We start from the raw sequence: 56,768 nt of genomic DNA, 5'->3' as shown, positions 1-56,768 counted from the left end.
CAGTTGCAGGCCGCGACCGCTGTTGATCGGGTCGTTGGCGATGGCGACGCTGGCGCCTTCGGGCAGTTCGTCGAAGCTTTTGTATTTTTTCGAATAGAGGCCGACGTTGTTGATGATCCCCGGCGCAAACGGCACCAGGTCGAACCCGGCGGCGGCCTTGGCGTTTTCCAGGAACGGGATGTGCTGGAAGTAATTCACGTCGATGTCACCGGAAGCCAGGCTGACGTTGGGCGCGATCCAGTCGCTGAACTCCACCAGTTCGACCTTCAGGCCTTGCTTGCCGGCTTCTTCAGCCGCTGCTTCCAGGGGAATGGCGAACGCGGCGGTGGTGCCGATCTTCAACGGTGCGTCGGCGGCAAACAGCGCCGAACTGAACAGGCCGAGGGCCAGGGCCAGTGCTTTGACTGGCAGGGTCAGGAATTGCTGGGTCATGTCGGATATTCCAGTCATTGATTAATTGAGCCATGGGCTTTTTGGCGGTAGGTCGAACCGGTGTGTTGTTCGGGCAAATGGGCCTCTGCGCGGAACAGCTTCTCCCGCAGGGTGCCGGTGTCGTATCCGGTCTTGTACGAGCCGCGTCGCTGCAACTCGGGGATCACCAGGTCAATGAAGTCCACATAGCTTTGCGGCGTCACGATGCGCGTCAGGTTGAAGCCATCGAGGCCGGTTTCGGCAATCCACGACTCCAGCTCATCGGCCACCTGTTCGGGCGAGCCCACCACCGTGATGTAGCGACCGCCCAAGGCGTGTTGCTGCAACAATTTGCGCCGGGTCCAGTCGTTGTTCTGCAGGGTCTTGGTAGCCGACTGGATGGCGTTGCTCTTGACGTACTGGATCGGCTCGTCGAGTTCGTACTGGGAAAAATCGATCCCCGTCGACGCGGCAAAATGCGCTACCCCGGCCTCGGCGCTGGCGTAGCTCAGGTACTCGGCATGCTTGGCCCAGGCGGCCGCCTCGGTTTCGCCGACAATCACGTTCAGGCCCATGAATACCTTGATGTCCCCGGGGTTGCGCCCGGCTTCGATGGCACTGGCGCGGACCTTGTCCACCTGGGCCTTGGTCGCCGGTTTGTTCTGGCCGCTGATGAACACGCACTCGGCGTGCCGCCCGGCGAACAGCAAGCCACGCTCGGAACTGCCGGCCTGGAACAGCACCGGGGTACGTTGGGGCGACGGTTCGCACAGGTGATAGCCCTCGACCTGGTAGAACTCGCCCTGGTGGCGGACCTTGTGCACTTTCTCCGGTTGGGCATAGATCCGCTGCTCGCGGTCGTTGAGCACGGCGTCGTTTTCCCAGCTGCCCTCCCACAGTTTGTAGAGCACTTGCAGGTATTCGTCGGCCTGGTCGTAGCGGCGGTCATGCTCCACTTGTGCCGTCAGGCCCATGGCCTTGGCGGCGCTGTCCAGGTAGCCGGTGACGATGTTCCAACCGACCCGGCCGCGACTCAGGTGGTCGAGGGTGCTCATGCGTCGGGCAAACAGGTAGGGCGGTTCGTAGGTCAGGTTGGCGGTAAGGCCGAAGCCCAGGTTTTTCGTCACGGCGGCCATCGCGGAGACCAGCAGCAATGGGTCATTGACCGGCAGTTGGATCGACTCCTTGAGCGTGACGTCCACCGACTGTTGATACACGTCATAGACCCCGACGATGTCGGCGATGAACAGCCCGTCGAACAACCCGCGCTCGAGCAATTGCGCCAGGGCGGTCCAGTATTCGAGGGTGTTGAACTGAGTCGACGTGTCCTGGGGATGAGTCCACAGGCCATGGTTGATGTGCCCGATGCAGTTCATGTTGAACGCGTTGAGCAGGATCTTTTTCTTTCCGGCCGCCATCAGATGGTCCCCCGCAGCGGCGGTTTTTCGTCGTTGAGGTAGAAGTTGCCCACGGCGTGGTATTTCCAGCGCACCGGGTCATGCAGGGTGTGCACCCGGGCGTTGCGCCAGTGACGGTCGAGGCCGTGTTCGGCCAGGGTCGCCTGGCTGCCGGCCAATTCGAACAGCGTGCTGCTGGCGGCCAGGGATATTTCGGTGCTGATGGCACGGGCTTCGGCCACGGCAATCGAGGCGGCGGCGACCGTGTCGGCCCGGGTGTCGGCCTGGGCCCGGTCGAGGAATTCGCCGGCGCGTTCCAACAGGGCTTCGGCGGCATGCAGGCGGATGCTCAGTTGGCCGAAACTCTTGAGGGTGTGCGGGTCTTCGGTGGCGACGTCGCTGGTGGCATCGATCCAGGGACGGGTTTTAGTGCGGACAAAATGCAAGGCGTCTTCATAGGCGGCACGGGCGATGCCGGTGTCGATAGCGGCGTGAAGAATCTGCGCCAGTGGCCCCACCGGTGTGGGACGTTCGAAAGCACTTTGGAAGGGCACGATGTCGTCGTCGGCGACATACACGTTTTCAAACACCACCGAACCACTGCCCGTGGTGCGCTGGCCGAAACCGCTCCAGTCGTCGATCACCGTCAGGCCTTTGCTGTCGCGAGGGACGAACGCCAGTTGTTGCACGCCGTTTTCATCCACCACCGACGTGGGGATGCGCTGGGCGTAGATCGCCCCCGTGGCGTAGAACTTGCGGCCGTTGATGCGATAGCCCTCGCCGTCGCGGCGCAGTTGGGTGGTGCGGTCATGGGCAGTCTTGGTGCCAAGTTCGGCCAAGGCGTTACCAAAACGCTGACCGGCGAGCACTTCGGCGTACAGGCGTTGTTTTTGCGCTTCAGTGCCGTTTACCCGCAGCACCTCCAGGGCGTAGAAATGGTTTTGCGGAATCTGCCCCAGCGAGCCGTCGGCCTGGGAAATCAGCGCAATGACTTTGGCCAGGGTAACGTTGGACACACCGGCGCCGCCATAGGCCTTGGGTACACTGATGCCCCACAGGCCAGAACGGGAGAAGACCTCCAGCTCCGGGTACGGCAGGCGCCGCTCGCGATCGCGCAGGGCACTGTCGCGCTGGAAGTCATCGGCCAGGTCGCTGGCCACGATCAGGGCTTGTTCATCGCTGGTGATCACCGCGACGTGTTGAGAAAACGTCATGTACTGCTCCAGAGGTCGGGTCGTCAGATCCAGGAATGCCGGGCCGGCAAGGTGCCGTTCAGGTGGTAGGCGCCTACCGCGTGATACTTCCAGCGCACCGGGTCGTGCAGGGTGTGGACCCGTGCGTTGCGCCAGTGGCGATCAAGATTGAATTCGGCGAGGGTGGCGCGGCTGCCGGCCAGCTCGAACAGTTTTTCGCTGGCTTGCAGGGCGATCTCGGTGGTGAGTGCCTTGGCTTCGGCCACGGCAATCGAGGCGCGGGCGGACGATTGCGCCGTGATGGGGGCGGCACTGACTTGGTCCAATACGTGTCCGGCCTTGCGCAGCAACGCTTCGGCGGCGTGCAACTCGATTTTCAGCTTGCCGATGTCGGCGATCACGTAGAGGTCATCACTGGCCCGGTCGACCTTGGCGTCGATCCAGGGCCGGGCCCGTTCGCGCACGAAGGCGATGGCATCGTCGATGGCGCCACGAGCAATGCCCGCATCGATGGCGGCCTGGATCAGTTGGGAAATCGCCCCTTGCACGCCGGGCGTTTCGTTGATGCGCCAGTTTTCCAGTACCAGGTCGGCATCCACCCGCACATTGTTCAGCAGCACGGTGCCGCTGGCCGTGGTGCGTTGGCCGAAGCCCGACCAATCGTCGACGATCCGCAGGCCAGGGGTGCCGCGCCGCACGAACGCCAGCACTTGCCGGCCCTCGTCATTCAGCGCCTTGACCGCGACCCAGTGGGCGAACAGTGCGCCAGTGGAATAGAACTTCTGGCCATTGATGACGAAGCCGTCACCGTCGGCGGTGATCCGCGCCTTGAGTTCAAGGGTGTTGCGAGTGCCACGTTCGGGCCCGGCATTGCCGATGCGCCAGCCTTCGAGCACGCTCTGCAGCAGGATTTTTTTTTGCCGTTCGGTACCGGTACCGAGAATCAGCTGGAGCACGCCGAACTGGTTCTGGGGGATCTGCCCCAGGGCCGGGTCGGCGGCGGAAATGATTGCGAACACGTCGGCCAGGGTGACGAACGAAACCTGCGGGCCGCCGTAGGCCCGGGGAACGGCGATGCTGCCCAGTCCGCTACGGGTGAATTGCTCGATTTCCGCCCAAGGCAGCTTGCGTTGCTGGTCACGACGCGCGGCTTGCTGACGGGCGACCTGTGCCAGTTCATGGGCGGCTTTGATCGCCTCGGCATCGTTGCGCAGCACCTGTGCGGGCAACAGCAGGGGGGCGATGTCCAGGTCGCTCTGGACCTTTGCTTGCGCCAGATCCGACATTACAGCCACTCCGTGGCTGCGGGCAGTGCCTTGGCATACTGCACTGGGGCGATTGTGTTGCGTTCCATACCCACCTCACATCTCAAGAAACGCCGCAGTGAAGGCGGCGAGCAAAAATCAAGAATGTCCGGTGGTCCGGTTTATATACCCTAAGCGTGTGTAAATTATTTTTGAACTAACTTTTAGGAATATGGATAGGTTGGTTTTAAATTGATGCCCGTATGCTCCCCTGGCTGAAGCAGCTTTTTGTGGCGAGGGCGCTTGCCGCCGCTATGTGGGAGCAAGGCTTGCCCGCGATGAACGCGATGCGGTCTTGCAGAATCGAGGCGCCTGTTTCGCGAGCAAGCTTTGCTCCCACAGCCCAACGGGAGCAAGCGCCCTCGCCACAAAAGCAGGCTAACTGTTTGCATCATGGCTCTCGGCGGCGCGTTTCGGCAGCCATGAGCGCCAGTTTCGGTGAAGTGTTCAGGTACGGATTGGCGCAACCGATCTTCAACGTCCGTGGCGGTGCCCAATGGGAGTTGTTGCCCACGCGGTCGAGGATGCAGTAGGTCACTTCCAGGCGCAGGTCTTCTCCCGCCTCCAGGATGATCTGCGGCGGGACCCAGATATTGATCGGTTGGCCGACTTCGCTGGCGGTGAGCGCAGGCAGGTCCATGCGCACATCGCCCCAGCGCAGGGTCACGGCATCGCCGACGGCCATGTTCAGGTAGGGTTCGATGGTCAGCGGTACGCCGCGCTTGACCTGGCTCGGATTCACCCCGTGGCGCCGGATGGCGGTGGGAATGCGCACCGGCGCCAAGCCCTGGTTTTCATCGCCGCTCAGGGCCAACGGTTGGCCGCCGGGACAATCGAGCTTCACCAGCACCTGTTGCTTGGCCGACAGCGCCGGCCCTCGTCCGACCTGCATCACCCGATAATGGATGCGCGAGGTCCCATTGACGATGAAGCTCTCCGGGACCCGCATCGTGATGTTGCCCAGTACATCGGCCTGGGACAGCACGCGCGAGCCGACGTAGCAGTTGTCCCAGAACAGTTCGATCAGGTCACCGGCGTCCATGTCGGGATAAGGTGCAATGACTACTTCCAAGTGAGCGGCGTTGGCAATATTGATGCCAACAGGATGGGCATTGGCCAGGGTGGGGGCGGCCAATTCAGGACTCTTCGACTTACATGTCATGGTGTTCTCCTTGAGGCTTGAAAACTAAGTCCGTTTCGGGAAGATCAAAAGGCGATGGACCATCGCGATATAGGTGTTATAGGGGTAGCCATAGGGTCCGTCTGCGCTTAGTCACTGCGCAAAACTAAAATACGGTGCGTCGCCTGTCGGGCACTAGATAAGGGCTCTACAGTTTCAGTGTCAATAGAGCCGGTTGCTTAATAACTCATTGTGAAAGGCTTCAGAAACATCCTACGTGCACATGTTAAGAATGCGCGGCGCGGCAGGCCAATTTCCTAGGCTCGTTGGTTTTTTCGAAAAGGGCTGGAAACTGCATCTGACAACTAAGTTTGTGAGGCGCGCGGTGGGTAAGTGTTGCGAGAGTTATATATAGGTTACTTCCTATATAAAAACGGAGGCTTTAGTAAGGGGTAATTGCAAGTTGTGTCGTGTAACTTGTGCAACGGTCTCACTTCCATCCCTGGAAGTGATAACACTGATTTACTGGCCGCCGTGTCCGGCAGAGAGGAACTTGTTGAGGAACTGTCGCGTGCGTTCTTCCTTGGGGGCTGCAAACAAGGCCTTGGCTTCGCCTTGTTCGACGATCACGCCTTTGTCGAAAAACACCACGCGGTTGGCCACGTCCCGGGCGAAGCCCATTTCGTGGGTCACGATGACCATGGTGCGCTTTTCTTCAGCCAGACCGCGAATGGTCGCCAGGACCTCGCCCACCAGTTCCGGATCGAGGGCCGAGGTCGGCTCGTCGAACAGGATCACCGCCGGTTCCATCGCCAACGCCCGGGCAATCGCAACGCGCTGTTGCTGGCCGCCGGAAAGGCGCCGTGGGTAGGCGTTTTCCTTGCCGGCCAGCCCGACCTTGGCCAACAGCTTGCGTCCCAAGGCTTCGGCGTCGGCGCGGGGCATCTTCTTCACCACCTGCGGGCCTTCGGTGACATTTTCCAAGGCGGTGCGGTGGGGAAACAGGTTGAAGTTCTGGAACACGAAGCCCACCTGCTGGCGCAAACGGCGCACCAGGCCTTGTTGCTGGTTCAGCGGGCGACTGCCGTCGATTTCGATGTCGCCGACCTTGATCCGGCCACTGGTAGGCTCTTCGAGGAAGTTCAGGCAACGCAGGAACGTCGTCTTGCCCGAGCCGCTGGGGCCGATGATCGCAACCACCTCGCCTTCTTCGATCTTCAGGTCGATGCCGTTGAGCACCACCTGACCCTTGAACTGCTTTGTCAGTTTTTCCACGACAATCATGGGTCAGGACTCCTGGTCATGCCGATTGACCCGGGCTTCCAGGACGTTCTGCAGGTGCGAGAGCACGGTGGCAAGAACCCAATAGATCAGCGCGGCGGCAAGGTACATGGTGAAGATTTCGAAGGTTCGCGCGGTGATCAACTGCGCCTGGCGGAACAGCTCCGGCACCTGGATGGTTGCCGCCAGCGCGGTGTCCTTGACCAGGGAAATGAAGCTGTTGCCCAACGGTGGCAGGGCCGTGCGTGCGGCTTGCGGCAGGATGGCCCGACGCAGGGTCTGGGCGCGGGTCATGCCGATACTCGCCGCCGCTTCCCACTGGCCGCGCTCGATGGAGCTGATGGCAGCCCGCAGGATTTCACACGCATAGGCAGCCATGTTCAGCGAGAAACCGATCAAGGCCGCAGGCAGCGGATCCAGCTCGATGCCCAGTTGCGGCAACCCGTAATAGATCACGAACAACTGCACCAGCAACGGCGTGCCACGAAAGAACGACACGTAGATGCGGGCGATCCAGTTCACCAGCTTGAAGCGCGACAGGCGCATCAGCGCCAGGCCGAACCCCAGCAGCAGGCCGAAAAACATGCCGCCCAGGCTGAGGATGACCGTGTAGTACGCGCCCTTGAGCAAAAAGGGCGCGGAGTCCAGTGCGAGTTGAAGAGCTGCTTCCATTATTTCGTGACGTCAGCGCTGAAGTATTTTTCCGATAGCTTCTTCAGCGTACCGTCGGCGCGCAGTTTCTCGATGGCCTTGTTCACGGCTGCCAACAGCTCAGGCTCGCCTTTGCGCAGGGCGATACCGGCTTCCTGGCGCGAAAAGGCCTCGCTGGTGACGGTGGTGTCCTTGGCTTTCTTGGCGTATTCCAGCGCGGCCAGGCGGTCGATCAGAATGGTATCGATACGGCCGACGCGCAGGTCCTGGAACTTGGTTGGGTCGTCATCGTAGGTTTTGACTTGGGCGCCCGGTACTTCAGCTTTTACCCACTGTTCGTAGTTGGTGCCCAAGCCCACGCCGACTTTTTTACCGTCCAGGTCTGCGGCCTTCTTGATGTTCAACTCGTTGGCTTTTTTGGTCAGTACCAGCGCTTGAATCCCGGAAATGGTGTATGGCTCAGAGAAGTCGTACTTTTTCTTACGTTCCTCGGAGATGGTCACTTGGTTGACCACTGCGTCCAGGCGCTTGGATTCCAACGCCGCGAGGATGCCGGCCCATGGGGTCGTCTGCAGCTTGACCTTCACACCCAGTTCCTTGGCCAGGGCTTCGGAGAACTCCACTTCGAAGCCGGTCAGTTTGCCGCTGTCATCGACGAAGCTGAACGGTGGATAAGTGCCTTCCAGGCCGATCTTGATTTCACCGGCATCCTTGATTTTCTGCAGTTGCTCACCGGCAACCGCTTGCCCCAGCAGCCCGGCGCTCAATGCCAGGCCCAGCGAGCCGACCAACAGGTTGCGACGTAATGCGGAAAAATTCATGACAAGCCCCTGTGTTTTCTTATGAAGAGGTTATTTTGGCTGAGATAAGACGTAGCCGCGATTCGAAAAGGTTGCCACATCCTGCCTTAAAGCAACCTGGGCGTCTCGCGGCAAATGCGCCTGCGGCGAGACTATAAGTTGGCTTTTATAGATTGGAAAATAATATTAAATCAACCATATATTCCTGTTTGGAATGACATCCTGTGGGAGCGAGCTTGCTCGCGATAGCAGTGGATCAGCCCAATTCCAATCAGCTGACACACCCTCATCGCGAGCAAGCTCGCTCCCACATTTGAGGGTTTCCACATCTTCAGAAGACTGCGTTATAGGCAAACAACGCCGGTGCGCCACCGGTGTGCAGGAAGATGATCGGGCCTTCGTCGAAACGGTCGCGGCCAATGCCATCGAGCAGGCCGGCCATGGCCTTGCCGGTGTAGACCGGATCAAGCAACAGGCCTTCCTGGCTGGCCAGCAGCTTGACCGCCGCCAGTGTCCCGGCGTTCGGTTCGCCGTAGCGGGGGGCGAAATATTCGTCCCACAGGATCACTTTGAACGCTTCCGGAAGGGCGACTTCGAGCAACGCTGCCGTGCGCTCGGCCAGGCCCTGGACCTTCGGAAACTGGTCTTCCTCGCTGCGGGAAACGGTGACGCCAATGACCGGAAGCGCCGGCAGGTTTTCACTCAACGCCAGCGCCAGGCCGCTGTGGGTCCCGGCACTGCCCGAGGCCAGTACCACGGCAGCGAACTCGATTCCGCTGTCCTTGATCTGCTCGGCCAGTTCCAGGCCGGCGCGCACATACCCCAGCGCGCCCAAGGCGTTCGAACCGCCAATCGGCACCAGGTAGGGCTTTTTCCCATTGCTGCGCAGGCGCCCGGCGAGGGCCTGTAATTGCTCGTCGGCGTTGTCCAGGTTTTCCACCAGTTCGACCTTGGCGTCGAACAGCTCCAGCAGCAGCCGGTTGCCGTTGCCCAGGTAATTGCTGTCTTCGGTGCCGATGGGGTTTTCCAGCAAGGCCACGCAACCCAGGCCCAGCTTCGCGGCCAGGGCGGCGGTCTGGCGTACGTGGTTGGACTGGATCGCCCCGGCGGTGATGAGGGTATCGGCGCCTTGGGCGATGGCATCGGCGGCCAGGTATTCGAGCTTGCGCAGTTTGTTGCCGCCCAGGGCCAGGGGCGTCAGGTCGTCGCGCTTGATATAGATGTCCCGGCCGAGCCAGGTGGAGAGGCGGTCGAGTTTTTCCAGCGGCGTCGGATGGCTGAGTAGGTCGAGACGGTTAAAGCGAGACAACTGTTCTTTGATCATGGGTCCGTACTGGTTGTAGGCGATGTCTGGACTATAGGCACGCGAATATTCGTGGGCAACCGGCAATCATTTGTCTGGAAGTAAACCGGCGCGGGATAGGAAGCACGAATGATGTGTGAGCGCCGAAAAACCTGTGGGAGCGAGCTTGCTCGCGACAGCGGTGGTTCAGTTGGCCTCTGTATTTACTGACATACCGCCATCGCGAGCAAGCTCGCTCCCACAGGGGGCTGTGTATATGGCTTAGTCACTGAACGAATGTTCACCAGGCAACGTCATACCCTCCCGTAGGCTAGCGTAGGAAGCATGCCGTTGAGCCCTGCGATTAGTCCTTAGCTGCCTATTCATGTTTAACTTGAACGTTCATTCAAGTTAAACCGTCGGTTTGCTGCCCGCTCACAATAAGGAGGCTTGCTTTTGCCGAGTCCGTTTTCGCCCCTCGCTGTTTCGTTGCCCGGGGGCCCTCGTCCATGAGTGCTTCGTCCCTGCCACCCAGCGGCCTGGTCCGCATGAATCCGCCGGTGTTTTACTTCGCCGCGACCTTCATCCTGTTGTTCGGCCTGGTGGTGATTGCCATGCCCGCCCAGGCCGGCGCCTGGTTGCTGGCCGCGCAGAACTGGGCGGCCAATACGGTCGGCTGGTACTACATGCTCGCGATGACGCTGTATCTGGTCTTCGTGGTGGTCACCGCCTTGTCCGGCTACGGCAAGATCAAGCTCGGTGCCGACCACGACGAGCCCGAGTTCAGCTATTTGTCCTGGGCCGGCATGTTGTTCGCCGCCGGCATCAGCATCACGCTGTTTTTCTTCTGCGTCTCCGAACCGCTGACCCATTTGGTGCAGCCGCCCCAGGGTGAGGCCGGTACCGCCGAGGCAGCGCGCCAGGCCATGCAGATCCTGTTCTTGCATTGGGGCCTGCACGGCTGGGGTGTCTTTGCGTTCGTCGGCATGGCCCTGGCGTATTTCGCCTACCGGCACAATCTGCCGCTGGCCCTGCGTTCGGCGCTGTACCCGCTGATCGGCAAGCGCATCAACGGCCCCATCGGCTATGCGGTGGACGGCTTCGGCATCATCGCGACGGTGTTCGGCCTCGGTGCGGACATGGGCTTTGGGGTGTTGCACCTCAATTCCGGGCTCGATTACCTGTTTGGCGTCGCCCACACCCAGTGGATCCAGGTCGGCCTGATTGTGCTGATGATGGGCGCGGCGATCATCGTCGCCGTGGCCGGTGTCGACAAGGGTGTGCGGGTCATGTCCGACATCAACATGCTGCTGGCCTGTGCGTTGTTGCTGTTCGTGTTGTTCGCCGGGCCCACCCAGCATTTGCTCAATACCTTGATCCAGAACATCGGCGATTACCTCGGTGCCCTGCCGATGAAGAGTTTCGACCTGTACGCCTACAACGAGCCCAGCGAATGGCTGGGCGGTTGGACGGTGTTCTACTGGGCCTGGTGGATCGCCTGGTCGCCCTTCGTGGGGCTGTTCATCGCGCGGATTTCCCGTGGTCGGACCATTCGTGAGTTCGTGTTCGGCGTGCTGCTGATTCCCCTGGGCTTCACCCTGGCGTGGATGTCCATCTTCGGCAACAGCGCCATCGACCAGGTGCTGAACCACGGCATGAGTGCCCTGGGCATGTCCGCCCTGGACAACCCGTCGATGAGCCTTTACCTGCTGTTGGAAACCTACCCTTGGAGCAAGACTGTCATCGCGGTCACCGTGTTCATCAGCTTCGTGTTCTTCGTCACGTCCGCTGACTCGGGCACCGTGGTGCTTTCGACGCTGTCAGCCAAGGGTGGCAATCCCGATGAGGATGGGCCGAAATGGCTGCGGGTGTTCTGGGGCGCGATGACGGCCCTGGTGACCAGCGCGTTGTTGTTCTCCGGCAGCATCGATGCCCTGAAGTCGGCGGTGGTGCTGACGTCCTTGCCGTTCTCACTGATTCTGCTGTTGATGATGTGGGGTCTGCACAAGGCGTTTTATCTGGAGTCCCAGAAGCAGATCGCGCAATTGCATTCCTTGGCGCCGGTATCGGGAGCGCGCCGGGGCACGGGCGGCTGGCGTCAGCGCTTGAGCCAGGCGGTGCATTTTCCGTCCCGTGACGAGGTGTACCGTTTCCTCGACACCACGGTGCGCCCGGCCATTGAAGAAGTGACCGCGGTGTTCGTCGAGAAAGGGCTGACGGTGGTGACCCAGCCCGACCCGGCCAACGACAGCGTCAGCCTGGAGATCGGTCACGGCGAGCAGCATCCGTTCATTTACCAGGTGCAGATGCGTGGCTACTTCACGCCGTCCTTCGCCCGCGGCGGCATGGGCTCGAAGCAGCTCAACAACCGGCGCTACTACCGTGCCGAGGTGCACTTGAGCGAAGGCAGCCAGGATTACGACCTGGTGGGCTACACCAAGGAGCAAATCATCAACGACATCCTCGACCAGTACGAGCGGCACCTGCAGTTCCTGCATTTGGTGCGCTGAGCGAGGCCGTAGGTTTTCCATCTTTAACCGGCCTCATCGCGAGCAAGCTCGCTCCCACAGGGGCAGTGATTCCTTCTTGGAGGGCTGCCGGTTCCCTTGTGGGAGCGAGCTTGCTCGCGATAACGATTTGGCGGACGCCGCCGGGCGAAGCCTCAGACAAGCCCGCCATTGGCCCGCAGGACCTGCCCATTCACCCAGCCAGCGGCCGGGCTCACCAGGAACGCGATGATGCTGGCAATGTCCTGCGGCTGGCCGAGGCGTTCCAGGGGCGGCATCTTGGCGTAGTGCTGCACCTGTTCTTCGCTCTTGCCTTGCATGAACAGTTCGGTGGCGACCGGGCCGGGGGCCACCGCATTGACCGTGATCTGACGCCCGCGCAGTTCCTTGGCAAACACCTGGGTCAGGGATTCCACTGCCGCCTTGCTGGCGATATATACCGAGTAGCCGGGCAGGTTCAGCCCTACGGTGCTGCTGGAAAAATTCACGATCCGGCCACCGTCGTTCAGGCGGGTCGCGGCTTCGCGCAGGGTGTTGAAAGTGCCACGGGTGTTGATGGCGAACGTCTGCTCGAACAGCTCGTCGCTGTGTTGCGCCAGGGGCATTACCTGAAGGATGCCGGCGTTGTTGATCAACACATCGACCTTGCCCAGTTGGGCTTCGGTTTCGTCGAACAGCCGCCGCACATCGGCGGAAGAGGACACGTCCGCCTTGATCGCTATGGCTTGGTGGCCGGCCTGGCGCAGTTGAACCACCAGTTTCGAGGCTTCGGTGGCGCTGTTGGCGTAATTGATGACGACGGCAAAACCTTCGCTGGCCAATTGCTTGGCAATCTCTGCTCCGATACCGCGGGAGGCGCCGGTCACGATGGCAACTTTCGAATTCTGAACAGTCATGTGAGGTTCCTTTGAGGTTGAAGTGTCGTAGTTCATTGAAGCCAGATTCACATGTTTACTCTTAGCGATAAATGCCCGAGAGTTGCCTTGACTGTTCAATATTTTCCAACAATCAATGCGCGGGATTCAGATGGACCAAGTCAAGGCGATGAGGGTATTTGTCCGCATATACGAGCGCAGCAGCTTCACCCTGGCCGCTGAAGACTTGAATATGCCCCGGGCCACGCTGACCCATACGCTCAATCAATTCGAAGCCTGGCTGGGCATTCGTTTGCTGGAGCGTAGCACCCGCAAGGTGCGCCCGACCCTCGACGGCGAGGCCTACTACCCGCGCTGCGTGCAATTGCTGGCGGAGCTTGAAGAGGCCGAACTGGCGTTTCGCGGCGTGGCGCCCAAAGGCAAACTCAGAGTAGACCTGCACGGCACCCAGGCCCGGTACTTCGTGATTCCGGCGTTGCCGCAATTCATGGCGCGCTACCCCGAAATAGAACTGTTCATCAGCGAGGCGGATCGTTTCGTCGACCTGATTGCCGAGGGCGTCGATTGCGTGCTGCGTTCCGGTACGCTGGCGGACTCGTCATTGATCGGCCGGCGTGTCGCCAATCTTCGGCAGATCACCTGTGCCAGCCCCGGTTACCTGCGCCAGTATGGCGAGCCCAAGAGCCTCGATGACTTGAAACATCACAGGGCGGTGAATTACGTCTCGCGGACCACCGCCAAACTCTATCCGTTCGAGTTCATGGTCGATGGCGAACTCAAGGAGGTGCCGATCGGGGGCTCGTTGTCGGTGTCCGGCGCCGAGATCTACGCCGCCTCGGCTATCGCCGGCCTGGGCCTGATCCAATGTCCGCATTACCGAATGGAAGAACCGATCCGGCAGGGAATGATCCAGGAAGTCCTCACCGCCTACCCGCCGCCCTCCATGCCGGTGTCGGTACTCTATCCCCACAACCGACACATGTCGCCACGGGTTCGCGTGTTCGTGGATTGGGTGACAGAGGTGTTTGCGCAGGCGCGATGACCGAGTGGTGATGGCGGTGCATTGGTTGGAGAGTTGAACTAATATTTTTCTGGGTGTGTATTGTGTGTATCAGGGGCTTTTTCGCAGCTAGAGTTTTCCGGCAGAGTTGTCGAATAAGGCAAAGGTGATGCGAAGTCGGGAAATGATCAGGAAGATCGAAGAGGACGGTTGGTATCTGGTGGCAGTCAAGGGTAGCCATCATCAGTACAAGCATTCCATCAAGGCTGGGAGGGTGACGATCAAGCACCCTGACACCGATCTGCCCAGAGGCACGATCAATAGCATATTGAAACAGGCGGGCCTGAAATGAAGCCCATGACCGATTACGAAATCCCCGATGGGGATGCATTGTTATCAGACCGGTTGCTGCGGTTGCCGGATCTGAAGGAAGGATTCGTCCACATGAAATTTCCGGTCGTTCTGCACAAGGATGCCGATTCCGACTACGGAGTGACGGTCCCGGATGTACCGGGTTGTTTCTCCGCAGGCAGTACTGTGAGCCAGGCATTCGAAAATGTGAAAGAGGCGCTCTCGTTGCACTATGAAGGCTTGATAGCCGACGGCGAACCGCTGCCGCAGATCCATGAAATCGACGATCATCTCGACGATCCACAATACGCCGGGGGGATATGGGGGGTGGTCGAGTTTGATGTCACGCCCTATTTCGGAAAGTCAGTGCGGTTCAACGCCACGTTGCCCGAGCAATTGCTTGAGCGCATCGACCAAACCGTGCGACGGGACCAGCGTTATAGCTCGCGTTCGGGTTTTCTGGCAGCGGCGGCCTTGCGCGAACTTTCAGCCTGACCAAGGCGTCTGTGAAATGTTAGCGTCTGTCACCCGCCGTCCGAACAGAGAGCCTTTTCGATGACCTACACCGCTGCGCAAAACCGTTACGAGTCCATTCCTTACCGCCGCGTCGGTCGCAGCGGGTTGGTGCTGCCGGCGTTGTCGCTGGGGTTGTGGCACAACTTTGGCGACAGTACGCCCATCGACACCCAGCGTGCCTTGCTGCGCACGGCGTTCGACCTGGGGATCAACCATTTCGACCTGGCCAACAACTACGGCCCGCCCTATGGCAGCGCCGAGATCAATTTCGGCCGGTTGCTGCGCGAAGATTTCCAGCAGTACCGCGATGAGCTGATCATCTCCAGCAAGGCCGGTTGGGACATGTGGCCGGGACCTTACGGCCAGGGCGGTGGCTCGCGCAAATACGTGCTGGCCAGCCTCGACCAGAGCCTGCAACGCCTGGGGCTGGACTATGTGGATATCTTCTATTCCCACCGATTCGACCCCGATACGCCCCTGGAAGAAACCGCCAGTGCACTGGCCACTGCAGTGCAGCAGGGCAAGGCGCTGTACATCGGCATTTCCTCGTATTCCGGGGTGAAGACCCGGGAAATGGCGGCGCTGCTCAAGGAATGGAAAGTCCCGCTGCTGATTCACCAGCCGGCCTACAACCTGCTCAACCGCTGGGTGGAAAAAGACCTGCTGGACGCCACCGACGAATTGGGTACCGGCGTGATTGCCTTCACCCCGTTGGCCCAAGGCCTGCTGACCGACAAGTACCTCAAGGGCGTTCCGGCCGATGCGCGGGTGAATCGTCCGGGGGGCGGCTCGTTGCAGGCTTCGCACTTGTCGCAGGAGAACCTCGCCCACGTACGCGCCCTCAATGAGATCGCCCAACGTCGTGGCCAGAGCCTGGCGCAAATGGCCCTGGCCTGGACCTTGCGCGACCCCCGGGTCACCTCCGCCCTGATCGGCGCCAGCCGGCCGGAGCAGATCATCGAGAACGTCGGAGCCTTGCAGAACCTGAACTTCAGCGCCGAAGAACTGGCCGAGATCGACCGATTTGCCCAGGAAGGCGGGATCAATCTTTGGGAAAAGCCTTCGTCAGCCGAGTAACACAAACCCCCTGTGGCGAGGGGATTTATCCCCGCTGGCTGCGAAGCAGCCCCAGGAACAGCTCAGCACGGTCTGCCTTTCAGATCGTGCGTGCAGGTTTTAGGGCTGCTTCGCAACCCAGCGGGGATAAATCCCCTCGCCACAAAGGCGATTCCTTCGCTATTCAGCGAAAAAACGGCACATCCCCCAACACCGTCGCCCGGTGCATCACCCGCCGGGCCGGGCGGTAGTCGTCCACGGCGAAATGCTGGGTCACACGGTTATCCCAAAACGCCACGTCGTTGACCTGCCAGCGCCAGCGCAGGGTAAACTCCGGGCGGGTGGCGTGGGCGAACAGCAGTTTCAGGATCGCCTCGCTTTCGCTTTCCGACAGCTCGTTGATCCGTGTCGTGAAACCTTCATTGACGAACAATGAACGACGCCCGCTCACCGGATGGGTGCGGATCACCGGATGGGACAGCGGCGGGTTTTTCCGCCGTGCCTCTTCCCAGCGCGCCAGGTCTTCGGCGGTGTTGCCAAAGCGCTCCAAGGGAAAGGACCGGGTGAAATCGTGGGTCGCCGTCAGGCCTTCCAGCAAGCGCTTGAAGGGCTCTGACAAGGCTTCATAGGCGGCGATGCCACTGGCCCACAACGTATCGCCACCCACCGCTGGCAACAGCTTGGCGCTGAGCACCGCGCCCAGGGCTGGCGTTGGGAGAAAGGTCACGTCGGTATGCCACACGGCGTTGTCGCGGACATCGGTGACGGCGGTGTCGAGCACCAATACCTCAGGCTGCTCCGGCACGTTGGGGTAGATCGGATGAATGTGCAGGTCGCCAAAATACGCGGCGAAACGCGCCTGCTGGGGCGGTTCGATCGGCTGGTCGCGGAAAAACAGCACCTGGTGTTCGAGCAGCGCTTGCTCGAGGGTATCGCGGTGGGCCTGGCTCAGCGGCTGGCGGATATCGATTCCTTCGATCTGCGCGCCGAGGGCGGTGCTCAAAGGCGTAATGGTCGGGCGGTTCATCGCAGTGTTCTCGGTCTGGGCGCCGAATGGTCGGCGTGGTCATTGGGTATCAATGGGTCTGGCCGTGCCACGGCACCAGTTTGCGTTGCAGGGCGCGCAGGCCCATTTCCATGGCGAAGGCAATCAGCGCGATCACCAGGATTCCCAGCACCACCACATCGGTGACCAGGAACTGCGCCGCTGACTGCACCATGAATCCCAGCCCGCTGGTGGCGGCGATCAGTTCGGCGGCCACCAGTGTCGACCAGCCCACGCCCAGGCCGATGCGGATGCCGGTGAGAATATCCGGCAGGGCGCTGGGCACTATCACATGGCGAATCAACTGTGCCCGCGTGGCGCCCAACGATTGCGCCGCGTGCAGCTTGGCCCGGTCGACGGTGCGCACGCCGGTGGCGGTGGCAATGGCAATCGGGGCGAAGATCGCCAGGTAGATCAGCAGCACCTTCGACAACTCGCCGATGCCGCACCAGATCACGATCAATGGCAGGTACGCCAACGGTGGAATAGGCCGGTAGAACTCGATCAACGGATCGAGCACGCCGCGCGCGATGCGGTTGGCGCCGATGGCGATGCCCACCGGCACCGCCGTCAGCACCGCGAACAACAGGCCCAGGCCGATGCGTTCAAGGCTGGCGGCCAAGTGTTGCCAGAGGGTGGAGTCCATGTAGCCGTGGGTCGCCAGCAGCCAGCCTTTTTGCAGCACGGCCGAGGGCGGGGGCAGGAACAGCGGTTCGATCAGGCCGCTGGCGGTGACGGCCCACCAGGCTGCCAGCAACGCGATCAGGGTCAAGCCGCTGATCCAACGCGTACTCAGATGGGGTTTCAAACCGTTGGTCGTGGGCCGGGTCGTCGCGTCACGGACCACGGCTGGAATTTCGTAGCTGCTCATGCGCGCTCCTGGGGTCGAGTGGCGCTGCGTTGGGAAAACACTTTGGCGAGCACATGCTCGCGGGTTTCGATGAAGCGTGGGTCGGATTTGATCGACCGTGCCGATTCCCCGGCCCCGTAGCGCTGGCCGAAATCCAGGCTCAGGCGCTCGACGATCTGCCCCGGGTTCGGTGCCAGCAGAATCAAGTCGGTGGCGAGGAAGACGGCCTCTTCAATGTCATGGGTGATCAGGAACACCGGCTTGGCGGTGCGCTGCCAGACCTGCAGCAACAGTTCCTGCATCTGTTCGCGGGTGAAGGCGTCCAGCGCGCCGAACGGTTCATCCATCAACAGCACACGCGGGTCGGCCGCCAACGCCCGGGCCAGGCCGACGCGTTGTTTCTGGCCGCCGGAGAGCTGCCAGACGCGGCGTCGCTCGAAACCGGCCAGGTCCACCAGGGCAAGCATTTCCCGGGCGCGAGCCTCGCGTTTTTCCTTGGGGATGCCGGCCAGTTCCAGGCCGAACCCGACGTTTGCCAGTACGTCCTGCCACGGCAGCAGCGCATCATCCTGGAACACCACGCCGCGTTCGGCGCTCGGGCCCTTGACCGGCGTGCCGTCGAGGGTGATCTGCCCGGCGCTGGGCTCGACGAACCCGGCGATCAGGTTCAACAGCGATGTCTTGCCACTGCCGGACGGGCCGAGGGCGACCAGCAACTGCTGGGGCCCCAGGGTCAGTGAAATGTCCGCCAGCACAGGGTCCGTCGCACCGGGGTACTGTGCGCTGATGCGCTCCAGCTGTAGCAAGGCCATCGCCGTGACTCCTTTTAGTGTTCGATCACTGGGTGATGTATTTGGCGCTGACAAAAGGCGCGTAGTCCGGCAGCACGGCTTCGACCTTGCCTTGCTCCTTGAGGAAGGCGGCGGTGTCGGTGATGGCTTTGGTGGTCGGAGCGCCGAGGCTTACGACCTGATCGGCCGCCAGGGGGAAGACGTTGCCTTGCAACAGAAGCGGGATATCACTGGCCTTGGCACCGGAGAGTTTCACCAGTTTGTCGACGTTGGACGCATCGGCCAGCCAGGCCTGTGGGTCCTTGCGATACTGGGCGTAGGCGTCCAGGGTCACTTTGGCGAAGGCTGTGACGATTTCAGGATGCTTCTGGGCGAAGTCCTTGCGCACGATCCAGGCGTCGAACGTCGGTGCGCCGAACTTGGCCAGCTCCGCGGAGGTGATCAGCACCTTGCCGTTTTCCTTGGCCACACCCAGGGCCGGGTCCCAGACGTAGGTGGCGTCGATGTCGCCACGCTTCCAGGCGGCGATGATGGCCGGTGGCGCGAGGTTGAGGATGGTGACTTTCGATGGGTCGATGTTCCAGTGCTTCAACGCGGCGAGCAGGCTGTAGTGGCCGGTGGACACGAACGGCACGGCGATCTTCTTGCCGATCAGGTCCTGCGGGGTATTGATCCCGGAGCCGTTGCGGGCCACCAGGGCCTCGGCGGCGCCGATCTGGGTGGCGATGAGGAAGGTTTCCACCGGGACCTTGCGGGTGATGGCGGCGGTCAGCGGGCTGGAGCCGAGGTAGCCGATCTGCACATCGCCCGAGGCGATGGCGGTGATGACGTCGGCACCGTTGTCGAACTTGCGCCAGTCGATCTTGGCTTGGGTGGCTTTTTCATAGGCGCCGTCGGCCTGGGCGACCTTGGCCGGGTCGACGGTGGTCTGGTAGGCGACGGTCAGGTCGGCTGCCTGGGCAAAAAAGCTGGTGACGGCCAGGGAGGCGGCCGCGAGAAGGCGAAGGGGGAAACGCAAAGACATGGAAAATCTCCTCAACAGGCCACCGGACGTTCGGCGTTCGAGGAGACTAAATGATCTAAGAATTCAAAAATAAATAACTTTTTCGAATTAGCTTATTTGCGAAAAAAACATCCGGAAACGACTAAAGCCTCCGTGGCGAGGGAGCTTGCTCCCGCTGGACTGCGCAGCAGGCCCATTTCACGACTGCTGCGCAGCCGAGCGGGAGCAAGCTCCCTCGCCACAAGAGTATCCCCGCCAAAGAGGGCTGGTCAGTTACTGATCGCCAGAATGCTCGCCTGGTAGGAACCCACGAACACATCGAAATCCCCCACCTCGTTCTGCTCCAGCTCGGCTTGCTGGACCAGCGACTCGCGTGCGGTCTCTTCGAATGTCGCTTGCTCCTGGGCAGGCAACGGCTCGGCGCGGAAGAATTCGGCGTGGGCCTTGCTTTGGCGCAGGGAGAACTGGGCGAAGCTTTCCTGATGTTCGGCCATGGCGGCCAGCACCTGGGCGGAAGGCGTCAGGGACGGATCGCGGACTTTCGCCAATTGCGCGTCCAGTGCCTGGCGATGGGCATCGCCACCGTGGCTCTGGTCGAGCAGCGAAGCCAGCGGGGCGATGTTTTCCAGCAATTCCACGGCCCAGGCCTGCATGTCCACCGCTTGACCCTGGCGCTGCAATTGCAGGCCTGGCTTGCGACCTTCCTTGACCACGGTCAGGAAGTTGCTCGTGGCGTTGCCGCATTCGTTGTTTTCCAGCTGCGGGCTGTCATTGAGGCCGCAATACAGCAGGAACGCATCGAGGAACCGCGCTTCGGTGAGGTCGATACCCATCGGCAGGAACGGGTTGATGTCCAGGCAGCGCACTTCGACGTACTGGATCCCCCGGGCCATCAAGGCCTGGATCGGCCGCTCGCCGGTGTAGGTCACACGCTTGGGACGGATGTTGGAGTAGTACTCGTTTTCGATCTGCAAGATGTTGGTATTGAGCTGCACCCACTCGCCGTTCTGGTGAGTGCCGACTTCGACGTACGGCGCGTAGGGCGTCGCCACCGCTTTGCGCAGGCTGTCGGTGTAGCTCTCCAGGTCGTTGTAGCATGGCGTGAGGCCGGCCTGGGCGTTGCTCTGGTAACCCAGGTCGCTCATGCGCAGGCTGGTGGCGTAGGGCAGGTACAAGGTGTCCGGATCCAGTTGTTCCAACTGGTGCGGGCGGCCCCGCAGGAAACCGACGTCCAGGGCCGGCGAGGCGCCGAACAGGTACATCAGCAACCAGCTGTAGCGGCGGAAATTACGGATCAGCGCGATGTAGGCCGACGACTGGAAGTCCCGGTCGCTTACCTCGGCGGCTTCGTCCTGGCGCAACAGCGGCCAGAGCTTTTCCGGCAAGGAGAAGTTGTAGTGGATACCTGCGATGCACTGCATGGTCTTGCCGTAGCGCAGGGCCAGGCCCTTGCGATAGACGTACTTGAGCCGACCGATATTCGAAGTGCCGTAGTAGGCGATCGGAATCTCTTCTTCGGCCGGCAGTGGGCACGGCATCGACGGGCTCCACAAATACTCGTCACCCAGTTTGCTGTAGGCAAACCGGTGGATCTTGTCGAGGCTGCGCAAGGTATCGGCCGGGTTGGCCAGGGCGGGCGTGATGAACTCCAGCAGCGACTCGGAATAGTCGGTAGTGATCTGTTCGTTGGTCAGCGCCGAACCCAGGGCCTTGGGGTGCGGAGTCTGCGCCAGGCGCCCATCGTCCGTGACACGCAGGCATTCACGCTCGATGCCGTGCAGGCACTGTTCGAGCAGGGAGAGGTTGGCGCGCTCGCCGAGCAGGGCCAGGCGGCGGTTTAAAAGGTCGCTCAAGTTGAATTCCTTCACGCGTCAGTCGCCCCAATATGGGGGTGGGCAAGACGGTCTACAAGGGTGAAGTTAAAACTGGCGTTTTCGCCTGGTTTTCGTGCCAAAAGCTAGCCACCGCAACCCCACTGTGGGAGCGAGCTTGCTCGCGATGGCGGTGGATCAGCAACGTTGATCTTGACGGACCCTGCGCTATCGCGAGCAAGCTCGCTCCCACAGGAAAGTCCGACACTGCATTCATGGCGTCGAAATTAACCCAAATCGATGACAGGGAGCTATAGGACAGCGAACGTGCCTTGCGCTTTTGCGACCAGTTTGTCGCCCTGCATCACCTCGGCTTCGACCACCAGCGTGCGCCGACCCGGATGGATGACCCGGGCGGTGCACAGCACTTCGCCGTCGGACACGGCGCGAATGTAGTTGATCTTGCATTCGATGGTCGCGCTCTGCTGGTCAAAGCCATGGACACTGGAGCAGGCCAGGCCCATGGCGATGTCCACCAGGCTGAACAGTGCGCCGCCGTGCAGCTTGCCGCCGCGGTTGCGCAACGGCGGCTCAAGGCCCAGGGCGACTTGCGCCACCCCGTCCCCCAGGCTCTGCAAGCGGCAGCCGAGCAGCTTGAAGAAGGCGCTTTCCACCAACCCGGCCGGCACGTCCATCAGCGCTTCTTCAACTGCTTGGCGTTGGCGAACAGCGAGGCCATGGCGTTGTTCGCCGGGGCCGCGGTGGCGGTTTCCTTGCGCGGCGCGGTGTTCTGCGACTGACGCGGCGTCGAGCCAGGGCGGGCACCACGGGCGCCATCGACTTTCTCGCCGGGCGTGTCGCTCATGCGCATCGACAGGCCGACACGTTTGCGCGGGATGTCGACTTCCATGACCTTCACTTTCACCACATCGCCAGCCTTCACCGCTTCGCGCGGGTCCTTGATGAACTTCTCGGACAACGCCGAAATGTGTACCAGGCCGTCCTGGTGCACGCCGATGTCGACGAAAGCACCGAAGTTGGTGACGTTGGTCACCACGCCTTCGAGGATCATGCCCGGTTGCAGGTCCTTGAGGTCTTCGACGCCGTCCTGGAACTCGGCGGTCTTGAACTCGGGGCGCGGGTCGCGGCCTGGTTTTTCCAGCTCCTGGAGGATGTCGGTGACGGTGGGCAGGCCGAAGGTTTCGTCGGTGAATTTCTTCGGGTCCAGGCGCTTGAGGAACGCGGCATCACCGATCAGCGAGCGGATGTCGCGGTCGGTCTGGGCGGCGATGCGCTGCACAAGCGGGTAGGCTTCGGGGTGGACGGCCGACGAATCCAGCGGGTTGTCGCCATTCATGACCCGCAGGAAGCCGGCGGCCTGTTCGAAGGTTTTTTCACCCAGGCGTGGGACTTTCTTCAACGCGGCGCGGGTCTTGAACGCGCCATGTTCGTCACGGTGGGTGACGATGTTCTGCGCCAGCGTGGCGTTCAGGCCGGAGATCCGCGCCAGCAGCGCCACCGAAGCGGTGTTCACGTCCACGCCCACGGCGTTCACGCAATCTTCCACCACCGCGTCCAGGCCACGGGCCAGTTTCAGTTGGGAAACGTCGTGCTGGTACTGGCCGACACCGATGGATTTGGGGTCGATCTTCACCAGCTCCGCCAGTGGATCCTGCAGGCGACGGGCGATGGACACCGCGCCACGGATCGACACATCCAGGTCGGGGAACTCCTTGGAAGCCAGTTCCGATGCCGAGTAAACCGAAGCGCCGGCCTCGGAGACCATGACCTTGGTCATTTTCATGGCTGGGTATTTCTTGATCAGCTCGGCGGCCAGTTTGTCGGTCTCGCGGCTGGCGGTGCCGTTGCCGATGGCGATCAGGTCCACCGAATGCTTGGCGCACAGGGCGGCGAGCACGGCGAGGGTCTGGTCCCACTTATTGTGCGGCACGTGCGGGTAGACCGTGGCGTGATCCAGCAGCTTGCCGGTGGCGTCCACCACCGCGACCTTGCAACCGGTGCGCAGGCCCGGGTCCAGGCCCAGGGTGGCGCGGGGACCGGCCGGTGCGGCCAGCAGCAGGTCGTGCAGGTTGTGGGCGAACACGTTGATCGCCTCGGTCTCGGCGTTGTCGCGCAACTCGCCCAGCAGGTCGGTTTCCAGGTGGGTGTAGAGCTTGACCTTCCAGGTCCAGCGCACCACTTCGGCCAGCCATTTGTCGGCGGCGCGGTTCTGGTTCTGGATGCCGAACTGCTGGCCGATCATGCCTTCGCACGGGTGCATGGTACCGGGCAATTCTTCACCGACCTTCAGCGCGGAGCTGAGGATGCCTTCGTTGCGACCCCGGAAAATCGCCAGAGCGCGGTGGGACGGCATGCTTTTGAGCGGTTCGTCGTGTTCGAAGTAGTCGCGGAACTTCGCGCCTTCCTCTTCCTTGCCGGCGATCACCCGGGCGCTGAGGATGGCTTCCTGTTTGAGGAAGTTGCGCAGTTTTTCCAACAGGTTGGCGTCCTCGGCGAAACGCTCCATGAGGATGTACTTGGCACCCTCCAGCGCCGCTTTCACGTCTGCCACGCCTTTTTCGGCATCGACGAAGCGCGCGGCTTCGATTTCCGGGGCCAGGGTCGGATCGTTGAACAGGCCGTCGGCCAGCTCGCCGAGGCCGGCTTCCAGGGCGATCTGGCCCTTGGTGCGGCGCTTTTGCTTGTAGGGCAGGTACAAGTCTTCGAGACGAGTCTTGGTGTCGGCCAGCTTGATGTCGCGCTCGAGTTGCGGGGTCAGCTTGCCCTGCTCCTGGATGCTGGCCAGGATGCTGATGCGCCGTTCGTCGAGTTCTCGCAGGTAGCGCAGGCGTTCTTCCAGATGCCGCAATTGGGTGTCATCGAGACTGCCGGTCACTTCTTTCCGGTAACGGGCGATGAAAGGTACCGTGGAACCTTCATCGAGTAGCGCGACGGCCGCTTCGACCTGTTGTGGGCGTACACCGAGTTCCTCGGCGATGCGGCTGTTGATGCTGTCCATAAAACCACCTGACAAATTGTGAAATCAGGCTCGCCACCACAGAAACCGGGCTCGGCGAGACTGGTTGAGCGGCCTGGCATGCGCCGCTGCCTGGGTCAAAAGGCTGCCTGTCGACCCGCGAAATTCAAAAAGTTGCCTTGCCAAGGCTGAAAAAATGGCACGCCGGGATCACGATCCGACATTCCCTGGCACAAAAGGCTGCGCATTATAACCAGCGTTCCGTTCCGAGGGGGGGACATGGTCTGTAGGCTTGATACCCGGATTTGTGGAGATAGAGGAAAAATCTGCTAACAATGCACACGGTGCGTATAACGGCAGCTAGGCCATAATGCGCGCCGAGATCAAAGGAGCTTCCTATGAGCAGCACTGCACAAACTGCTGAAGGCGAAAAAATTCTTATTGTTGACGACGATCCAGGGCTGAGCAGCCTGCTGGAACGCTTTTTCGTCAGCAAGGGCTACCGCGCCCGCACCGTACCGAACACCGAGCAAATGGATCGGTTGCTGGCCCGTGAAGTATTCAATCTGGTCGTACTCGACCTGATGCTGCCCGGTGAAGACGGCCTGACCGCCTGCCGCCGCCTGCGCGGCGCCAACAACCAGATCCCGATCATCATGCTCACCGCCAAGGGCGACGAGCTGAGCCGTATCAAGGGCCTGGAACTGGGCGCCGACGATTACCTGGCCAAGCCGTTCAACCCCGACGAGCTGATGGCCCGCGTCAAGGCGGTGCTGCGCCGCCAGTCGGCGCCGGTGCCGGGGGCGCCAGGCAGCGAAGATGAAAGCGTGACCTTCGGCGACTACGAACTGTCCCTGGCCACCCGTGAGCTCAAGCGCGGCGATGAGGTCCACATGCTCACCACCGGTGAGTTCGCCGTGCTCAAGGCCCTGGTGATGAACGCCCGCCAACCGCTGACCCGCGACAAGCTGATGAACCTGGCCCGTGGTCGTGAATGGGATGCGCTGGAGCGTTCCATCGACGTGCAGATTTCCCGCCTGCGCCGGATGATCGAGCCTGATCCTTCCAAGCCGCGGTATATCCAGACCGTCTGGGGCGTGGGCTATGTGTTCGTGCCGGATGGTGCCGCCAGCAAGTGATCGGCGATTTGTAGGAGCGGGTGGCCTGGCCGGTTGAAATGTCTTCTGCCAGGCGACTCGCGGTCTGTCATTGTGCGAGCATCGCTCGCTCCTGCAAGTGTGTAGCGGTTATTCATGAAAACCCCCGTTTGGTTCCCCCAGAGTTTCTTCTCCCGCACCCTCTGGCTGGTGCTGATCGTCGTGCTCTTCTCCAAGGCACTGACGTTGGTGTACCTGCTGATGAACGAAGACGTGCTCGTGGACCGGCAGTACAGCCACGGCGTTGCCTTGACCCTGCGGGCCTATTGGGCGGCGGACGAAACCAACCGGGCGAAAATTGCCGAGGCGGCGACGCTGATCCGTGTCGTCGGTGCTGGCGTGCCGGAGGGCGAGCAGCATTGGCCCTACAGCGAGATCTATCAACGCCAGATGCAGGCCGAACTGGGCGCCGATACCGAGGTGCGATTGCGCATGCACTCGCCGCCGGCGCTTTGGGTCCGGGCTCCAAGCCTGGGGGATGGCTGGCTGAAAGTGCCGTTGTACCCGCATCCGTTGCGCGGCCAGAAAATCTGGAACGTGCTCGGCTGGTTCCTGGCCATCGGCTTGCTGTCGACGGCGTCGGCGTGGATCTTCGTCAGCCAGCTCAACCAACCGTTGAAACGCCTGGTCTACGCCGCCCGCCAATTGGGCCAGGGGCGCAGCGTGCGGCTGCCCATCAGCGATACGCCCAGCGAGATGACCGAGGTCTACCGCGCCTTCAACCAGATGGCCGAGGATGTGGAACAGGCCGGGCGCGAACGCGAGCTGATGCTGGCGGGCGTCTCCCACGACCTGCGCACGCCCTTGACCCGGCTGCGGTTGTCGCTGGAGTTGATGGGCGAGCACACCGACCTGACCAACGAGATGGTCCGCGATATCGAGGACATGGACGCGATTCTCGACCAGTTCCTGGCGTTCATACGCGACGGGCGTGATGAGTCCGTGGAAGAGGTGGACCTCAGTGAGTTGGTGCGGGAGGTGGTCGCGCCCTATAACCAGAACGACGAGAAAGTGCACCTGCGCCTGGAACCGATTCAGCCGTTCCCGTTGCGCCGGGTGTCGATGAAGCGCTTGTTGAACAACCTGATCGGCAATGCCCTGAACCATGCCGGCGCTGGCGTCGAAGTGGCGGCCTATGTCTCCGGCGACACCAGCGCGCCTTACGTGGTACTGAGCGTCATGGACCGTGGCGCCGGTATCGATCCCTCGGAGCTGGAAGCCATTTTCAATCCCTTCACCCGGGGCGATCGCGCCCGGGGTGGGAAAGGCACGGGCCTGGGCCTGGCCATCGTCAAGCGTATCGCCTCGATGCACGGCGGCAACGTCGAGTTGCGCAACCGCGCCGGTGGCGGGCTGGAAGCTCGAGTGCGGTTGCCGTTGGGGCTGATGCTGCCAAGGGATGCGGTGTAGCCATCTCTCTCAAGTAAGACAGAGAACCCGTGGGAGCCAGAGGGCCTGTGGGAGCCGAGCTTGCTCGCGATGGCGGTGGATCAGTAAAGTTGATCTTGACTGGCGCACCATTATCGCGAGCAAGCTCGGCTCCCACAAAGGCTCGCCCCCAGGGTTTTATGTTGACTTAGCCTTTTCCTTTGGTCCGGGTCATGTTCGGCCCGCCATTCTTTTCCAGATGCTCGATGATGATTCCCGCCACGTTCTTGCTGGTGGTGGTCTCGATGCCTTCCAGGCCCGGCGAGGAGTTGACCTCCATCACCAGTGGCCCGTGGTTGGAGCGCAGGATGTCCACGCCCGCCACGGCCAGGCCCATGACTTTTGCGGCCCGCAGGGCGGTCATGCGCTCTTCCGGGGTGATTTTGATCAGGCTGGCGCTACCACCGCGATGCAGGTTGGAGCGGAACTCACCGGGCTTGGCCTGGCGTTTCATCGAGGCAATCACTTTGTCGCCGACCACGAAGCAGCGAATGTCGGCGCCACCGGCTTCCTTGATGTATTCCTGGACCATGATGTTCTGCTTCAGGCCCATGAATGCCTCGATCACCGACTCCGCCGCCGTCGCGGTTTCACACAGGACCACGCCGATGCCCTGGGTGCCTTCCAGCACCTTGATCACCAGCGGTGCGCCGTTGACCATCGCAATCAGGTCGGGAATGTCGTCGGGCGAGTGGGCAAAACCGGTGACCGGCAGGCCGATCCCGCGCCGCGACAGCAATTGCAGCGAGCGCAGCTTGTCCCGGGAACGGGCGATGGCCACGGACTCGTTGAGGGGAAATACTCCCATCATTTCGAACTGGCGCAACACCGCGCAGCCATAGAACGTCACCGATGCGCCGATGCGCGGGATCACCGCGTCGAACCCTTCCAGCGGCTTGCCACGGTAGTGGATCTGCGGCTTGTGGCTGGCGATGTTCATGTAGGCGCGCAGGGTATCGATCACCACCATTTCATGGCCACGTTCGGTCCCGGCTTCAACCAGGCGACGAGTGGAATACAGACGCGGATTACGCGACAGCACAGCGATCTTCATGCAACACCTGTGGCAGAGGTAGTGGACACCGGGAATGCCGGCTTTTCTTGAACATATTTGGTGCCCGGATTGACTACCAATTGGCCGTCGATCAAGGCTTTGGAACCCAGTAGCAGGCGATATCGCATGGATTTGCGGCAGGCGAGGGTGAACTCGACCCGCCAGACCCGGTCACCCAGCGCCAACGTGGTGCTGATCACGTAGCGGACCTGAGCGTGGCCGTTGGAACTCTTTATGGTCTTGCGCGCCACCAACGGGGCTTCGCAGCGGCGATGGCGCAACTGCACCACCGTGCCAAGGTGCGCCGTGAAGCGCACCCACTTTTGGCCATCGCGCTCGAACGGCTCGATGTCGGTGGCATGCAGGCTGGAGGTGCTGGCCCCGGTGTCGATTTTTGCCCGCAGGCCCACGACTCCCAGATCCGGGAGCGCCACCCACTCGCGCAGACCGACAACGGTCAAATGGTCAAAAGTCTTCAATAAAAAAACCTGCGATCAGTGCATCGGATCGTGGACTCCGCGAATCGCGGTATTCACGCAGAATAATCACAAAATGGCGACAGTTATCTACGCACTTGTGTGTGCTTGTAACCGATTCCGGCCGAAGCGATGGGGGCGGCGTCGGTTTGGAGGGCATTCTATCCGTCGGGCCTGATTCGTGCGCTCGACAAAAACGGTAGTACAGTTCCGGCTAATGGCAGAAAGAGGAATTGCAGTGGCACAAAAAAAGGAAGAAGACGACAAGGTCCGTCTCGATAAATGGTTGTGGGCGGCGCGCTTCTACAAGACGCGGGCCCTGGCCAAGACCGCCATCGAAAGCGGCAAGGTCCATCACCGGGGGGAGCGCTGCAAGCCGGGCAAGGAGCCCCGCATCGGCGATGAGTTTGTGATCCGCACCGGGTTCGATGAAAAGACCGTGGTGGTCGAGGCCCTGTCGATCGTGCGTCGCGGCGCACCTGAAGCGCAGGCGTTGTATCGCGAAACCGAAGCCAGCATCGCCAAGCGCGAAACCGCCGCCGCGCAACGCAAGGCCGGCGCTCTGGGGGTCAGCACCGATGGCAAGCCGAGCAAGAAGCAGCGCCGGGACCTGTTCAAGTTTCATGGCAGCAATAACGAATAAAAAGGCTGGCGCAAGGCCCGTGGCGAGGGAGCCTGCTCCCGCCGGGCTGCGTAGCGGCCCCAAAATCTGACGGTCGCTGCGCAACCGAGCGGAAGCAAGCTCCCTCGCCACAATGACCATTCGGATTGAGTCATCGGTCTCTTCCCGTCAGGCAAACCCAAGCCTTGCTTGGAACCCACCCTGAATGCCCATAAAATGCCCGCCATCATTTGTCATCACCTCAGATACCAGATCCTATGACTGATTTACCGGATACCGACTACACCCAACGTTTCATCTTCGATGACAGCGACGCCCGTGGCGAGCTGGTGGCGTTGGAGCGTAGCTACGCCGAAGTCCTCGCCAAGCACCCCTATCCGGAGCCGGTCGCACAACTGCTCGGCGAGCTGATGGCGGCTGCGGCGTTGCTGGTGGGCACCTTGAAGTTCGATGGCTTGCTGATTCTCCAGGCGCGCTCCGAGGGGCCGGTCCCGCTGCTGATGATCGAGTGCTCCAGCGAGCGCGAAATCCGCGGCCTGGCCCGTTATCACGCCGAGCAGATCGCGCCCGACGCGACCCTGGCCGACATGATGCCCAATGGCGTGCTGGCCCTGACGGTGGACCCCACCCATGGCAAGCGCTACCAGGGCATCGTCGATCTCGACGGCGCGACCCTGGCCGAGTGCTTCACCAACTACTTCGTCATGTCCCAGCAGACCAATACCCGGTTCTGGCTCTACGCCGACGGGCGGCGCGCGCGCGGTTTGCTGCTGCAACAACTGCCTGCCGATCGCCTTCGCGATCCGGAGGAACGCGACGCCAGCTGGCAGCACATCACCGCTCTGGCCAGCACCCTGAGCGCCGATGAACTGCTGAGCCTGGACAACGAAACCGTGCTGCATCGCCTCTATCACGAGGAGCAGGTACGCTTGTTCGACGGCCAGTCGTTGCGCTTCCAATGCAGTTGCTCTCGTGAACGTTCCGGCAATGCGCTGGTCAGTCTGGGTCTGGAAGATGCGCAGCAACTGGTGATCGAACATGGCGGTGCCATTGAGATCGACTGCCAGTTTTGCAACGAGCGCTACCTGTTCGACGCGGCGGACATCGCTCAATTGTTCGCCGGTGCGGGTGTCGACACACCGTCAGATACCCGACACTAAAACGGTTCAGCGCAGGTAAATCTCCTGGCAAACGCCGGATTTACGCCGTACTGACAGGAGGGCCCTACTTTTTTTGGGCTTTTCTGGCATAATCCGGCCCACTTTTTTCGGGTAGTAGTGCGCGACTTCCTACTACAAAACGTTTGGAGCACTCGGCCACGGGCCGACGGGGAATCTCATGACGCAAGCCAATAACGCCGTGTACACCGATCTGAGTGTCGATGATCTGGTCAAAGAAGCCCTGAGTCGCGGTGAAGGCGAGCTTGCCGATACTGGCGCGCTGGTTGTCCGTACCGGTCATCGTACCGGTCGCTCGCCAGTCGACCGTTTCATCGTGGAAGAGCCAACCACCCAGGACGCCATCGCCTGGGGACCGATCAACCGCAAGTTCCCGGCCGACAAGTTCGATGCCCTGTGGAACCGCGTCGAAGCCTACCTGGGCGAGCGCGAGCGTTTTGTCTCCCATGTGCATGTAGGTTCCGATCCTGCGCACTACCTGCCGGTCAAGATGACCACCGAGACGGCGTGGCACAACCTGTTTGGCCGTTGCCTGTTCATCAACCCCGAGCAATACAACGCCGGCGGCAAGGATGAATGGCAGATCCTCAACGCGCCGAATTTCGTTTGCGAGCCTGAGCGCGACGGCACCAACTCCGACGGCACCGTGATCATCAATTTTGCGGCCAAGAAAGTGCTGATCGCCGGCATGCGCTACGCCGGTGAAATGAAGAAAGCCCTGTTTTCCGTGCAGAACTTCCTGCTGCCAGCCGTTGATGTGCTGCCGATGCACTGCGCCGCGAACATGGGCGAAGAGGGCGATGTGACCCTGTTCTTCGGCCTGTCGGGCACCGGCAAGACCACCTTGTCCGCCGATGAAAGCCGTTACCTGATCGGTGACGACGAACACGGCTGGGGCGTGGGCGTGGTCTTCAACATCGAAGGCGGCTGCTACGCCAAGTGCATCGACCTGTCCGAGAAGAACGAGCCGGTGATCTGGAAAGCCATCCAGCACGGCGCGGTACTGGAAAACGTCGTCCTGGACCCGGTCACCAAGAAGGCCGACTACGCCGACGACAGCCTGACCCAGAACAGCCGCGCTGCGTACCCCCGTGAGCTGATCGAAAAACGCGCACCGAAAAACCTCGGTGGCGAACCAAACGCCGTGATCTTCCTGACCTGCGACCTGACCGGCGTACTGCCGCCGGTGTCGATCCTCAGCGAAGAACAAGCCGCCTACCACTTCCTGTCCGGCTACACCGCACTGGTGGGCTCGACCGAAATGGGTTCGGGCAGCGGCATCAAATCGACCTTCTCTACCTGCTTCGGCGCCCCGTTCTTCCCGCGTCCGGCCGGTGAGTACGCTGAGCTGCTGATCAAGCGCATCCGTGGTTTCGGCTCCAAGGTCTACCTGGTCAACACCGGCTGGACCGGTGGCGGCTACGGCGTCGGCAAGCGCTTCAACATCCCGACCACCCGCGCGGTGATCGCGGCGATCCAGAGCGGCGCGCTGATCGATGCTGAAACCGAACACCTGGACATCATCAACCTGGACGTGCCGCTGGCTGTGCCAGGCGTCGAGACTGGTCTGTTGAACCCACGCAACACCTGGGCCGACAAAGCCGCCTACGACGAAGCGGCCAAGGCATTGGCCGGTCTGTTCATCGAGAACTTCAAGAAGTTCGACGTGAGCGACGCGATCAAGGCTGCAGGTCCGCAGTTGTAAGGCTTGGTTGGTGAATGAAAAAACCGCCCTTCATGGGCGGTTTTTTGTGGGCGGCTATTTGAGGCACGCCGATCAGCTAGGCCTCTTCCACTTCCTGCGTATCCCATCGCTGTGCCTTGATCGCCTTGTAAAGCATGCCGATGGTCAGTGGCAGCTTGTTCCCCCGGCCCTTGGCCCTGCGCTTTTGAAACACATCGAACCCTTCAGGCTGAAAATAGCGGTAGGCGTCGTAGTCGATGAGCTCGATGGCGAACCGCTCCTCCAGTGCCTCCATCAGGTGTCGGGCGTCCGCGCCATCGCAACCCAAGTCGAGATTGATCGCAGTGCCCAGGCGAATCGTCTTGCGTTCAGGCAGGCCGATTTCTTCATGGAGCAGTTCCATGAGTTGGCGCATGGCATGGTCATCGGGGAAGTCTGGCGCAAGGTGCATGATGAAATGTCCAGAATAAAAGAGGTGCGTCTGTACCGGTGGAAAGTTTAGGGGGAAATCGTTGCCCCTTGGAAAAAGAAGAACGCTGCAATCAAGAAATCGCAGGCGTCGCGATTGCGGTTTTGACCGTCGCGAGGATTGGCGGGTCGTCGGGGAATTTCATGCATCCGCCCAGTAGTAGGGACAGCATCAGGACGGTAGGTAGGTTCAGTTTGTGCGACATGGTTATTTCCTTTTTCAAGCTGCGAACCGCGGGCGTCCTGGCGTTGGTGGGGCAGGCGCAAAGTGTTCATGGGTATCGCGAGTCGATTGCTGCCAGGCTCGCGAGCGATAAGGGTTGGGTTCAGTCAGCCATCTGTTCAGGCATGCGTAGTGCGGCGGCCTCAAGGTCCATCAATCCTCTGCCATAGGCTTCGCTGTTGGCGTAGATACCTGTGCGGTTGGCTGTCGCCAGCAGATGTTCGCGTATCTGCTGCGGGCTGAGTTGCGGGTGAAGGCTTTGCAGCGCCGCCAGTGCGCCACTGACCAACGCGGCGGCGGGAGATGTGCCAGCGGTCTGCACGTAGCGGCCGTCCTTGCCAACGGTGAGCAGGCCGGCCTGTGCACCGGCGTCGCCGCCGGGAACGGCGATGCACCAGGCGGCTGCGACGCCGCAATAGTTGGATTTGCCGTTGATGGCGCTGCCGTCGTTCTTCAACGCCACCACTGCGATCCAGCCTTTTTCCAGTTCTGGCAATGCGACCGGCAGTCCTGGCTCGGCCAGGGGCTCGCGCTTGAGTTCGTTACCGGTGGGGAAGACCAACACGGCGCCGTCCGCGACCAGTTTTCGAGCGACGGCCAGGGAGTCGGGCATCACCTGGTTGTAGCGCGCCTCATTGATCTCGGTGGCGGGAATGGCGTTGGCCCACGAGTTGTTGAACAGCCGGGCACCCTTGTCAAAACCACTTTGCCAGGACCGGGCGATTTCGCTGTCGAAGAAAAACGGCTCGTTGTCGTCGCCAAAGCGAAAGGGGATCAACCGCGCATTGAACGCGATGCCGTGCATGCCCTGGTCGTCCTTGTTGGCGGCGAGAATACCGGCCATCTGCGTGCCATGACCGATGCGGTCAACGGTGCCGGGACGGTCTTCGACATGGTCGAATCCAGGATCACCCAGTCTGCCCTCGAACTCCTCGAGGCTGGCGTTGAGTCCCGAGTCGATCAACGCCACGACAACATCCTGGCCAGTCCCGCCACGAGCGTAGAGCGCTGATGCCTTGACGACAGCCAAGCCTCGTTGAGCGTGATACTCCGGGGTTTCGAACTGGGCAGGATCCACGGCGGGTGGATCGGGGACGGTCAAGCAACCGGCGAGCAATGAGGCCGACGTGATCGTCAGCGCGCGTAGAGCGGAAAGCGGGTGTGGCATGGTTCGTTCCTTGAAGAATTGAAATCGAGCGTCAGGCTTCCTGGCCTTGACGTACAGCATGAGTTGTCGGCGCACCTTACCGTGGTGGCGAAGTCGGGACGAGACATCAAATTGCCCGGATTTGTATCTGCTCGTGGCAAGGCAAAGGCGCTCGACGCTGTATCATCCGGTATCGTTTTTACCCCGACCTTTTCTCGACGCGCTGCGTTGTCCCGCTAGGCTTTGGGCATCGCAGCAGTCAAAGGAGCGACCGCGCATGCACAGCACCCTGGAACAGGTTTTCGGTTATCCACAGTTTCGTCCCGGTCAGGAGGCGGCCATCGGCGCCGTACTGGCCGGTCGGTCGGCGGCAGCCATCTTCCCCACCGGCTCGGGCAAGTCCCTGTGTTATCAATTGCCGGCCCTGCTCCTGCCGCACCTGACCCTGGTGGTTTCGCCACTGCTGGCGTTGATGCAGGACCAGTTGGCGTTCCTCAAGCGCCACGGCATCGCGGCGGCCAGTATCGATTCGGCCCAGAGCCGTGACGAAGCCAGCGACGCCATGGCGCGAGCCCGTTCGGGCGAGTTGAAGATCCTGATGATTTCCGTGGAGCGCCTGAAGAACGAGCGCTTTCGCAATTTCCTGCAGCAGGTGCCGATTTCGTTGCTGGTGGTGGACGAGGCCCACTGCATTTCGGAATGGGGGCATAACTTCCGACCTGACTACCTCAAGCTTCCCGATTACCAGCACCAGTTCAACATTCCCCAGGTATTGCTGTTGACGGCCACCGCCACACCCAAGGTCATCGCCGACATGCAGGCGAAGTTCGCCATTGCCGCCGCCGATGTGGTGACGACCGGGTTCTACCGACCTAACCTCAATCTGTTGATCGAACCCGTGCCGGGTGTCGCCAAGCGCGCACGGCTGGTGCAGTGGTTGGGCGCGCGCGTCGGGCAGCCGAGCAGATCGCCGAATACCTGAGCCAGCACGGTATCGAGGCCGAGGCCTATCACGCTGGTTTGCCCCATGAGCAACGGGAAGCCATCCAGCGGCGATTCATGGACGGGCAATCCAATTGCATTGTCGCCACCATCGCTTTCGGCATGGGCATCGACAAGAGCGACATCCGCAACGTGGTGCATTTCGACCTGCCCAAGTCCATTGAAAACTACAGCCAGGAAATCGGTCGGGCCGGGCGCGACGGGCAGCCGTCCGATTGCCTGGTGCTGGCCAACCGCGACAGTCTCAACGTGCTGGAGAACTTTGTGTACGGCGATACACCGGAGCTCGCTGGCATTGCTTGCGTGCTCGATGAACTGAAGGCCGCCGCCGATGGGCAATGGGAGTTCTTGCTGGGTCCGCTGGCGGACCAGAGCAACATCCGGCAACTGCCGCTCAAGACGTTGCTGGTCCAGTTGGAGCTGCGCCGGCTGATTGCGCCGCGCTATGCCTATTTCGCGGAGTATCGCTTCAAGCTCCTGACCGAGCCGCAGGAGCTGCTGGAGCGCTTCGAAGGTGAGCGAAGGGACTTCGTCGCGGCCATCATCCAGACCTCCAGTCGCGCCCGGAGCTGGGCCACGGTGGATTTCGACGGGATGCACCGGCAGTACCACGCTGAGCGTAATCGGGTGGTCAAGGCTCTGGATTATTTCCAGGAGAAGGGCTGGATCGAACTGGAAAGCAAACAGATGACCGAGGTGTACAGCGTGCTGGAAGCGGATCTGGATGTGCAGGCCTTGAGTGCCGAGCTGCATGCCTATTTCACCCGGCACGAACACGGTGAAATCGCGCGGATCCACGCCATGCTCGAATTGTTCGCCACCGACCGTTGCCTGGGTCATCGCTTGGCGCAGTATTTCGGCGACGACAGTGCGCCACACCCGTGTGGTCATTGTTCGGTGTGCCATGGGCAGATCGCTCGCCTGCCGGAGCCGCCTGCGCTGCCGACGCTTGTGGATAAAAGCTTCGAGGCGTTGTGTGGCGATTTTATCCACAAGCATGAGCAGCACAGCGGCAGCGTGCCGTCTGCCGAGCGCCTCACCCGCTTCCTGTGCGGGATCAGTGTGCCGCTGTTCACCCGATTGAAGGCACGGAAGATTCCTGGGTATGCCGCGCTGGAAGCGTATCCATACGCGGAAGTTCGCCAGTGGACTCAAGCGCATCTGTGAGCTGCATCCATCCGCTGAATGCCCTTCATCACACGAATAAATTTCAAAAACATTCGGCGCCTGACTAAGGTGAAGGCTGTCTTCGGATCGCCAACAAGAGAGCCAACATGAGCCAGACACCTTTCGACATTCAGCGCGCCGCAGTGGTCGGTGCAGGCACCATGGGACGGGGCATCGTGATGTGCCTGGCCAACGCCGGCGTGGCGGTGCAGTGGGTCGACAACAATTCGCAGATGCTCGAGCAGGCACTGGTTGCCGTGGCCGAGACCTATGCCCATGGTGTGCGCCAGGGCCGTATCGACCAGGGTGAGGCAGATGCGCGGATCGCCAGGGTGACACGGGCGGATGATTACGCGGCGATCCGTGAGGTGGACCTGGTGATCGAAGCGGTCTACGAAAACCTGGAGCTCAAACAGACCATCTTTCGCGAGCTGGACGGTCTGCTCAAACCCGAGGCCATCCTGGCGAGCAACACGTCGGCGCTGGACATCGATGCCATCGCCGCTGTCACCCACAGGCCAGCCCAAGTCCTGGGCCTGCATTTCTTCAGCCCGGCGCACATCATGAAGCTGCTGGAGATCGTTCGCGGCGCACAAACCTCCAAAGCGGTGCTGGATGCGGCCCTGGCGCTGGGCCAGCGCATGGGCAAGGTCAGCGTGATATCGGGCAACTGCCATGGCTTCATCGGCAACCGGATGCTCCATCCTTATGTGCTGGAGGCGCGCAAGATGTTGCTGGAGGGGGCGTTCCCCCATCAGGTGGATGCGGCGTTGCAAGGCTTCGGTTTCGCCATGGGACCGTTTCGCATGTACGACGTCGTTGGCATCGACCTGGAGTGGCGCGCTCGTGAGCTGGCGGGCAAGGGCCAGGATGCGCCCGAGGTGCAAGTGGACAATCGTCTGTGCGAGCTGGGGCGGTTCGGCCAGAAAAGCGGCAATGGGTATTATCACTACGAGCCGGGCAGTCGACAGGCCGAGCATGATGTCGAGGTCGATGCGCTGGTGTTGCGGGTCAGTGAGGCGCTGGGCTTCCAGCGTCGCGAGATCGGCCCGGAGGAAATCCTCGAGCGCTGCTTGCTGGCGCTGGTCAACGAGGGGGCGAAGATCCTGCAGGAAGGCATTGCCGAGTCGGCCCACGCGATCGACCTGGTCTACCTCAACGGCTACGGCTTCCCTGCGGACAAGGGCGGGCCGATGGCCTGGGCCGACGGGCAGGGGCTGGAAGCCATCCACGCACGCCTGCTGGAGCTCGAAACGAAGCAGGGCGACCAGTGGAAGCCCGCGCGTCTGATCGGCGAGCTGGCGGCGCAGGGCAAGGGATTCGCGCAGGCCTGAGCCCCGTGCCACGTCAAGACCATTGAACAACCATGAAGGACACCTGATGCCCCAACGCAACGAATACCCACACTTGCAGCCCATCACCACGCGCTGGCACGACAACGATGTGTACGGTCACGTCAACAACGTCACCTACTACAGCTTTTTCGATACCGCTGTGAATACCTACCTGATCGAAGTCGGCGGCCTGGATATCCATGATGGAGACGTGGTGGGGTTCGTGGTGAGTTCGGCCTGCGACTACTTCGCCTCGATCGCCTTTCCAGACCGGATTGAAATCGGCCTGCGGGTGGGCAAGTTGGGCAGCAGTTCGGTGCAATATGAGCTGGCGGTGTTCAAGGCGGGCGAGGAGGAGGCGTGTGCGGCGGGGCGTTTTGTTCACGTATTCGTGGATCGGGCGTCGAATCGGCCGGTGGCGATTCCGGATCGGCTACGTGGGGCGTTGGAGCGGTTGGTGGTCTGAAACAAAAAATCGCAGCCTCCTGCCAGCGCTGGGCGCTGTCGGAGGCTGCGATCTTCAACGGCTGGTATCGATCAGCCGTTAGTCGCGGTAGTGGCGATGATGTTTTTTGCGGTGCCCATAGGCATGGCCGCGACCTGGGTGGCCGTCACGGTAGTAGCGGCGATCACCACGGCGATCGTCATAACGACGGTCATCGTCATCGTCCTTGCCCATGTAGTTACCCAGGGCGCCACCCGCGCCACCGCCCGCCGCCGCACCGATCAGGCTGCCGGTGCTGCCGCCGACGCTACGGCCGACCACGTTGCCGCCGGCCGCGCCCAGCGCGCCGCCGATCGCCGCTTCGCCGCGGCTGTGTTTGTCTGCGCCGACCGCACTACCGCCCGCACCGCCCAGCGCCGCGCCGATAGTGGAACCGGTGTTGCCGCCCAGGGACTGGCCGACGACCGAACCCAAAACCCCGCCCAATGCGCCGCCCACACCCGCTTCGGCAGTACCACCGGCGCAAGCGATGCCACTGGCCAGGCTAAGGGACAACAAGAGAATGGAGGAGAACTTCATAGAGGAGCCTCAAAGGGATGACGGCGCGATCCTGAGGCTCGCTTGGCTTGCTTACAATCGAAATCCGACGAGTAACACGACTTGTGCACAATTCTCTAAGTTATTGTTTTACGGTCGGAACTTAACGCAAATTGGCCGGTCTTTAGCTACTTCGGACAGGCCGTTTTCTAGGAAAAACGGCCTTTTTTGTGGGCGCTCGAAAAGTACGCTCATGGGAGCGAGCTGTGTGGGAGCAAAGTTTGCTCCCACACAATCCAATCGCCTCGCCAATGAACTGTATGTCAGGCCGACTTGGCCAGGATCAGTCCATTCTCGCTCGCCGCTTCCAGGCGGATCGCGACGAATTTCGACGTCGGGGTGTGGCTGCCGTCGCCCGTGCTTTCCAGCGGCACCAACGGGTTCACTTCAGGGTAGTAGGCGGCAGCCTGCCCGGCCGGAATGTCGAACGCCAGCAGGGTAAAACCCTTGACCCGACGTTCGCGACCGTCATCCCAGAGCGAGACGATGTCGGCTTTCTGCCCCGGCTTGAAGCCCAGGCGAATGATGTCCGCTTCGTTGGCGAACAACACGTCACGCTGGCCCTTGACGCCGCGATAGCGGTCATCGAGGCCATAAATGGTTGTGTTGTACTGATCGTGGGAGCGCATGGACTGCAGGATCAGGTCGGGCAACTGGCCGGTGGCACGGGTGCGTTCATGCACAAGGTCGCTCGGCAGCCGGTTGGACTTGAAGTTGGCGCGGCCCAATGGGGTGTTCCAGCGTCGCGAACCGGCGCTGTTGCCCAGATAGAATCCGCCAGGGTTCTTCAGTTTTTCATTGAAGTCCTTGAAACCGGGGACGGTATCGGCGATCAGGTCGCGGATGCGACTGTAGTCGGCCACCAGCCAGTTCCAGTCCACCGGACGGCTACCCAGCGTGGCGGCGGCGATGCTGGCGATGATCCACGGTTCGGAGCGCATCTGGTTCGACAGCGGCTGCAACTGGCCGTATGAGGCATGCACCATGCTGAAGGAGTCTTCCACGGTCACCGCTTGCGCGCCTTCGGTTTGCAGGTCGATGTCGGTGCGGCCCAGGCACGGCAGGATCAGCGCGTCCTTGCCGTGAGCCAGGTGGCTGCGGTTGAGCTTGGTACTGATCTGCACCGTCAGGTCGCAATTGGCCAAGGCCTGGAAGGTCCGCTGGCTGTCCGGCGTGGCTTGGGCGAAGTTGCCGCCCAGGGCGATGAACACCTTCGCCTGGCCGTCGGCCATGGCGTGGATCGCCTCGACCACGTTGTGGCCATTTTCTCGCGGTACCTTGAACTGGAAGCGCCGCTCCAGGGCGTCGAGGAATGCCACCGGCGGACGCTCGTTGATGCCCATGGTCCGGTCGCCCTGCACGTTGCTGTGGCCCCGGACCGGGCACAAGCCTGCGCCTGGCCGGCCAATGTTGCCGCGCAGCATCATCACGTTGGCGATTTCCTGGATGGTCGCCACCGAATGGCGGTGCTGGGTGATGCCCATCGCCCAGCACATGATCACGTTCTCGCTTTTGGCGTACATGCGCGCCGCCTGCTCGATTTCGACCAAGGTCAAGCCCGATTGCTCGACGATCTGTTCCCACGGCGTATCGTCGACCGCCGCCAGGTAATCCAGCACGTTGGTGCTGTGTTCATTGATGAACGTGTGGTCGAATACCGACGCCGCGCCGCTGTTCTGCGCCTCACGCTCCCATTGCAGCAGGAACTTGGCCATGCCGCGCAAGATCGCCATGTCGCCACCCAGGGCCGGGCGGAAATACGCGGTATTGGTTGGCTTGTCACCGTTGGTGAGCATTTCGAGCGGGTGTTGCGGATGCTGGAAACGCTCCAGGCCACGCTCCTTGAGCGGGTTGATGCACACCACCTGGGCGCCGCGCTTCACTGCTTCACGCAGCGGTTCGAGCATCCTTGGATGATTGGTGCCAGGGTTCTGGCCCCAGACGAAAATCGCGTCGGCGTGCTCGAAGTCGTCGAACGTCACCGTGCCCTTGCCCACGCCCACGCTCTGGGCCAGGGCTACGCCGCTGGCTTCGTGGCACATGTTCGAGCAGTCGGGGAAGTTGTTGGTGCCGTAGGCGCGCACGAACAGTTGATACAGGTAGGCCGCTTCGTTGCTGGCCCGGCCCGACGTATAGAACTCGGCCTGGCTGGGGCTGGACAGCCCTTGCAGGTGCTTGCCGATCAGGGCGAACGCCGCTTCCCAGCTGATGGGCTTGTAGCGGTCGGTTTCGGCGTCGTAGCGCATGGGTTCGGTCAGGCGACCCTGGTATTCGAGCCAGTAATCGCTCTGCTCCAGCAGCGAGGTCACGCTGTGCTTGGCGAAAAACGCACCGTCGACGCGGCGCTTGGTGGCTTCCCAGTTCACGGCCTTGGCGCCGTTCTCGCAGAACTTGACCATACCGCTTTCGGGAGAGTCGCCCCAGGCGCAGCCAGGGCAGTCAAAACCGCCATTCTGGTTGGTCTTGAGCATCATGCGGATGTTTTTCAGCGCGTTGTCGCTGGTCAACCAGGCCTGAGCGACACTGATCAGCGCACCCCAACCACCGGCTGGGCCCTTGTAAGGCTTGTAACGCGGTATGGGTTTCTGGTCGGCTTGTTGATGATTGCTCACGCTTGTTTCTCCATCGCAGGGCTGTAGACCCGCGGCGCACTTTTTTGCGGCAGGTGGATGAGGTTGAGGTTGTGTTGGCGGGCCCACTGCACGGCGAGGCCCGTGGGCGACGACAGGCTGACCAGGGTCTGGATGCCGGCGCGCAGTACTTTCTGGATCAGTTCGAGGCTGCAACGGCTGGTGACGATCGCCACGCCACCGGCCACCGGAACCTGTTGTCGGATCAATGCGCCGATCAGCTTGTCGAGGGCGTTGTGCCGGCCAATGTCTTCGCGGCCCAGCAGCAATTCACCCTGGGCGTTCATGAACAACGCCGCATGGACCGCGCCGCAATGTCGGCCCAGGGGCTGGAACTGGCTGATACGGTCACGCAGGCCATCGAGCCATTGCGCCGCGGGCAGTGGTGCGCCGGGCAGCACCTTGAGGTTTGGCAAGGCCTGTTCCACCGCTTCCACCCCGCACAATCCGCAGCCACTGGTGCCCGCCAACTGCCGGCGTTGCTGCTTGAGGTTCCAGAAGGCGCGGTTGGCGATGGTCACCTGGGCATAGTGCGCGGCACCCGTGCCGCTCAGTTGCAGGTCATAGATGTCCGATGAATCTTCGATGATGCCGCTGCCGAGGCTGAAACCGACGATGAAGTCTTCCAGGTCGGTGGGAGTGACCAGCATGACTGCCTGGCTGATGCCGTTATAGGCAATCGCCAGCGCCACTTCCTCGGCCAGCGCGGTGCTGTCCGATTGGGAGTGGTCCAGATTGCAGTAGCCATAGCTCTGGCTGGCGACCGGCGTGGATGTTTCCATCGCTGGCGCTGGACTGACCGGAGGCTTGTCGTTCATGGGCATCACTGAAAGTAGGAATAGTGTTAAGACTAAATGCGGCAATCTGCCACGTCTAATCGCTATTACTGATCTTTCAATAGATGACGTCGATCAAGAAGTCGTCGCTGATTTCTGGTAGAGGGCAAAACAGGCCTCGGCCAACGCCGAGCGGGGGGCGCCGCGTCGCATGATCAGGCCCAGCGAGACCAGTGTTTGCGCGCTTTCAATGGGCTGGATGCGCAAGTCTTCGGTCAGCACGTCCAGGCCGCTGTCCAGGGGCATCACCGCGCAACACAGTCCGCCGTGCACAGCTTGTAATAATTGATGCACCGCGTCGGTTTGCAACAGTGGTTGGGGCGTGAGGCCCCGGCTGTGGAAATTGTGGTCGATGGACTGGCGAAAATGCATGCCGCTGGTGAGCATGCCCAGGGGCAGTTCGATCAGGGCTTCCCAAGTCAGCGGTTGTTCACCGAAAAAGAAATAACGCTGGTCGTAAAGCAAGCCCATGCGGGTGGGGCTGAAGGGCAGGGCCTCGAAACGTTCGTTGTCCAGGCGTTCCAGGTAGGAAATGCCCAGGTCGATGCGGTTGTTCGCCAACTGTTCGAGGATGCGTTCGGAGCTCAGGGACGACAATTCGAAACGCAGGCTGGGGTGCTCGGCGTGCAAGCGCTGCATCATCGCCAGCGGGTCGAAGTCCGACAACGGCACCACGCCCAGGCGCAGCGTACCCACCAGATTGCCCCGACAGGCCGCCGCTTCGGCCTGCAGCCCGTCATAGGCCGCCAGCACCGTGCGCGCCCAGGCCAGCACCCGTTCTCCCGGCGCGGTGAAACCTTCAAAACGCTGGCCGCGGTTGACCAGCGGCAGGTCGAGTTCTTCTTCCAGGCTGCGCAGGCGCATCGACAGCGTCGGCTGGGTGATATGGCAGCGTGCGGCGGCCTGGCCGAAGTGACGGGTTTCGTCCAGCGCGATGAGAAATTTCAGCTGCTTGATGTCCATCTTCGCTCCAGGGCGCGGGAAGATTCGGATTCTAGCGCTTGCGCGTGGCGGGGTCATTGGTCGGCTGGGAACCGGGTTCGTCTCGCCTGGTCTAGTCTTTGCGTCTGGACACTTAAATCAAGGAGCGTGTGCCATGAGTATCTTTAGCTTTGTGAAGGAAGCCGGTGAAAAGCTGATCGACCTGCTGACCCCCGGCAATGCCAATGCCAGCGAACAATTGAAAGAGCACATTGAAAAGGTCGGCCTGGGCAATCCGAACGTTCAGGCGACCGTCGAGGGCGACAAAGTCATCGTCACCGGTGAAGTCGCGAGCCAGGAAGAGAAGGAAAAGATCCTGTTGGCGGTGGGTAACATCGAAGGCGTCGGCAGTGTTGACGATCAGATCACCGTGACGGGCCCGGTCGCTGCACCGGCGAAGTTCGTCACTGTTGAGAAGGGTGACACATTGAGCGCCATTTCCAAGCGAGTTTATGGCGACGCAAACAAGTACAACAAGATCTTCGAGGCCAACAAGCCGATGCTGTCGCATCCGGACAAGATCTATCCGGGGCAGGTGTTGCGTATTCCCGAGTAACTTTCAGGCCTGTGTCGCCTTCATCGCGAGCAAGCTCGCTCCCACAGGGGTTCTTGGTTCGCCGCGAAACCAATGTGGGAGCGAGCTTGCTCGCGATGAATACGGCGCGGTTCAAAGCCCGGCAATCAAGTCCCGATAATCCCCCAGCGCCTCGAACTCCCCCGTATCTTTCGGCCCCTTGCGACTGTCCGGCTCGCTGACCGCCAGCAGGTGCGCCACGCCGAAGTCCCGGGCGCTGCGCAGCACCGGCAGGGTGTCGTCGATGAACAGGCTGCGGGCCGGGTCGAAATTCAGGTCGGCTTGCAGCGCGTCCCAGAATTGCGGGTTTTCCTTGGGGAAGCCGTAGTCGTGGGAACTGATCAAGCGTTCGAAGTAGGGAGCCAGTTCGATGCGTTCCAGCTTCAAGGACAACGAATCGCGGTGGGCATTGGTGATCATCACCACGCGTTTGCCGGCCCGCTGGATTGCCGCCAGGAACGTATCGGCGTCCGGGCGCAAGGCGATCAAGTGGGCGGTTTCCAACTTCAGTTCGCGCACCGGCAACTTCAGCTCAGTGCTCCAGAAATCCAGGCAATACCACTGCAACTGGCCGGCGTTGCGCTCGAACAGGGGTTGCAGCTCCATCTCGGCCATCGCCCGGCTCACGCCATGCAGTTCGGCATAGCGCTGGGGCAGGTGTTCGAGCCAGAAATGGTTGTCGTAGTGCAGGTCCAACAGGGTGCCGTCCATGTCCAGCAGAACCGTATCGATCTCATGCCAGGGCAACGAGGCCATAAAACTTCTCCAGCGGTAATCGGATATCCGACACAAACAATCAGAATAGGCCGGGTATAGTAGCCTGCTATCGCCCAGGGAGCCGTTTATGCGCCAGAAACCCACCATACTCGATCGCCGGATCGTCGCTACCAGCCGCCTGTTCTGTGTGGAAGAACTGAAATTGCGCTTTTCCAACGGCGTAGAGCGTACCTATGAGCGTCTGGCGAGCAAGGGGGCGGGCTACGGCGCGGTGATGATCGTGGCGATGCTCGACGCCGACCACGCGGTGCTGGTGGAAGAGTATTGCGGTGGCACCGATGCCTACGAACTGTCCCTGCCCAAGGGCTTGATCGAGCCAGGGGAAGACGTGTTGGCGGCGGCCGAGCGGGAGCTCAAGGAAGAAGCCGGCTTCGGCGCGCGACAGTTGGAACACCTGACCGAGTTGTCGCTGTCCCCTGGCTACATGAGCCAGAAGATCCAGGTGGTGCTGGCCACCGATCTGTATGAAGAACGGCTGGAGGGCGACGAGCCCGAGCCGATGGGGGTGGACAAGGTCAACCTGCGTGAGCTCTCGGCCCTGGCGCAGAATCCGCAATTCACCGAGGGCCGGGCCTTGGCGGCACTGTACCTGGCCCGTGACCTGCTGGCCCAGCGTGGAGCGTTCCTGTCATGACTTTCCCTCATCCGTTGATGGCCCCCGTAGTCGAGCTGGCGCTGCAGGCCGGTGACGCGATACTGCCGTTCTGGCGCGCCAACGTGCAGGTCGACCATAAGGCCGACGAGTCGCCGGTGACTGCCGCGGACATGGCGGCTCATGATGTGATCGTGGCCGGGTTGACGGCGCTGGCCCCGGATATTCCGATCCTCTCCGAAGAGGATGCCGATATTGCCCAAAGCGTGCGCGCCGGCTGGCAACGCTGGTGGCTGGTGGACCCGTTGGATGGCACCAAGGAATTCATCTCCGGCAGCGAGGAGTTCACCGTCAATATCGCCTTGGTGGAACAGGGCCGCGTGGTCTTCGGTGTGGTGTCGATGCCGACCAATGGACGCTTTTACGTCGGCGGCGCAGGGTTGGGTGCCTGGCGTGGCGACAAGGGCGATGTGCCTTTGCCTATCGCGGTTCGTGATGCATTGGCGCCGGGCGAAACGTTCACCGTGGTCGCCAGTCGCCGGCACACCAGCCCGGCGCAGGAACGCCTGCTGGAGGGCTTGAGCGAGAGCCTGGGCGAGCTGCAACTGACCAGCATTGGCAGTTCGTTGAAGTTTTGCCTGGTGGCTGAAGGCGCTGCGGATTGTTATCCCCGGCTGGCGCCGACCTCCCAGTGGGACACCGCCGCCGCCCAGGGTGTGCTGGAAGGGGCGGGGGGCGAGGTGTTGGACTTGAGCGGCGAAGCGTTCTGCTATCCACCGCGGGAGTCGCTGTTGAATACGTCATTCCTGGCGTTGCCGGCCAAAGCGGCGTGGCGTGGGAAGCTGTTGGAGCTGGCTCGCTCTTAAGTCTGGCTCGATCCCTTGTGGCGAGGGGATTGTGGGAGCAAAGCTTGCTCGCGATACAGGCGCCTCGATTTCTGAAAGACCGCAGCGCCTCCATCGCGGGCAAGCCTTGCTCCCACACAGCGATACCTCGCCACAGGGGCCGGCGGTGTTTCAGCGGTGCAACACGTATTGCCCCTCGAATTGCACCGCGATTTCATCGCTTCCCACGTTCAACACTTGCGTCTGCAACGCCAGCCGCGCCCGGCCATAGCGCCGATACGTGGCCAGGAAGCGTTGCCACAGCTTTTCCTCGGGCGCATCGCAGACAACCGTCGCATCGCGGGTCACTGGCAGCGGATAGCTGATCTGCCCTTCCTGAATCACGATATGCCCGTCTTCGATGCCTTCCTCGCGCAGGGCCAGGTGCAGCCAGCCCCAGCCACCCAGTACGGCGCCGCAATACAGGCTGCCACCGAACATGGTGCTCTTGTGGTTGACGTTGGCCGCCAGCGGCAAGAACAGGCGCAGTTGCCGGGCCTGCCAATCGAGCACCTTGAGGCCCATGTCCCGGGTCAAGGGGATGTCGTGGTGCAGGATCGATTCCAGGTAACGGCTGTCGCGGTTCATTGCGGGGCCTCTTGCTTGACGGGAAATGACGATAATTCAATCGGACTCATCGGCCGAACTCTGGCTGCTGTCGCCGAAGGTCAGGCCATGCTTGCGCAACTTGTCGTGCAGGGTCTTACGGGGGATGCCCAGGGCTTCGGCCAGGCTGCGCACCGAGCTGTGGGGGCGGGCCAGTTCGGCGGCGATCAGGGACTTCTCGAAATTTTCCACTTGCTCGCTCAAGCCGCCGCTGACCAGTTCCACCGGTGCGCCGGGGCTGCCGTCTGGCGCGCTGTTGTCCAGGGCCAGTTCCAGTCCCAGGGCAAAGCGTTCGGCGGCGTTCTGTAGCTCCCGGACATTGCCCGGCCAGCTGTGGCGCAGCAGCAACGCCCGTTGCGCCGGTTGCAATTCGTGGGGCGGCAGGCCATGGCGAGCGCTGGCTTCGTTGGCGAAATGCTGGAACAGCATGAGCGCATCCTCGCCCCGTTCGCGCAACGGCGGTATGCGCAGCGGCGCGACGTTCAGGCGGTAATACAGGTCGGCGCGGAAACGCCCCTGGTCGGCAGCCTGGCGCAAGTCTTCCTTGGTCGCGGCGATGACGCGGATATCCAGCGGGATCTGTTGATTGCCCCCCAGTCGTTCCACCATGCGCTCTTGCAGCAGGCGCAGTAGCTTGACCTGGACATCCAGGCTCATGCTTTCGATTTCATCCAGAAACAGCGTGCCACCGTTGGCGAACTCGAACTTGCCGATACGGCGTTTCTGCGCACCGGTAAAAGCACCGGGTTCGTGGCCGAACAGCTCGCTTTCCACCACCGACTCGGCCAGGGCCCCGGCGTTGATCGCCACGAAGGGGCCATTGCGTCGGCTTGAGAGGTCGTGCAAGGCTCGGGCGACCACTTCCTTGCCGGCGCCGGTTTCACCGAGGATCAGCACGTCGGCGCGGGTGGCGGCCAGTGCCCCGATCTGCTCGCGCAGGCGCAGCATCGGAGCCGATTGGCCGACCAGGCGGGCGCTGAGTTCGTGACGATCGCTCAGGGCCAGGCGCAGGCTGCGGTTGTCCAGCACCAGACGGCGCAAGGCCAGGGCCCGGCGCACGCTGTCGAGCAGATGATCGCTGGCAAAAGGTTTTTCCAGGAAGTCGTAGGCCCCGGCGCGCATCGCTTGCACCGCCAGCGGCACGTCGCCGTGGCCGGTGATCAGCAGCACCGGCAGTTCCGGGTCCTGGGCGTGGAGTTCGCCCAGCAGTTCGAGGCCGTCCATGCCCGGCATGCGAATATCACTGACCACCACCCCCGGCCAGTCACGGGGCAGTTGCCCGGCCACGCCCTTGGCTTCGGCCAGGGGCAGGATCTTCAGGCCGGCCAGGTCGAGGGTCTGGCTCAAGGCCTGACGTAGATGGGGATCGTCATCGATCAGCACCACCTCAATCCGGTTATCGATGGTCATACACTTCGGTCCTCGGACGGTTGCAGGCTCACCCCGGGCGCGCCGGCGCGCAGCTTCAGGGTGATCAGGGCGCCGCCTTCCTTGTGGTTGGCGAACGACAGTTCGCCGCCGAAGGCGCGCATCAGGGTGTCGCAGATCGCCAGCCCCAGGCCAAGGCCCTGGGTGCGCGTCTTGGTGGTGTAGAAGGGCTCACCGGCGCGGCCCAGGGCTTCCATGCAAAACCCCGGGCCGTTATCGCGGATGTACAGGTTGACGCCGGTGTCGGTGGCCTGGGCGCTGAGCCAGAGTTTGCGTGGCGGGCCTTTTTCCGTGAGGGCGTCGAGGGCGTTGGCCAACAGGTTGCCCAGTACCTGGCGCAGGCGGGTTTCGCCGGCCTCGACCCACAACGTGGCGGCCGGCAAGTCGCGGATCAGTTCCACTTCCATGCTGCGCCGGCGTTTGGCGAGCAGCGCCAGGGCATCGTCCAGCGCCGGTTGCAGGGCGACGCTTTCCGGGGCGTGGCGATCACGGCGGGCAAAGGCGCGCAAGTGGGCGATGATCGATGCCATGCGCCCGGTCAGTTCGCTGATCAGCTTGAGGTTGCCGCGGGCATCCTCGGTGCGTTGGTGGTCGAGCAATATCTCGGCGTTTTCCGCGTAGCTGCGAATCGCCGCCAGCGGCTGGTTGAGTTCGTGGCTGATGCTCGCCGACATGGTGCCCAGGGCCGACAGCTTGCCGGCTTGCACCAGGTCATCCTGGGCTCGGACCAACTCCTGCTGGGCCTGCTCGCGCTCCAGCACCTCCTGGCGCAGTCGCCGGTTCAGGCCTTCCAGGTCGCTGGTCCGTTCGGCCACCCGCCCCTCCAGCTCGTGACGGGCCTTGGCTTCGAAGGCGATCCGATCCAGATAATGGCGCCGGCGTTGCATCATCAACCCGAGCAACAGCATCAAGACCAGCAATGCCGCGCCGCCGATGGCGACCACGGTGCGCACCGGCCGGTCGATCAGCGTGCGCGGGGCGAGAATGCTCACGCTCCAGCCGGTTTCTTCGATGGATTGGGTCTGGGTCAGCCAGGCGTTGGCATCCAGGTTCAGCGGCTTGGGGTCGCGGGTCGGATAAGGCTGTACCGCGCTGATGGCCTGGCGCTCGTCATCACTTAGCGGTCGAGTCGCGCGAAATCGCCATTCCTGGCGCGACGTGAGGATGACCACGCCATTGTGGTCAGTCACCAGCAACTGTTCCGGGGTCTTGCCCCACAGGCTTTCGGTGTGGTCGAGGTCGACCTTGACCACCAGCACGCCGATGACTTTTTCGCGGTCGTGCACGGCGGCGGCGAAGAAATAACCGCGCTTGGCCGACGTGGTGCCCAAGCCGAAGAAGCGCCCCAGGCGCCCGGCCATGGCTTCGATGAAGTACGGACGGAAGGCGAAGTTGCGCCCGACGAAACTGTCGTGCTTGTCCCAGTTCGACGCCGCCAGGGTTTTGCCGGTAGGGTCCATCAGGTACATGACTTCCGCGCCGGTCTGGGCACTGATGTTTTTCAGCAGCCGGTTGGCGTTGCCTTGGGTCACGCCGTCGTCCGGGGTCGACAAGACGGCGCGCAAGGCCGGCAGGTCGCCGAGAATCTGTGGCAGCACCTCATAGCGGTGCAGCGTGCCCAACAGGTTGGCGACGTAGAGGTCAAGGGTCTGGCGGTTCTGTCCGGCCAGTTCGCTGCGGTAATAACGTTCGGCCAGGTGCTCGAGCGGCCACAACAACGGCGCCAGGCATAGCGCAAGCAAGGCCAGGCTGCGCCAACGGGGTCTGCGGGGAAGGGTGGCGTTCATGGTTACCGGGTGCCTGTGGGGACAGGCGCATTATGCCTACCACGAAGGTTAGCGTCTGAGATCAGGCGAAGACATCGGCATGTTGGAGCAATGAGGCTGCCTGATCCTTACCCGACAGCTGCGGTGTGATGTCTCCCAATTGCCAGTCGATGTTCAGTTGCGGGTCATTCCAAAGAAGACTGCGCTCGGAGGTCGGATCGTAATAGTCAGTCGTTTTATAAAGGAATTCTGCGTACTCGCTCAATACGACAAAGCCATGGGCAAAGCCTTGCGGTACCCACAATTGGCGGTGATTGTCGGCGGAGAGTCGTACTGAAACCCATTTGCCGAAATGTGGCGAGCTGCGACGGATGTCCACTGCCACGTCGAGCACTTCACCAGCGGTGACGCGGACCAGTTTGCCTTGAGTGTTTTGCAACTGATAATGCAAGCCGCGTAATACACCCTTTTGCGAGCGGGAGTGATTGTCCTGCACGAACTGGACTTCCACCCCGGTCGCTTCTTTGAATGCCTTGGCATTGAAACTTTCATAAAAAAAGCCGCGTTCATCACCAAATACCTTGGGTTCGATGATCAAGACACCAGGCAGGGCGGTGGCGATTACATTCATGGAGGGCTCCGGTAGCTCGGACATAATGATGGCGCCTATTCTTGCCCAAAAGTAGCGAACGGCGCGAGCTTTCAGTAGAAGGGGTTGCTTATTCCCCCGACTCAGTGGCGATATAGACGTCCGATAAAACCACCTCAAGGGGTCGTTGTATGCCACTCGCTACGTTGGTTCACCGTGCCAGTTTGCCAAGCCCACAGATCAGCGCCGAGCAGGCGCTGGTGCTGTTGCGCTTGAATTACGGACTCAGCGGCGACCTTCGACCCCTTGGCAGCAACCAGGACCTCAACTACCGCGTCGACAGCGAGCGCGGGCGCTTTGTGTTGAAAATTTGCCACGGCGACTACGCTGTCCCGGAAATACAGGCCCAACACGCAGCCCTCAAGCAGTTGGCCGGACACGACGCGGTGAAAGTCCCGCGGGTGATTTGCGCCAGCAACGGCCTGGACCTGCTGACATTGGACGTCGACGGCCAAGCGATTCACATGCGCCTGCTGGAGTACATCGACGGCCAGGCCCTCACGCAACTCAAGCACCTGCCCCCCGAGCTTGTTACGGGCCTGGGCCGCCTGTGCGCGGAAATGGACCTGGCCCTGGCGACATTCGACCACCCGGGCCTGGAGCGCACCCTGCAATGGGATGCGCGCCATGCTCCGGCCCTGGTCGAATACCTGTTGCCTGTCATCGAGGATGAACAACGGCGACATCTGGTCGCCGAGGTCGCGCAACAGGCCGAGCGGCGCTTGCAGCCGCTCAAGGCCAGCTTGCCGGTGCAGGCGATCCACATGGACATCACCGATGACAACGTGGTCTGGCAGCGCGATGCCCAGCGCCAGTGGCAATTGCAGGGCGTCATCGATTTCGGCGACCTGGTCCGTACCTGGCGCATCACTGACTTGTCGGTGACGTGCGCGGCCCTGCTGCATCACGCCGACGGCGATCCGTTCTTCATCTTGCCGGCGATCAAGGCCTACCACGCGGTCAACCCCTTGCAGCGCCAGGAGCTGTTGGCGCTGTGGCCACTGATCGTGGCGCGCGCCGCGGTGCTGGTGCTCAGCGGTGAACAGCAGGTTTCCATCGACCCGGACAACCAATACAGCCGCGACAACCTGGCCCATGAGTGGGAGATTTTCCGAGTGGCGCACTCGGTGCCCTTCGAACTGATGGAAGCGGCGATTCTCACCGCCGTCGGCCACAGCCTGCCGGCCATTGCCAGCGAGGGCTTTGCGCCGCTGTTGCCGACTCTGGTGGGGCGTGAGTTCGCCCTGATCGACCTGGGTGTGTTGAGCCCGCATTTCGAGGCCGGCAATTGGGAGCAGCCGGGAATCGACCAGCGCCTGCTGGACGAAGCCGCCGGGCTTCACGGCCTGGCCGCCAGCCGCTACGGGCAGTACCGTTTGTCTCGCACCCGGCCGGACAGCGCCGTCGAACCCGACACTTATCCGTTGCACGTGGCGTTGAGTGTGCCCCAGGGCACGCCGCTCGAATCACCGTTCGCCGGGGTCGTGCACAAGGCCGCCGACGGCATGTTGCAACTGGACAGCGCGCAGCTGAGCGTGCGCTTGTGGGGCGTGACGTCGCCGCTGCATTCCGGGGCGGCGCTGGTCAAGGGGCAGGTGTTGGGTGAAGTGACGGGGCCGTTGCAGGTTCAGTTATGCCGGGGTGCCCAGGTGAATCCGCCGCTGTTCTGCACGCCCTCCAGGGCCCTGGCCTGGCAGGCGCTTTGCCCTTCGCCGGCGGTGCTGCTGGGGCTGGCGTGCGATGCCGAGCCGGAGGTCGATCCCGAGGCACTGCTGGCCCGCCGCGATGCGAGCTTCGCCCGTTCGCAGAAACATTATTACGTCGATCCGCCGCGCATCGAGCGTGGCTGGCGCAACCACCTGATCGACATGCAGGGCCGCTCGTATCTGGACATGCTCAACAACGTCGCCGTGCTGGGCCACGGCCATCCACGCATGGCGGCGGTGGCTGCCCGGCAATGGTCGCTGCTCAATACCAACTCGCGTTTCCACTATGCGGCGATCGCCGAGTTTTCCGAACGCCTGCTGGCGCTGTCGCCGTCCAACATGGACCGGGTGTTCCTGGTCAACAGCGGCACCGAGGCCAATGACCTGGCGATCCGCCTGGCCTGGGCCTACAGCGGCGGACGGGACATGCTCAGTGTGCTGGAGGCCTATCACGGCTGGTCGGTGGCCGCCGATGCGGTGTCGACGTCCATCGCCGATAACCCCCAGGCCCTGAGCAGCCGCCCGGACTGGGTGCACCCGGTGACCGCCCCGAACACCTACCGCGGCGAGTTCCGCGGTCCCGACAGTGCGCCGGACTACGTGCGCAGTGTCGAGCACAACCTGGCGAAAATTGCCGAGAGCAAGCGTCAGCTCGCCGGCTTCATCTGCGAACCGGTGTACGGCAATGCCGGTGGGATCGCACTGCCGCCCGGTTACCTGAAGCAGGTCTACGCGATGGTGCGCGAGCGCGGTGGGGTCTGTATCGCCGACGAGGTGCAGGTCGGGTACGGGCGCATGGGCGAGTTTTTCTGGGGCTTCGAAGAGCAAGGCGTGGTGCCGGACATCATCACCATGGCCAAGGGCATGGGCAACGGCCAGCCGTTGGGTGCGGTCATCACCCGCCGGGAAATCGCCGAGGCACTGGAAGCCGAGGGGTACTTCTTCTCGTCGGCCGGTGGCAGCCCGGTCAGTTGCCAGATCGGCATGGCGGTGCTGGATGTCATGGAAGAAGACAACCTCTGGGAAAACGCACGGGTGGTTGGCGGGCACTTCAAGGCTCGACTGGAGGCCCTGATCGACCAGTATCCATTGGTCGGTGCGGTGCATGGTTCCGGGTTCTACCTGGGCGTGGAACTGATCCGGGATCGCGAGACCCTGGAACCGGCCACTGAAGAGACCATGGCGCTGTGCAATCGCCTGCGGGAGTTGGGGATCTTCATGCAACCGACGGGCGATTATCTGAACATCCTCAAGATCAAACCGCCGATGGTGACCACGCGCCAGAGTGTGGATTTCTTTGTCGATATGCTGGCGAAGGTATTGGACGAGGGGCTGTAATTGATCTGGAACGTCAAGCTGTTTCCCTGTGGGCGCGAGCTTGCTCGCGATGACGGTGCTTAAGCCAATTTTTATGTGGCTGACTCACCGCTATCGCGAGCGAGCTCGCTCCCACAGGGTCAGTGCTGTTCTTAAATCGATTTTTGTCGGTGTTTTAAGCTGTTTTTTGATGGAGTTCAGTTTTTGTGGCTTTATTAGTCGATATTTATCGTTTATAAAGTTGCCACTGCCCATCGCCCAGGAGATGACCCATGACAACGTTGCACAGCACTCCGCGCGCGGATGGTTTCCACATGCCTGCCGAATGGGCGACCCAGACCCAGGTCTGGATGATCTGGCCCGAGCGTCCGGACAACTGGCGCCTGGGCGGCAAGCCCGCGCAGGCCGCCCACGCGACGGTCGCCAAGGCCATCGCCCGTTTTGAACCGGTGACTGTGGCGGTGTCCGCGGCCCAGTACGAAAATGCCCGGGCGCGCCTCGACGTGCCGAATATCCGCCTGGTGGAAATGTCCAGCGACGATGCCTGGGTCCGCGATACCGGCCCTACGTTCGTGATCAATGACAGTGGGGAAGTGCGTGGCGTCGATTGGGATTTCAACGCCTGGGGCGGTTTTGACGGTGGCCTGTATGCGCCCTGGAACCGTGATGCGCAAGTGGCCGGCAAGATTCTCGAGATCGAACGCAGCCCGCGTTATCGCACCGAAGGTTTTGTGCTCGAGGGCGGGTCGATCCATGTGGATGGCGAAGGCACCCTGATCACCACCGAGGAGTGCCTGCTCAACCGCAATCGCAACCCGCACATGAGTCGTGAGCAGATCGAGGCGGTGCTCAGCGCTCAATTGGCGGTGGACAAGATCATCTGGCTGCCGGACGGTCTGTTCAATGACGAAACCGACGGTCATGTGGATAACTTCTGCTGCTACGTGCGTCCGGGGGAAGTCCTGCTTGCCTGGACCGACGATCCGCAAAATCCGAACTACACGCGCTGCCAAGCGGCGATGGATGTGCTGCAAAACAGCACTGACGCCAGGGGGCGCCCGTTCACAGTGCACAAAATGCCGATTCCGGGGCCGATGTATGCCACCGAAGAGGAATGCGCGGGCGTGGATGCGGTGGAAGGTTCCCAGGAGCGCAACCCAACCGTGCGACTGGCCGGTTCCTATGTGAACTTCCTGATCGTCAACGGCGGCATCATCGCGCCCAGCTTTGACGACCCGCTGGATGCACCGGCCAGGGACATCCTGCAGAGACTGTTCCCGCAGCACGAAGTGGTCATGGTGCCCGGGCGCGAACTGTTACTGGGTGGCGGGAATATTCATTGCCTTACCCAACAGCAACCCGCGCCGTACGTAAAATGAGTGACGATGTAACAGCCCGTCGATAGCGCCCGCGCCGGCCCTGGGTCGGCAATTTTGGATCCATCCCGGCAAGCCCGCGGCCCGATGGGGGTCGCGGGTTTTTTTGTATCTGTTCATGGGGGAGCGTGGATACATTGGCATAGCTCTTGTATCGGATCAGCGGCAGTTCCGGGAATGGAACTGAGTTGTTTTGTCATAAACCTTGGATAAATTAGCCGCTCATCAACCAGGAGAGGGCGCTGGAATGAATATGACAAGCGAGCGCACATGCCATCCCTTGGCCGTTAATGGTGAGTCGCTTCAAGCCTTGGCGCAGTGGTTGAAGTCCAACGGAACGCGTCAGATCAGAGAACCTGATCCGCGCCGGATGATCGTTGAGCGTTACCCCGCTGGCCTGTTCAGCGAGGCTGAGTTGGAAGCGTTGTGGGATGTGATGCAAGGATAGGATTCGACGGATTGATAAAAAGCGCTGGCCGGGATGGCAGCGCTTTTTTGTGTCCGCTGGTTTTCGAATTCACACAAAAATCCCTGTGGGAGCGAGCTCGCTCGCGATAACGGTGGATCAATACACGGCTGTTGACTGACACACTGCCATCGTGAGCAAGCTCGCTCCTACAGGGGTGTTCCTGGGCAAGTCCGTGGCCTTCGCTCAATGGCTCAAGCAAACCCTGCCGGAGCAGGCCTGCGCGCCCTCGGCGACTCGCGGTTTGGACGACTGTTCGTTTTGATCGAATCTTAGATGTTTTTCGCCTAATTACAGACGATTCACGAAATTGACACACTGTTGAGGGCGCGACTAGGATTCGCCCTACGCCTGTGGCTGACAGCCATGACTCTTAAATAATAAAAAGGCCCGACACGCTCGCTCGTGGGCGGGCCTTTTCATTATTTTCAGGAGCAAGAGTCCGAAAAAGAGCGCAGAAAGCGCCATTTCGGCTGCTCGCCGCGGTGCGTATCAACCCGTACAAGGAAAATAATCATGTTGAACAAGCGCATTAGTTTGATCGCACTGGGGATCTTGAGCACGACACACGCCATGGCCAACGACCAGGCGGAGTCAAAGGGGTTCGTTGAAGACAGCAGCTTGAAAGTGCTGTTGCGCAACGCTTATATCAACCGCGACTACAAAGACGGCAACGAGGACAAGGCCGAATGGGGGCAGGCGGCCATCGGTACGTTCTCGTCCGGTTTCACCCAAGGCACGGTGGGCGTGGGTGTAGATGCCTTCGGCCTGTATGCGTTGCGTCTGGACGGTGGCAAAGGTCGTAGCGGTGCGCAAGGCATCGATTTCTTCAAGCAAGGTGACAGCGGCAACGCAGCCGATGACTTGTCCAAGTTCGGTGCCGCGGTCAAGTTCCGTGTTTCCAATACCGTACTGGCCTACGGTGACCAGATGCCGGCCCTGCCGGTGCTGAGCTATGACAACTCGCGCCTGCTGCCGGAAAGCTACACCGGCACGCTGATCACCTCCAAGGAGATCAAGGGCCTGGAACTGAATGCCGGCCGTTTCACCGCCGAATCGCGCAAGAGCGCCGAAGGCCGTGACAGCGGTGGCCTGAAGTCGATCAACGTATTGGGCGGCAGCTACCAGTTCACCGAGCAGTTCAAGGCTTCGCTCTACGCCTCGGATGTCGAGGACGTATTGAAGAAGCAATACGTGAACGCCAACTACGTGTTCCCGCTGGCCAAGGATCAGTCCCTGACCCTGGACTTCAACGGTTATCGCACCAAGCTGGACAACAGCTACGTTCGCGAAAACAACGTTACCGGCGACGACAACAAGATCTGGAGCCTGGCCGCCACCTTCGCCACCGGCCCGCACAGCTTCACGCTCGCTCACCAGCGCAGCACCGGCGACAGCAACCTGGGTTACGCCTACGGCGGCTATCAGCGCGGGCAGAATCGCGTGGGTGACGGCGGCAACACGATCTACCTGGCCAACTCCTACTGGTCCGACTTCAACGCCGAGGATGAGCGCAGCTGGCAGTTGGGCTACGGCCTGGACTTCACCCCCTTCGGTGTTCCGGGCCTGACCTACAACGTCGCTTATGTGCGTGGCGATAACATCACCACGTCCACCAGCGAAGGCGGTACCGAGCGCGAGATCTTCAACCAGTTCAAGTACGTGGTCCAGGGCGGCCCGGCCAAGGACTTGAGCGTCAGGTTGCGCAGCTCCGTGTTGCGGGTGTCACAGAAGTCCAGCGAATACAACGTCAGCGGCAATGAGCTGCGGGTGTTCGTGGATTACCCGATCAGCGTCTTCTGATGCCTGAACGGGCTACGAGCCTATAAAACAGTGGCGAGGGAGCACGCTCCCTCGCCACGACTGATTCATACCTGCCTGAAGTGAATAGCGTTGCGACGCCAAACTCGGGTTCTTTTGGCTGTTAGCGCAAGAAAAGCCACTGAAACAGCCTGTTTTCCCGAGAAAAAGTCGTAC

At 61.6% G+C, this 56,768-nt stretch carries 51 protein-coding genes and 1 pseudogene (1 of these 52 running past the window's edge); 21 read left to right on the top strand and 31 right to left on the bottom strand.

What is annotated here, in order from left to right; translation table 11 throughout:
* From BM321_RS13885 to BM321_RS13845, 9 genes are all read right to left on the bottom strand, one after another.
* Window positions 1-432 carry the 5' portion of a MetQ/NlpA family ABC transporter substrate-binding protein gene (locus BM321_RS13885; RefSeq protein ID WP_092442867.1) on the bottom strand. Its footprint begins 378 nt before the window's first position, so only the first 432 of its 810 coding nucleotides appear in the window; it begins with the start codon at window positions 430-432; the stop codon falls past the left edge of the window.
* Between the two features lie 14 nt (window positions 433-446).
* Entirely contained in the window at window positions 447-1,829 is a 1,383-nt protein-coding gene (locus BM321_RS13880; RefSeq protein ID WP_092442866.1) for an LLM class flavin-dependent oxidoreductase, read from the bottom strand.
* Window positions 1,829-3,022, bottom strand: a complete 1,194-nt coding sequence (locus BM321_RS13875) for an SfnB family sulfur acquisition oxidoreductase (RefSeq protein WP_092329982.1) — start codon at window positions 3,020-3,022, stop codon at window positions 1,829-1,831. Before BM321_RS13875 ends, BM321_RS13880 begins: the two co-directional genes overlap by 1 nt.
* A 23-nt stretch (window positions 3,023-3,045) precedes the next feature.
* The gene (locus tag BM321_RS13870) at window positions 3,046-4,287 is read right to left on the bottom strand and encodes an SfnB family sulfur acquisition oxidoreductase (RefSeq protein ID WP_092442865.1); all 1,242 of its coding nucleotides are present in this window, start codon (window positions 4,285-4,287) and stop codon (window positions 3,046-3,048) included.
* A 409-nt stretch (window positions 4,288-4,696) separates the two neighbouring features.
* Window positions 4,697-5,467, bottom strand: a complete 771-nt coding sequence (locus BM321_RS13865) for a hypothetical protein (RefSeq protein ID WP_092442864.1) — start codon at window positions 5,465-5,467, stop codon at window positions 4,697-4,699.
* 480 nt (window positions 5,468-5,947) lie between these two features.
* Window positions 5,948-6,709 (bottom strand): L-cystine ABC transporter ATP-binding protein TcyN, encoded by a 762-nt coding sequence (gene tcyN / locus BM321_RS13860; protein ID WP_092442863.1) that lies wholly within the window; start codon window positions 6,707-6,709, stop codon window positions 5,948-5,950.
* A gap of 3 nt (window positions 6,710-6,712) precedes the next feature.
* Window positions 6,713-7,378, bottom strand: coding sequence for a cystine ABC transporter permease (gene tcyL / locus BM321_RS13855; protein ID WP_163006689.1), 666 nt, complete (start codon window positions 7,376-7,378; stop codon window positions 6,713-6,715).
* The gene (tcyJ, locus tag BM321_RS13850; RefSeq protein ID WP_092329997.1) at window positions 7,378-8,178 is read right to left on the bottom strand and encodes a cystine ABC transporter substrate-binding protein; all 801 of its coding nucleotides are present in this window, start codon (window positions 8,176-8,178) and stop codon (window positions 7,378-7,380) included. Before tcyJ ends, tcyL begins: the two co-directional genes overlap by 1 nt.
* A gap of 310 nt (window positions 8,179-8,488) precedes the next feature.
* Window positions 8,489-9,481 carry a D-cysteine desulfhydrase gene (locus BM321_RS13845; protein ID WP_092330001.1) on the bottom strand — a complete coding sequence of 331 codons (993 nt, stop codon included), beginning with the start codon at window positions 9,479-9,481 and terminating at the stop codon, window positions 8,489-8,491.
* Window positions 9,482-9,987: 506 nt separating this feature from the next.
* Here BM321_RS13845 and betT point away from each other — a divergent pair.
* Window positions 9,988-11,949: a choline transporter BetT gene (betT, locus tag BM321_RS13840; RefSeq protein WP_175534929.1), complete on the top strand. Its 1,962-nt coding sequence runs from the start codon at window positions 9,988-9,990 to the stop codon at window positions 11,947-11,949.
* A 152-nt stretch (window positions 11,950-12,101) separates the two neighbouring features.
* Here the strand turns inward: betT and BM321_RS13835 are convergent, their stop codons facing one another.
* Window positions 12,102-12,842, bottom strand: coding sequence for an SDR family oxidoreductase (locus BM321_RS13835; protein ID WP_092442861.1), 741 nt, complete (start codon window positions 12,840-12,842; stop codon window positions 12,102-12,104).
* A 130-nt stretch (window positions 12,843-12,972) separates the two neighbouring features.
* Here BM321_RS13835 and BM321_RS13830 point away from each other — a divergent pair, with 130 nt between their 5' ends.
* The 4 genes from BM321_RS13830 (at window position 12,973) to mgrA (ending at window position 15,765) form a co-directional block, all read left to right on the top strand.
* On the top strand, window positions 12,973-13,863 hold the full coding sequence (locus BM321_RS13830) for a LysR family transcriptional regulator (RefSeq protein ID WP_092253296.1): 891 nt from the start codon (window positions 12,973-12,975) through the stop codon (window positions 13,861-13,863).
* 127 nt (window positions 13,864-13,990) lie between these two features.
* On the top strand, window positions 13,991-14,173 hold the full coding sequence (locus BM321_RS13825; protein ID WP_092201282.1) for a type II toxin-antitoxin system HicA family toxin: 183 nt from the start codon (window positions 13,991-13,993) through the stop codon (window positions 14,171-14,173).
* A gap of 92 nt (window positions 14,174-14,265) precedes the next feature.
* Entirely contained in the window at window positions 14,266-14,667 is a 402-nt protein-coding gene (locus BM321_RS13820; protein ID WP_063325186.1) for a type II toxin-antitoxin system HicB family antitoxin, read from the top strand.
* 60 nt (window positions 14,668-14,727) lie between these two features.
* Window positions 14,728-15,765: an L-glyceraldehyde 3-phosphate reductase gene (gene mgrA, locus BM321_RS13815; RefSeq protein WP_092169235.1), complete on the top strand. Its 1,038-nt coding sequence runs from the start codon at window positions 14,728-14,730 to the stop codon at window positions 15,763-15,765.
* A gap of 163 nt (window positions 15,766-15,928) precedes the next feature.
* On the opposite strand, the gene tauD is transcribed toward mgrA, so the two are convergent.
* From tauD to BM321_RS13775, 7 genes are all read right to left on the bottom strand, one after another.
* A complete protein-coding gene (gene tauD, locus BM321_RS13810; RefSeq protein WP_092442860.1) occupies window positions 15,929-16,771 on the bottom strand; it encodes a taurine dioxygenase in 843 nt (280 codons plus the stop codon).
* 49 nt (window positions 16,772-16,820) lie between these two features.
* Window positions 16,821-17,660 carry a taurine ABC transporter permease TauC gene (tauC, locus tag BM321_RS13805; protein WP_092442859.1) on the bottom strand — a complete coding sequence of 280 codons (840 nt, stop codon included), beginning with the start codon at window positions 17,658-17,660 and terminating at the stop codon, window positions 16,821-16,823.
* Window positions 17,657-18,451 carry a taurine ABC transporter ATP-binding subunit gene (tauB, locus tag BM321_RS13800; protein ID WP_092330022.1) on the bottom strand — a complete coding sequence of 265 codons (795 nt, stop codon included), beginning with the start codon at window positions 18,449-18,451 and terminating at the stop codon, window positions 17,657-17,659. The genes tauC and tauB overlap by 4 nt, the downstream gene beginning before the upstream one ends.
* Before the next feature lie 25 nt (window positions 18,452-18,476).
* Window positions 18,477-19,454, bottom strand: a complete 978-nt coding sequence (gene tauA / locus BM321_RS13795) for a taurine ABC transporter substrate-binding protein (RefSeq protein ID WP_092442858.1) — start codon at window positions 19,452-19,454, stop codon at window positions 18,477-18,479.
* 248 nt (window positions 19,455-19,702) lie between these two features.
* Window positions 19,703-21,286 carry a glutamate--cysteine ligase gene (gene gshA / locus BM321_RS13790; RefSeq protein ID WP_092330028.1) on the bottom strand — a complete coding sequence of 528 codons (1,584 nt, stop codon included), beginning with the start codon at window positions 21,284-21,286 and terminating at the stop codon, window positions 19,703-19,705.
* A 269-nt stretch (window positions 21,287-21,555) separates the two neighbouring features.
* Window positions 21,556-21,939 carry a PaaI family thioesterase gene (locus BM321_RS13780; RefSeq protein ID WP_060739674.1) on the bottom strand — a complete coding sequence of 128 codons (384 nt, stop codon included), beginning with the start codon at window positions 21,937-21,939 and terminating at the stop codon, window positions 21,556-21,558.
* The gene (locus BM321_RS13775; protein ID WP_092442857.1) at window positions 21,939-24,263 is read right to left on the bottom strand and encodes a Tex family protein; all 2,325 of its coding nucleotides are present in this window, start codon (window positions 24,261-24,263) and stop codon (window positions 21,939-21,941) included. Before BM321_RS13775 ends, BM321_RS13780 begins: the two co-directional genes overlap by 1 nt.
* Window positions 24,264-24,619: 356 nt before the next feature.
* On the opposite strand from BM321_RS13775, the gene ompR reads away from it, so the two are divergent.
* Both ompR and BM321_RS13765 read left to right on the top strand, forming a co-directional pair.
* Window positions 24,620-25,360, top strand: coding sequence for an osmolarity response regulator transcription factor OmpR (gene ompR, locus BM321_RS13770; protein ID WP_003196691.1), 741 nt, complete (start codon window positions 24,620-24,622; stop codon window positions 25,358-25,360).
* Window positions 25,361-25,474: 114 nt separating this feature from the next.
* Complete coding sequence (locus BM321_RS13765; protein WP_092330038.1) at window positions 25,475-26,788, top strand: ATP-binding protein; 1,314 nt, start codon at window positions 25,475-25,477, stop codon at window positions 26,786-26,788.
* A 166-nt stretch (window positions 26,789-26,954) separates the two neighbouring features.
* Here BM321_RS13765 and rimK read toward each other — a convergent pair whose 3' ends face one another.
* Both rimK and BM321_RS13755 read right to left on the bottom strand, forming a co-directional pair.
* Window positions 26,955-27,860 carry a 30S ribosomal protein S6--L-glutamate ligase gene (gene rimK, locus BM321_RS13760; RefSeq protein WP_003196697.1) on the bottom strand — a complete coding sequence of 302 codons (906 nt, stop codon included), beginning with the start codon at window positions 27,858-27,860 and terminating at the stop codon, window positions 26,955-26,957.
* Entirely contained in the window at window positions 27,857-28,321 is a 465-nt protein-coding gene (locus BM321_RS13755) for a retropepsin-like aspartic endopeptidase RimB (RefSeq protein WP_175459534.1), read from the bottom strand. Before BM321_RS13755 ends, rimK begins: the two co-directional genes overlap by 4 nt.
* A gap of 253 nt (window positions 28,322-28,574) precedes the next feature.
* Between BM321_RS13755 and BM321_RS13750 the strand changes: the two genes are divergently transcribed.
* The 3 genes from BM321_RS13750 to BM321_RS13735 all read left to right on the top strand — a co-directional run bounded on the left by BM321_RS13750 (window position 28,575) and on the right by BM321_RS13735 (window position 31,841).
* Complete coding sequence (locus BM321_RS13750; RefSeq protein WP_092330049.1) at window positions 28,575-28,979, top strand: RNA-binding S4 domain-containing protein; 405 nt, start codon at window positions 28,575-28,577, stop codon at window positions 28,977-28,979.
* A 236-nt stretch (window positions 28,980-29,215) separates the two neighbouring features.
* Window positions 29,216-30,118 (top strand): Hsp33 family molecular chaperone HslO, encoded by a 903-nt coding sequence (gene hslO, locus BM321_RS13745; RefSeq protein WP_072409190.1) that lies wholly within the window; start codon window positions 29,216-29,218, stop codon window positions 30,116-30,118.
* A gap of 178 nt (window positions 30,119-30,296) precedes the next feature.
* Complete coding sequence (locus BM321_RS13735) at window positions 30,297-31,841, top strand: phosphoenolpyruvate carboxykinase (protein ID WP_092442856.1); 1,545 nt, start codon at window positions 30,297-30,299, stop codon at window positions 31,839-31,841.
* A gap of 76 nt (window positions 31,842-31,917) precedes the next feature.
* Here BM321_RS13735 and BM321_RS13730 read toward each other — a convergent pair whose 3' ends face one another.
* From BM321_RS13730 to BM321_RS13725, 3 genes are read right to left on the bottom strand one after another with little or no spacing between them, the layout of a single operon-like run.
* Window positions 31,918-32,271 carry a DUF1493 family protein gene (locus BM321_RS13730; protein ID WP_092442855.1) on the bottom strand — a complete coding sequence of 118 codons (354 nt, stop codon included), beginning with the start codon at window positions 32,269-32,271 and terminating at the stop codon, window positions 31,918-31,920.
* Window positions 32,272-32,318: 47 nt separating this feature from the next.
* Window positions 32,319-32,564, bottom strand: a complete 246-nt coding sequence (locus BM321_RS29845; RefSeq protein WP_139230492.1) for a hypothetical protein — start codon at window positions 32,562-32,564, stop codon at window positions 32,319-32,321.
* 50 nt (window positions 32,565-32,614) lie between these two features.
* Entirely contained in the window at window positions 32,615-33,679 is a 1,065-nt protein-coding gene (locus tag BM321_RS13725) for a S8 family peptidase (RefSeq protein WP_092442854.1), read from the bottom strand.
* Between the two features lie 256 nt (window positions 33,680-33,935).
* On the opposite strand from BM321_RS13725, the pseudogene BM321_RS13720 reads away from it, so the two are divergent.
* From BM321_RS13720 to BM321_RS13710, 3 genes and pseudogenes are all read left to right on the top strand, one after another.
* Window positions 33,936-35,827: pseudogene (locus BM321_RS13720) on the top strand (ATP-dependent DNA helicase RecQ).
* A 107-nt stretch (window positions 35,828-35,934) separates the two neighbouring features.
* Window positions 35,935-37,161 (top strand): 3-hydroxyacyl-CoA dehydrogenase, encoded by a 1,227-nt coding sequence (locus BM321_RS13715; protein WP_092442853.1) that lies wholly within the window; start codon window positions 35,935-35,937, stop codon window positions 37,159-37,161.
* Window positions 37,162-37,207: 46 nt separating this feature from the next.
* On the top strand, window positions 37,208-37,627 hold the full coding sequence (locus BM321_RS13710; RefSeq protein ID WP_092330061.1) for an acyl-CoA thioesterase: 420 nt from the start codon (window positions 37,208-37,210) through the stop codon (window positions 37,625-37,627).
* Window positions 37,628-37,705: 78 nt separating this feature from the next.
* Here BM321_RS13710 and BM321_RS13705 read toward each other — a convergent pair whose 3' ends face one another.
* The 4 genes from BM321_RS13705 to BM321_RS13690 form a co-directional block, all read right to left on the bottom strand.
* Complete coding sequence (locus tag BM321_RS13705; protein WP_072409178.1) at window positions 37,706-38,185, bottom strand: glycine zipper domain-containing protein; 480 nt, start codon at window positions 38,183-38,185, stop codon at window positions 37,706-37,708.
* Window positions 38,186-38,466: 281 nt separating this feature from the next.
* Window positions 38,467-40,815 carry an FdhF/YdeP family oxidoreductase gene (locus BM321_RS13700; protein ID WP_092442852.1) on the bottom strand — a complete coding sequence of 783 codons (2,349 nt, stop codon included), beginning with the start codon at window positions 40,813-40,815 and terminating at the stop codon, window positions 38,467-38,469.
* Window positions 40,812-41,651 (bottom strand): formate dehydrogenase accessory sulfurtransferase FdhD, encoded by an 840-nt coding sequence (fdhD, locus tag BM321_RS13695; RefSeq protein ID WP_092330070.1) that lies wholly within the window; start codon window positions 41,649-41,651, stop codon window positions 40,812-40,814. Before fdhD ends, BM321_RS13700 begins: the two co-directional genes overlap by 4 nt.
* A gap of 93 nt (window positions 41,652-41,744) precedes the next feature.
* Window positions 41,745-42,632 carry a LysR family transcriptional regulator gene (locus tag BM321_RS13690; RefSeq protein WP_092442851.1) on the bottom strand — a complete coding sequence of 296 codons (888 nt, stop codon included), beginning with the start codon at window positions 42,630-42,632 and terminating at the stop codon, window positions 41,745-41,747.
* Window positions 42,633-42,765: 133 nt separating this feature from the next.
* Here BM321_RS13690 and lysM point away from each other — a divergent pair, with 133 nt between their 5' ends.
* Window positions 42,766-43,206 (top strand): peptidoglycan-binding protein LysM, encoded by a 441-nt coding sequence (lysM, locus tag BM321_RS13685; protein ID WP_092442850.1) that lies wholly within the window; start codon window positions 42,766-42,768, stop codon window positions 43,204-43,206.
* Window positions 43,207-43,317: 111 nt separating this feature from the next.
* On the opposite strand, the gene yrfG is transcribed toward lysM, so the two are convergent.
* A complete protein-coding gene (gene yrfG / locus BM321_RS13680) occupies window positions 43,318-43,980 on the bottom strand; it encodes a GMP/IMP nucleotidase (RefSeq protein ID WP_092330075.1) in 663 nt (220 codons plus the stop codon).
* A gap of 88 nt (window positions 43,981-44,068) precedes the next feature.
* Between yrfG and nudE the strand changes: the two genes are divergently transcribed.
* Entirely contained in the window at window positions 44,069-44,635 is a 567-nt protein-coding gene (nudE, locus tag BM321_RS13675) for an ADP compounds hydrolase NudE (protein WP_053117370.1), read from the top strand.
* Window positions 44,632-45,459: a 3'(2'),5'-bisphosphate nucleotidase CysQ gene (cysQ, locus tag BM321_RS13670; RefSeq protein ID WP_092442849.1), complete on the top strand. Its 828-nt coding sequence runs from the start codon at window positions 44,632-44,634 to the stop codon at window positions 45,457-45,459. The genes nudE and cysQ overlap by 4 nt, the downstream gene beginning before the upstream one ends.
* Before the next feature lie 150 nt (window positions 45,460-45,609).
* Here cysQ and BM321_RS13665 read toward each other — a convergent pair whose 3' ends face one another.
* The 4 genes from BM321_RS13665 to rfbC form a co-directional block, all read right to left on the bottom strand.
* Entirely contained in the window at window positions 45,610-46,065 is a 456-nt protein-coding gene (locus BM321_RS13665) for a YiiD C-terminal domain-containing protein (protein ID WP_092442848.1), read from the bottom strand.
* A gap of 36 nt (window positions 46,066-46,101) precedes the next feature.
* Complete coding sequence (locus tag BM321_RS13660) at window positions 46,102-47,493, bottom strand: sigma-54-dependent transcriptional regulator (protein ID WP_092442847.1); 1,392 nt, start codon at window positions 47,491-47,493, stop codon at window positions 46,102-46,104.
* The gene (locus BM321_RS13655; protein ID WP_092442846.1) at window positions 47,490-49,298 is read right to left on the bottom strand and encodes a sensor histidine kinase; all 1,809 of its coding nucleotides are present in this window, start codon (window positions 49,296-49,298) and stop codon (window positions 47,490-47,492) included. Before BM321_RS13655 ends, BM321_RS13660 begins: the two co-directional genes overlap by 4 nt.
* Window positions 49,299-49,359: 61 nt before the next feature.
* A complete protein-coding gene (gene rfbC, locus BM321_RS13650) occupies window positions 49,360-49,908 on the bottom strand; it encodes a dTDP-4-dehydrorhamnose 3,5-epimerase (RefSeq protein ID WP_092442845.1) in 549 nt (182 codons plus the stop codon).
* A gap of 149 nt (window positions 49,909-50,057) precedes the next feature.
* On the opposite strand from rfbC, the gene BM321_RS13645 reads away from it, so the two are divergent.
* The 5 genes from BM321_RS13645 (at window position 50,058) to BM321_RS13630 (ending at window position 56,594) form a co-directional block, all read left to right on the top strand.
* Entirely contained in the window at window positions 50,058-52,970 is a 2,913-nt protein-coding gene (locus BM321_RS13645) for an aminotransferase (protein WP_092442844.1), read from the top strand.
* Between the two features lie 251 nt (window positions 52,971-53,221).
* The gene (aguA, locus tag BM321_RS13640) at window positions 53,222-54,328 is read left to right on the top strand and encodes an agmatine deiminase (protein WP_092442843.1); all 1,107 of its coding nucleotides are present in this window, start codon (window positions 53,222-53,224) and stop codon (window positions 54,326-54,328) included.
* 244 nt (window positions 54,329-54,572) lie between these two features.
* A complete protein-coding gene (locus BM321_RS13635) occupies window positions 54,573-54,773 on the top strand; it encodes a hypothetical protein (protein WP_057449186.1) in 201 nt (66 codons plus the stop codon).
* 151 nt (window positions 54,774-54,924) lie between these two features.
* Entirely contained in the window at window positions 54,925-55,056 is a 132-nt protein-coding gene (locus BM321_RS30895; RefSeq protein ID WP_256573432.1) for a hypothetical protein, read from the top strand.
* 251 nt (window positions 55,057-55,307) lie between these two features.
* Window positions 55,308-56,594, top strand: coding sequence for an OprD family porin (locus tag BM321_RS13630; protein WP_092442842.1), 1,287 nt, complete (start codon window positions 55,308-55,310; stop codon window positions 56,592-56,594).
* Window positions 56,595-56,768 lie beyond the last annotated feature (174 nt).

Source organism: Pseudomonas sp. NFIX10, assembly GCF_900111955.1.
GTDB classification, from domain to species: domain Bacteria; phylum Pseudomonadota; class Gammaproteobacteria; order Pseudomonadales; family Pseudomonadaceae; genus Aquipseudomonas; species Aquipseudomonas fluorescens_AA.
The sequence above is the reverse complement of the archived record's forward strand: the minus strand, read 5'-3'. Positions and strand labels throughout refer to the sequence as shown.

Coding starts and splice junctions, on each gene's coding strand:
- BM321_RS13880 (WP_092442866.1), bottom strand. CDS start 1,829: ATGGCGGCCGGAAAGAAAAAGATCCTGCTCAACGCGTTCAACATGAAC.
- BM321_RS13875 (WP_092329982.1), bottom strand. CDS start 3,022: ATGACGTTTTCTCAACACGTCGCGGTGATCACCAGCGATGAACAAGCC.
- BM321_RS13870 (WP_092442865.1), bottom strand. CDS start 4,287: ATGTCGGATCTGGCGCAAGCAAAGGTCCAGAGCGACCTGGACATCGCC.
- BM321_RS13865 (WP_092442864.1), bottom strand. CDS start 5,467: ATGACATGTAAGTCGAAGAGTCCTGAATTGGCCGCCCCCACCCTGGCC.
- tcyN (WP_092442863.1), bottom strand. CDS start 6,709: ATGATTGTCGTGGAAAAACTGACAAAGCAGTTCAAGGGTCAGGTGGTG.
- tcyL (WP_163006689.1), bottom strand. CDS start 7,378: ATGGAAGCAGCTCTTCAACTCGCACTGGACTCCGCGCCCTTTTTGCTC.
- tcyJ (WP_092329997.1), bottom strand. CDS start 8,178: ATGAATTTTTCCGCATTACGTCGCAACCTGTTGGTCGGCTCGCTGGGC.
- BM321_RS13845 (WP_092330001.1), bottom strand. CDS start 9,481: ATGATCAAAGAACAGTTGTCTCGCTTTAACCGTCTCGACCTACTCAGC.
- betT (WP_175534929.1), top strand. CDS start 9,988: ATGAATCCGCCGGTGTTTTACTTCGCCGCGACCTTCATCCTGTTGTTC.
- BM321_RS13835 (WP_092442861.1), bottom strand. CDS start 12,842: ATGACTGTTCAGAATTCGAAAGTTGCCATCGTGACCGGCGCCTCCCGC.
- BM321_RS13830 (WP_092253296.1), top strand. CDS start 12,973: ATGGACCAAGTCAAGGCGATGAGGGTATTTGTCCGCATATACGAGCGC.
- BM321_RS13825 (WP_092201282.1), top strand. CDS start 13,991: ATGCGAAGTCGGGAAATGATCAGGAAGATCGAAGAGGACGGTTGGTAT.
- BM321_RS13820 (WP_063325186.1), top strand. CDS start 14,266: ATGAAATTTCCGGTCGTTCTGCACAAGGATGCCGATTCCGACTACGGA.
- mgrA (WP_092169235.1), top strand. CDS start 14,728: ATGACCTACACCGCTGCGCAAAACCGTTACGAGTCCATTCCTTACCGC.
- tauD (WP_092442860.1), bottom strand. CDS start 16,771: ATGAACCGCCCGACCATTACGCCTTTGAGCACCGCCCTCGGCGCGCAG.
- tauC (WP_092442859.1), bottom strand. CDS start 17,660: ATGAGCAGCTACGAAATTCCAGCCGTGGTCCGTGACGCGACGACCCGG.
- tauB (WP_092330022.1), bottom strand. CDS start 18,451: ATGGCCTTGCTACAGCTGGAGCGCATCAGCGCACAGTACCCCGGTGCG.
- tauA (WP_092442858.1), bottom strand. CDS start 19,454: ATGTCTTTGCGTTTCCCCCTTCGCCTTCTCGCGGCCGCCTCCCTGGCC.
- BM321_RS13780 (WP_060739674.1), bottom strand. CDS start 21,939: ATGGACGTGCCGGCCGGGTTGGTGGAAAGCGCCTTCTTCAAGCTGCTC.
- BM321_RS13775 (WP_092442857.1), bottom strand. CDS start 24,263: ATGGACAGCATCAACAGCCGCATCGCCGAGGAACTCGGTGTACGCCCA.
- ompR (WP_003196691.1), top strand. CDS start 24,620: ATGAGCAGCACTGCACAAACTGCTGAAGGCGAAAAAATTCTTATTGTT.
- BM321_RS13765 (WP_092330038.1), top strand. CDS start 25,475: ATGAAAACCCCCGTTTGGTTCCCCCAGAGTTTCTTCTCCCGCACCCTC.
- rimK (WP_003196697.1), bottom strand. CDS start 27,860: ATGAAGATCGCTGTGCTGTCGCGTAATCCGCGTCTGTATTCCACTCGT.
- hslO (WP_072409190.1), top strand. CDS start 29,216: ATGACTGATTTACCGGATACCGACTACACCCAACGTTTCATCTTCGAT.
- BM321_RS13735 (WP_092442856.1), top strand. CDS start 30,297: ATGACGCAAGCCAATAACGCCGTGTACACCGATCTGAGTGTCGATGAT.
- BM321_RS13730 (WP_092442855.1), bottom strand. CDS start 32,271: ATGCACCTTGCGCCAGACTTCCCCGATGACCATGCCATGCGCCAACTC.
- BM321_RS29845 (WP_139230492.1), bottom strand. CDS start 32,564: ATGAACACTTTGCGCCTGCCCCACCAACGCCAGGACGCCCGCGGTTCG.
- BM321_RS13725 (WP_092442854.1), bottom strand. CDS start 33,679: ATGCCACACCCGCTTTCCGCTCTACGCGCGCTGACGATCACGTCGGCC.
- BM321_RS13715 (WP_092442853.1), top strand. CDS start 35,935: ATGAGCCAGACACCTTTCGACATTCAGCGCGCCGCAGTGGTCGGTGCA.
- BM321_RS13710 (WP_092330061.1), top strand. CDS start 37,208: ATGCCCCAACGCAACGAATACCCACACTTGCAGCCCATCACCACGCGC.
- BM321_RS13705 (WP_072409178.1), bottom strand. CDS start 38,185: ATGAAGTTCTCCTCCATTCTCTTGTTGTCCCTTAGCCTGGCCAGTGGC.
- fdhD (WP_092330070.1), bottom strand. CDS start 41,651: ATGAACGACAAGCCTCCGGTCAGTCCAGCGCCAGCGATGGAAACATCC.
- BM321_RS13690 (WP_092442851.1), bottom strand. CDS start 42,632: ATGGACATCAAGCAGCTGAAATTTCTCATCGCGCTGGACGAAACCCGT.
- lysM (WP_092442850.1), top strand. CDS start 42,766: ATGAGTATCTTTAGCTTTGTGAAGGAAGCCGGTGAAAAGCTGATCGAC.
- yrfG (WP_092330075.1), bottom strand. CDS start 43,980: ATGGCCTCGTTGCCCTGGCATGAGATCGATACGGTTCTGCTGGACATG.
- nudE (WP_053117370.1), top strand. CDS start 44,069: ATGCGCCAGAAACCCACCATACTCGATCGCCGGATCGTCGCTACCAGC.
- cysQ (WP_092442849.1), top strand. CDS start 44,632: ATGACTTTCCCTCATCCGTTGATGGCCCCCGTAGTCGAGCTGGCGCTG.
- BM321_RS13665 (WP_092442848.1), bottom strand. CDS start 46,065: ATGAACCGCGACAGCCGTTACCTGGAATCGATCCTGCACCACGACATC.
- BM321_RS13660 (WP_092442847.1), bottom strand. CDS start 47,493: ATGACCATCGATAACCGGATTGAGGTGGTGCTGATCGATGACGATCCC.
- BM321_RS13655 (WP_092442846.1), bottom strand. CDS start 49,298: ATGAACGCCACCCTTCCCCGCAGACCCCGTTGGCGCAGCCTGGCCTTG.
- rfbC (WP_092442845.1), bottom strand. CDS start 49,908: ATGAATGTAATCGCCACCGCCCTGCCTGGTGTCTTGATCATCGAACCC.
- BM321_RS13645 (WP_092442844.1), top strand. CDS start 50,058: ATGCCACTCGCTACGTTGGTTCACCGTGCCAGTTTGCCAAGCCCACAG.
- aguA (WP_092442843.1), top strand. CDS start 53,222: ATGACAACGTTGCACAGCACTCCGCGCGCGGATGGTTTCCACATGCCT.
- BM321_RS13635 (WP_057449186.1), top strand. CDS start 54,573: ATGAATATGACAAGCGAGCGCACATGCCATCCCTTGGCCGTTAATGGT.
- BM321_RS13630 (WP_092442842.1), top strand. CDS start 55,308: ATGTTGAACAAGCGCATTAGTTTGATCGCACTGGGGATCTTGAGCACG.